At 34.7% G+C, this 57671-nt stretch carries 51 protein-coding genes, 1 riboswitch and 2 other annotated features (1 of these 54 running past the window's edge); of the genes, 48 read left to right on the forward strand and 3 right to left on the reverse strand.

Going from position 1 to position 57671, the window contains the following annotated elements:
* The first annotated feature begins 254 nt into the window (after nt 1-254).
* The 14 genes from tilS to M2098_RS03740 all read left to right on the forward strand — a co-directional run bounded on the left by tilS (nt 255) and on the right by M2098_RS03740 (nt 16411).
* On the forward strand, nt 255-1460 hold the full coding sequence (gene tilS, locus M2098_RS03675; RefSeq protein WP_280682622.1) for a tRNA lysidine(34) synthetase TilS: 1206 nt from the start codon (nt 255-257) through the stop codon (nt 1458-1460).
* Nucleotides 1461-1493: 33 nt separating this feature from the next.
* Complete coding sequence (gene hpt / locus M2098_RS03680; protein WP_134170883.1) at nt 1494-2039, forward strand: hypoxanthine phosphoribosyltransferase; 546 nt, start codon at nt 1494-1496, stop codon at nt 2037-2039.
* A gap of 9 nt (nt 2040-2048) precedes the next feature.
* Nucleotides 2049-4019, forward strand: coding sequence for an ATP-dependent zinc metalloprotease FtsH (ftsH, locus tag M2098_RS03685; RefSeq protein WP_280682624.1), 1971 nt, complete (start codon nt 2049-2051; stop codon nt 4017-4019).
* Between the two features lie 245 nt (nt 4020-4264).
* Entirely contained in the window at nt 4265-5101 is an 837-nt protein-coding gene (locus M2098_RS03690; protein ID WP_280682626.1) for a PRD domain-containing protein, read from the forward strand.
* 118 nt (nt 5102-5219) lie between these two features.
* Complete coding sequence (locus tag M2098_RS03695) at nt 5220-6602, forward strand: PTS transporter subunit EIIC (RefSeq protein WP_280682629.1); 1383 nt, start codon at nt 5220-5222, stop codon at nt 6600-6602.
* A gap of 7 nt (nt 6603-6609) precedes the next feature.
* Nucleotides 6610-8049 (forward strand): family 1 glycosylhydrolase, encoded by a 1440-nt coding sequence (locus M2098_RS03700; RefSeq protein WP_280682631.1) that lies wholly within the window; start codon nt 6610-6612, stop codon nt 8047-8049.
* A gap of 183 nt (nt 8050-8232) precedes the next feature.
* On the forward strand, nt 8233-9135 hold the full coding sequence (gene hslO, locus M2098_RS03705; protein ID WP_280682633.1) for an Hsp33 family molecular chaperone HslO: 903 nt from the start codon (nt 8233-8235) through the stop codon (nt 9133-9135).
* Complete coding sequence (dusB, locus tag M2098_RS03710) at nt 9122-10117, forward strand: tRNA dihydrouridine synthase DusB (protein WP_280682635.1); 996 nt, start codon at nt 9122-9124, stop codon at nt 10115-10117. The genes hslO and dusB overlap by 14 nt, the downstream gene beginning before the upstream one ends.
* A gap of 127 nt (nt 10118-10244) precedes the next feature.
* Nucleotides 10245-10455: a binding site (T-box leader), on the forward strand.
* Between the two features lie 39 nt (nt 10456-10494).
* On the forward strand, nt 10495-11985 hold the full coding sequence (gene lysS, locus M2098_RS03715; RefSeq protein ID WP_280682637.1) for a lysine--tRNA ligase: 1491 nt from the start codon (nt 10495-10497) through the stop codon (nt 11983-11985).
* A gap of 177 nt (nt 11986-12162) precedes the next feature.
* A complete protein-coding gene (gene rhuM / locus M2098_RS03720) occupies nt 12163-12489 on the forward strand; it encodes a RhuM family protein (protein ID WP_280682639.1) in 327 nt (108 codons plus the stop codon).
* A gap of 25 nt (nt 12490-12514) precedes the next feature.
* Nucleotides 12515-13066 carry a DMP19 family protein gene (locus M2098_RS03725; RefSeq protein ID WP_280685232.1) on the forward strand — a complete coding sequence of 184 codons (552 nt, stop codon included), beginning with the start codon at nt 12515-12517 and terminating at the stop codon, nt 13064-13066.
* A gap of 139 nt (nt 13067-13205) precedes the next feature.
* A complete protein-coding gene (locus M2098_RS03730) occupies nt 13206-13670 on the forward strand; it encodes a DUF3788 family protein (protein ID WP_280682642.1) in 465 nt (154 codons plus the stop codon).
* Nucleotides 13671-14015: 345 nt separating this feature from the next.
* Nucleotides 14016-14843, forward strand: a complete 828-nt coding sequence (locus M2098_RS03735) for a PRD domain-containing protein (RefSeq protein ID WP_280682644.1) — start codon at nt 14016-14018, stop codon at nt 14841-14843.
* A gap of 155 nt (nt 14844-14998) precedes the next feature.
* A complete protein-coding gene (locus M2098_RS03740; RefSeq protein WP_280682647.1) occupies nt 14999-16411 on the forward strand; it encodes a PTS transporter subunit EIIC in 1413 nt (470 codons plus the stop codon).
* A gap of 48 nt (nt 16412-16459) precedes the next feature.
* On the opposite strand, the gene M2098_RS03745 is transcribed toward M2098_RS03740, so the two are convergent.
* Nucleotides 16460-17458, reverse strand: coding sequence for a LacI family DNA-binding transcriptional regulator (locus tag M2098_RS03745; protein ID WP_280682649.1), 999 nt, complete (start codon nt 17456-17458; stop codon nt 16460-16462).
* 89 nt (nt 17459-17547) lie between these two features.
* Between M2098_RS03745 and M2098_RS03750 the strand changes: the two genes are divergently transcribed.
* From M2098_RS03750 to M2098_RS03905, 32 genes are all read left to right on the forward strand, one after another.
* Entirely contained in the window at nt 17548-19032 is a 1485-nt protein-coding gene (locus tag M2098_RS03750) for an alpha/beta hydrolase domain-containing protein (protein ID WP_280682651.1), read from the forward strand.
* Nucleotides 19020-20618, forward strand: coding sequence for a DUF4038 domain-containing protein (locus M2098_RS03755; protein ID WP_280682653.1), 1599 nt, complete (start codon nt 19020-19022; stop codon nt 20616-20618). Before M2098_RS03750 ends, M2098_RS03755 begins: the two co-directional genes overlap by 13 nt.
* Complete coding sequence (locus tag M2098_RS03760) at nt 20605-22005, forward strand: L-fucose/L-arabinose isomerase family protein (RefSeq protein ID WP_280682655.1); 1401 nt, start codon at nt 20605-20607, stop codon at nt 22003-22005. Before M2098_RS03755 ends, M2098_RS03760 begins: the two co-directional genes overlap by 14 nt.
* Before the next feature lies 1 nt (nt 22006).
* A complete protein-coding gene (locus M2098_RS03765; RefSeq protein ID WP_280682657.1) occupies nt 22007-22825 on the forward strand; it encodes a transketolase in 819 nt (272 codons plus the stop codon).
* Entirely contained in the window at nt 22822-23748 is a 927-nt protein-coding gene (locus M2098_RS03770) for a transketolase C-terminal domain-containing protein (protein WP_280682660.1), read from the forward strand. Before M2098_RS03765 ends, M2098_RS03770 begins: the two co-directional genes overlap by 4 nt.
* On the forward strand, nt 23745-25196 hold the full coding sequence (locus M2098_RS03775; RefSeq protein ID WP_280682662.1) for an FGGY family carbohydrate kinase: 1452 nt from the start codon (nt 23745-23747) through the stop codon (nt 25194-25196). The genes M2098_RS03770 and M2098_RS03775 overlap by 4 nt, the downstream gene beginning before the upstream one ends.
* Nucleotides 25197-25205: 9 nt before the next feature.
* Nucleotides 25206-26459, forward strand: a complete 1254-nt coding sequence (locus M2098_RS03780; RefSeq protein WP_280682664.1) for a DUF4038 domain-containing protein — start codon at nt 25206-25208, stop codon at nt 26457-26459.
* A gap of 194 nt (nt 26460-26653) precedes the next feature.
* Nucleotides 26654-27220: a hypothetical protein gene (locus M2098_RS03785; protein ID WP_280682666.1), complete on the forward strand. Its 567-nt coding sequence runs from the start codon at nt 26654-26656 to the stop codon at nt 27218-27220.
* Between the two features lie 93 nt (nt 27221-27313).
* Nucleotides 27314-28054 carry a MerR family transcriptional regulator gene (locus M2098_RS03790; RefSeq protein WP_280682669.1) on the forward strand — a complete coding sequence of 247 codons (741 nt, stop codon included), beginning with the start codon at nt 27314-27316 and terminating at the stop codon, nt 28052-28054.
* Between the two features lie 33 nt (nt 28055-28087).
* Nucleotides 28088-29263: a M28 family peptidase gene (locus tag M2098_RS03795; protein ID WP_280682672.1), complete on the forward strand. Its 1176-nt coding sequence runs from the start codon at nt 28088-28090 to the stop codon at nt 29261-29263.
* A gap of 158 nt (nt 29264-29421) precedes the next feature.
* Nucleotides 29422-30738 (forward strand): RsmB/NOP family class I SAM-dependent RNA methyltransferase, encoded by a 1317-nt coding sequence (locus M2098_RS03800; protein ID WP_280682674.1) that lies wholly within the window; start codon nt 29422-29424, stop codon nt 30736-30738.
* 150 nt (nt 30739-30888) lie between these two features.
* A complete protein-coding gene (locus M2098_RS03805; RefSeq protein ID WP_280682676.1) occupies nt 30889-31506 on the forward strand; it encodes a hypothetical protein in 618 nt (205 codons plus the stop codon).
* Nucleotides 31507-31531: 25 nt separating this feature from the next.
* Nucleotides 31532-33397, forward strand: a complete 1866-nt coding sequence (locus M2098_RS03810) for a BglG family transcription antiterminator (RefSeq protein ID WP_280682678.1) — start codon at nt 31532-31534, stop codon at nt 33395-33397.
* 86 nt (nt 33398-33483) lie between these two features.
* Nucleotides 33484-33801, forward strand: a complete 318-nt coding sequence (locus tag M2098_RS03815) for a PTS lactose/cellobiose transporter subunit IIA (protein ID WP_280682680.1) — start codon at nt 33484-33486, stop codon at nt 33799-33801.
* Complete coding sequence (locus tag M2098_RS03820; protein WP_280682682.1) at nt 33794-35185, forward strand: glycoside hydrolase family 1 protein; 1392 nt, start codon at nt 33794-33796, stop codon at nt 35183-35185. The genes M2098_RS03815 and M2098_RS03820 overlap by 8 nt, the downstream gene beginning before the upstream one ends.
* Nucleotide 35186: 1 nt before the next feature.
* Nucleotides 35187-35477, forward strand: a complete 291-nt coding sequence (locus M2098_RS03825) for a PTS sugar transporter subunit IIB (protein WP_280682684.1) — start codon at nt 35187-35189, stop codon at nt 35475-35477.
* Between the two features lie 4 nt (nt 35478-35481).
* Nucleotides 35482-36792, forward strand: a complete 1311-nt coding sequence (locus tag M2098_RS03830; protein WP_280682686.1) for a PTS transporter subunit EIIC — start codon at nt 35482-35484, stop codon at nt 36790-36792.
* Between the two features lie 244 nt (nt 36793-37036).
* Nucleotides 37037-38326: an adenylosuccinate synthase gene (locus tag M2098_RS03835; protein WP_280682688.1), complete on the forward strand. Its 1290-nt coding sequence runs from the start codon at nt 37037-37039 to the stop codon at nt 38324-38326.
* 93 nt (nt 38327-38419) lie between these two features.
* On the forward strand, nt 38420-38812 hold the full coding sequence (gene mscL / locus M2098_RS03840) for a large conductance mechanosensitive channel protein MscL (protein WP_280682690.1): 393 nt from the start codon (nt 38420-38422) through the stop codon (nt 38810-38812).
* A gap of 300 nt (nt 38813-39112) precedes the next feature.
* Nucleotides 39113-40471, forward strand: coding sequence for an NlpC/P60 family protein (locus M2098_RS03845; RefSeq protein ID WP_280682692.1), 1359 nt, complete (start codon nt 39113-39115; stop codon nt 40469-40471).
* A gap of 104 nt (nt 40472-40575) precedes the next feature.
* Complete coding sequence (locus M2098_RS03850) at nt 40576-41856, forward strand: UDP-N-acetylglucosamine 1-carboxyvinyltransferase (protein WP_280682694.1); 1281 nt, start codon at nt 40576-40578, stop codon at nt 41854-41856.
* Nucleotides 41857-41942: 86 nt separating this feature from the next.
* Nucleotides 41943-42146 carry a 50S ribosomal protein L31 gene (gene rpmE / locus M2098_RS03855; RefSeq protein WP_067422584.1) on the forward strand — a complete coding sequence of 68 codons (204 nt, stop codon included), beginning with the start codon at nt 41943-41945 and terminating at the stop codon, nt 42144-42146.
* Nucleotides 42147-42226: 80 nt separating this feature from the next.
* Nucleotides 42227-43300 (forward strand): peptide chain release factor 1, encoded by a 1074-nt coding sequence (gene prfA / locus M2098_RS03860; protein WP_134169391.1) that lies wholly within the window; start codon nt 42227-42229, stop codon nt 43298-43300.
* Entirely contained in the window at nt 43300-44148 is an 849-nt protein-coding gene (gene prmC, locus M2098_RS03865) for a peptide chain release factor N(5)-glutamine methyltransferase (protein WP_280682699.1), read from the forward strand. Before prfA ends, prmC begins: the two co-directional genes overlap by 1 nt.
* A 9-nt stretch (nt 44149-44157) precedes the next feature.
* Entirely contained in the window at nt 44158-44586 is a 429-nt protein-coding gene (locus M2098_RS03870; RefSeq protein ID WP_134169395.1) for a hypothetical protein, read from the forward strand.
* Between the two features lie 306 nt (nt 44587-44892).
* On the forward strand, nt 44893-49134 hold the full coding sequence (locus M2098_RS03875) for a Cna B-type domain-containing protein (RefSeq protein WP_280682703.1): 4242 nt from the start codon (nt 44893-44895) through the stop codon (nt 49132-49134).
* Between the two features lie 69 nt (nt 49135-49203).
* Complete coding sequence (locus M2098_RS03880; RefSeq protein ID WP_280682705.1) at nt 49204-49386, forward strand: hypothetical protein; 183 nt, start codon at nt 49204-49206, stop codon at nt 49384-49386.
* A 142-nt stretch (nt 49387-49528) separates the two neighbouring features.
* On the forward strand, nt 49529-50833 hold the full coding sequence (locus M2098_RS03885) for a sigma-70 family RNA polymerase sigma factor (protein WP_280682707.1): 1305 nt from the start codon (nt 49529-49531) through the stop codon (nt 50831-50833).
* Between the two features lie 270 nt (nt 50834-51103).
* Nucleotides 51104-51316 carry a FeoA family protein gene (locus M2098_RS03890; RefSeq protein WP_280682709.1) on the forward strand — a complete coding sequence of 71 codons (213 nt, stop codon included), beginning with the start codon at nt 51104-51106 and terminating at the stop codon, nt 51314-51316.
* Nucleotides 51317-51333: 17 nt separating this feature from the next.
* Complete coding sequence (locus tag M2098_RS03895; protein WP_134169405.1) at nt 51334-51552, forward strand: ferrous iron transport protein A; 219 nt, start codon at nt 51334-51336, stop codon at nt 51550-51552.
* A gap of 3 nt (nt 51553-51555) precedes the next feature.
* Complete coding sequence (gene feoB / locus M2098_RS03900) at nt 51556-53610, forward strand: ferrous iron transport protein B (protein ID WP_280682712.1); 2055 nt, start codon at nt 51556-51558, stop codon at nt 53608-53610.
* 4 nt (nt 53611-53614) lie between these two features.
* Complete coding sequence (locus M2098_RS03905; protein WP_280685234.1) at nt 53615-53821, forward strand: FeoB-associated Cys-rich membrane protein; 207 nt, start codon at nt 53615-53617, stop codon at nt 53819-53821.
* Nucleotides 53822-53871: 50 nt separating this feature from the next.
* Here M2098_RS03905 and M2098_RS03910 read toward each other — a convergent pair whose 3' ends face one another.
* Nucleotides 53872-54246, reverse strand: coding sequence for a metal-dependent transcriptional regulator (locus M2098_RS03910; RefSeq protein WP_134169411.1), 375 nt, complete (start codon nt 54244-54246; stop codon nt 53872-53874).
* A gap of 52 nt (nt 54247-54298) precedes the next feature.
* Nucleotides 54299-54658, reverse strand: coding sequence for a Spx/MgsR family RNA polymerase-binding regulatory protein (locus tag M2098_RS03915; RefSeq protein WP_280682715.1), 360 nt, complete (start codon nt 54656-54658; stop codon nt 54299-54301).
* Between the two features lie 144 nt (nt 54659-54802).
* Nucleotides 54803-54895: riboswitch (SAM riboswitch) on the forward strand.
* 66 nt (nt 54896-54961) lie between these two features.
* Between M2098_RS03915 and metK the strand changes: the two genes are divergently transcribed.
* The gene (gene metK / locus M2098_RS03920) at nt 54962-56062 is read left to right on the forward strand and encodes a methionine adenosyltransferase (RefSeq protein WP_134169415.1); all 1101 of its coding nucleotides are present in this window, start codon (nt 54962-54964) and stop codon (nt 56060-56062) included.
* Between the two features lie 103 nt (nt 56063-56165).
* Nucleotides 56166-56367: a binding site (T-box leader), on the forward strand.
* Nucleotides 56368-56397: 30 nt separating this feature from the next.
* A protein-coding gene (gene metG, locus M2098_RS03925; protein WP_280682717.1) for a methionine--tRNA ligase crosses the window boundary here: on the forward strand, nt 56398-57671 show its 5' portion. 646 nt of this gene lie beyond the right edge of the window; 1274 of the gene's 1920 nt are visible here — the first part of the coding sequence; it begins with the start codon at nt 56398-56400; the stop codon falls past the right edge of the window.

Below are 57671 nucleotides of genomic sequence, written 5' to 3' on the forward strand. Positions count from 1 at the left end.
AAATGCGAGTGTAATCAGCTTGAGCGAAGCGACCCGAATACCCCGTCGGAAAGCCATGGGATGGCTTTCTGGGCTCTGCCCCGGGGTAGTTTATTGATTCGAAATATTACATATGTAAAAATATAGAAATAAATCCAACCTATTTATTAGTTTGAGAATTAATTAAAATAGATAAATTCATTTTTACATATTCTCACTTGATATCTTCATCATTTTTTCACAAATTGTTACCATGTGCGTGGTATAATTGCACCATGAGTAATGAATGTGAAACTTGGGTTGTTGCTGTTTCTGGTGGAGCAGACTCAATGGCGCTGTTAGATATGTATCGCAACAAGAATTATCAACTGGTTGTCGCACATGTGAATTACCACAAACGCGATACCGCCAATCGAGATGAAAATGGAGTTTGTTTGTATTGTAAGCAATATGACATTCCTTTTTTTGCATATCACGTAAAAGAATATAACCCGGGAAATTTTCAAGCACAGGCACGAAATATTCGGTATCAATTTTTCAAGGAAATCGTAAAGCAAACAAATGCGAAAGGTGTACTTGTTGCACATCATCAAGATGATGTACTGGAAACCTATCTCATGCAAAAACAAAGAAAATCGATTCCACGTGTATATGGAATGGATACAGATAGTACGATTAAAGGCGTACATGTACTTCGACCATTACTCAACTATAGTAAGCAAGATTTATATGATTACTGCAAAATGCACAACATTGTATATTATGAGGATGAAAGTAATGCATCAAATGCATACACAAGAAATCGCATTCGTCATGAACAGGTGATGAAACTTGATCCTATGCAACGCAAGACATTGCTTGAAGAAATGAAACATGCAAACCATGCATTGCAAAAAATGCGACAGAAATTAGAATCACATGTACAAAAGGAATTGGATATGCAAGTATTTGCGACATTGAATCAGGAAGAACAGCACCAACTGTTATACATGTGGCTAACAACGTACAGTGCATATCATCAAATCTCAAAACGTTATATTGACCAACTACTTTCTTTACACAAAAAACAAAGGAATTGGCGTCATGACTATAAACGAAATTATGAAATTGTATGTGAATATGGAGTACTTAAACTTCAAAAGAAAGCATCTGATACTTATGCATACACATACCATGAAGTACAAGAGGATATAACACCGTATTTTCAATTATGTACGCAAGGAAAAACCATTGAAGGATTTTATGTTGATAAACAAGATTTTCCAATTGTGATTCGTTCACCTAAATCAGGTGATTCTATTCAATTACGCTACGGTAAAAAGAAAGTCTCAAGGTTCTTCATTGATCGCAAAATACCTAAAAAAGAACGTGAAATTTGCCCAGTTGTTGAAAATGCGAATGGGGATGTCATATTTGTTAGTGGAATTGGCTGTGATGTGTTTCATTATAGTAACAATTTGAATATGTTTGTGATAAAATAATGTGTATTGATAGTCAAGGAGTATATTAAAATTATGCATAAGGATGTAGATAGAGTTTTAGTCTCAAGAGAAGAGATACACGCAAAGTGTATTGAATTAGGAAAACAAATTACGAAGGATTACACAGATAGAGGTGAACTACCAATTTTGGTTGGATTGCTTAATGGTTCTGTTCCATTCATGAGTGAATTAATGAAGAACATCGAAATGGATGTTGAAATTGATTTTATGGATGTTTCAAGTTATGAAGGAACACAATCTGTGGGATCAATTCGAATTAATAAAGATATGGGTACCAGTGCAGCTGGAAAATCCATTTTATTAGTAGAAGATATCGTGGATACTGGAAAGACATTAACGGAAGTAAAACGTATGTTAGCAAATAAAGGTGCTAAAGATGTACGTGTTGTTTCTTTATTAGATAAACCAGATCGACGTACTGAAGATATAGAAGCAGATTACGTTGGGTTTACCATTCCAAATGAATTTGTGATCGGATATGGATTGGATTACAATCAAAAATACCGTAACTTACCATATGTTGGGATTCTAAAACCTGAAGTTTATGAAGAGTCATAGGAGGGCTAGATGAAAAACAATAAGCGCAATCCGTTGTTGCTTTTACCGTATTTATTATTAGCATTAATGTTAATCTTCCTATTACCATTTAACAATCTGAATGAAACCAAAGAGTTTACTTACAATGAATTTGCTAAGAAAGCTGAAAAGATGGATTTCCAAGATGTTAGTATGGGAATTGGAACTGTAACAATTGAAGTTGAAGGTAAATATAAAAACAACAAAGATGAAGATGTTGCATTTAGTGCAACATTACCAAAAACTGATGAAAATATTGAGTGGTTACAAAAAACACTTGATTCAGGAAAAAACAAAGTTAAAGTGTATGAACCAGATGATGAAAACATCTTACTTACACTATTTATTAACTTCTTCCCAATCTTGTTGTTAGGAGGATTTGTGTTCGTAATGTTCTCACGTATGGGTGGTGGACAACAAAACAAAGCCTTCGAATTCTCAAAATCAAGAGCGAAAGTACAAGGAAACATCAAAACACGTTTCAAAGATGTTGCTGGAGCTGATGAGGAAAAAGAAGAAGTTAAAGAAATTATTGATTACCTTAAAAATCCAAAACGTTTCTCTGATATGGGAGCTCGTATTCCAAAAGGAATGTTAATGGTAGGTCCTCCAGGTACAGGGAAAACCTTACTTGCTAAAGCGGTAGCAGGAGAAGCTGATGTACCATTCTTCTCGATTTCTGGTTCAGATTTCGTAGAAATGTTTGTTGGTACTGGGGCAAGTCGTGTCCGTGATATGTTTAAGAAAGCAAAACAAGCAGCACCATGTATTGTCTTCATTGATGAAATCGATGCAGTTGGACGTCAACGTGGAGCTGGTATGGGTGGAGGAAACGATGAACGTGAACAAACCCTAAACCAATTGCTTGTAGAAATGGATGGAATGGAAGAAAACATTGGTATCGTAATTATTGCGGCTACCAACCGTCCAGATGTTCTTGACCCTGCCTTATTACGTAGTGGACGTTTCGACCGTCAAATTACTGTAAGTTTACCAGATAAAAAAGGACGTACGGAAATTCTTGAAGTACATGCTAGAAATAAAAAGTTAGCACCAGATGTTACACTTGAAAACCTTGCAAAACGTACACCAGGATTCTCAGGAGCGGACTTAGAAAACGTATTAAACGAAGGTGCAATTCTTGCCGTTCGTGGAAACCGTAAATTAATTACTATGGATGACTTAGATGAAGCAGTTGACCGTGTTATGATGGGACCTGCTAAGAAAAGTAAGAAATATAGTGATACGGATAAAAAACTTGTGGCGTACCATGAAGCAGGACATGCAGTTATTGGTATTAAATTAGAAGATGCTGACATGGTTCAAAAAGTAACGATCATTCCTCGTGGGGATGCTGGTGGTTACAACTTGATGACACCAAGAGAAGAAAAATACTTCCACCGCAAAAAAGAATACATGGCACAAATCACTGGATTACTTGGTGGTCGTGTATCAGAAGAGTTGGTATTTGGTGAAATCAGTGCCGGTGCAGTAAATGACATCGAGAAAATCACAAAAATTGCCAAAGCAATGGTTCGTGTATTTGGTATGTCAACATTAGGTCCTATTCAATATGCAGATCCTCAAGGAAATGTCTTCTTAGGAAGAGATTACAACCAGGGAGCAGCATATTCTGGAGAAGTCGCATTTGAAATTGACCAAGAAGTTCGTAAGATTGTTAATGAATGTTACGATGAATGTAAACGCATCTTAGTTGAAAACCGTGACTTACTTGATTTAATTGCAAATTCTTTAATTGAAGAAGAAACATTAACAAGTGAACAAATCAACAACTTAGTAGAATATGGTACATTAGATGCACCAAAACAAGATGTTGAAGCACACGAAGAAACAATCAAAGAACAAGATGAAAAAATGAAAGAACCAGAAGTTATCGAACAACCTGTAGAAGCACAAGAAAGTATTCCTACAGCTGATGACTTACCAGATTCTGAAGAATAACCAACAAAGGGATATCGCAAGGTATCTCTTTTTTACGAAAAATAGATTGTACAAGCACCAATTATCGTATCTTATTTAGTTTAGGATTGACAAAAAAATAAACTCTTGATAGTATACTAAATATGGATTGTAACTCTTTGAGGCATTACCAAACAAAATATTGTTTTGTTGGTGTCGCATAGAGTTTTTTTGTTTTAGTGTTGTGGATGATAAGCTTAATATAGACGAATAGTGGAGAAATATGTATGAAAGTGTTGAAAAAAATAAATAACAACGTAGCTATTTGCATTGATGATAATGAGCGTGAATTAATTGCGTTTGGTAGAGGGATTGGTTTTCCAAAAATTCCATATATTTTAGATGATTTAAGTCTGATAGATCGTACGTATTATGGAGTCGATTCAAAATATTTCGATTTATTAAATGTAATACCAGAGGAAGTTATTTCAGTTTCAATTAAAATAGTCGAATATGCAAGAAATGTCATACATTGTGAATTAAGTCCAAACATTTTGTTCACATTGGCAGATCACATTAATTTTGCAATAGAACGATGTAAAAAGAATATTCTTATTAAGTCACCATTATTCTATGATATAGAGAATATGTATGAAGAAGAAGTTGAAGTTTCCAAATACGCAATTAAGTTAATAGAAAAACAATTGAAAATCCATTTACCTTCTGCAGAAATTACGAGTATTGCTTTAAATTTAATTAATGCAGAGGAACGCTATGAGGTTTCAAATGTAGACTACGAAAGTGATGAAGTGATAAATGATATTACATTAATCGTCGAGCGAAGTATTGATATTCGTATTAATCGAAAAAGCTTTAATTACTCACGTTTTGCAACACATCTTGAATACTTATTACGTAGAAAAGAAAAGAATCGTCCAGTTTCAAGTGAGAATTTAAAAATGTTTGAATCGATGCGTGAAGAATTTCCAGAAACATACGCATGTGTGGTTCTGATAAAAGACTACTTTAAAAAGGAACTTAACTGGAATCCAAATGATGAAGAATTATTATATTTAATGTTACATATAAACCGTTTATGTACCCGAGAGGATTGTAACCAATAAGGGCATTACCTCAATACACAAAAGTTTGATATATATTTTGTGTGTTGGGGTTTTTATTTTAGCAAATACAATATATCGCGCGAATATTGTTTGCATAGATAGTAAGAAGGAGAAAAATATGGCTAATAAAGAGAAATTTGAAAATTTAGCAAATAAAGTATTAGAGAGTGTAGGAGGTAAAGAAAACATAAGTTTCTTTACACATTGTGTCACAAGACTTCGTTTTAATTTGAAAGATCAAAGTAAAGTGGACACGGATGCAATTGAAGCTTTACCAGAAGTAATTGGAACAAGATGGCAAAGTGGACAACTGCAAATTATTATAGGCCAGGATGTTGCTGATGCATACAAACTTATCTGTGACAAGGCAGGTATAGAAGCACAAGCTTCCGTGTCAGAAAACATTGAAGGAAAAAAAGAGAAGTTCAATATTGGAAAAGTGTTCGAAGCGATTTCTGCTTGTTTAACACCGTTATTGCCTTTGTTAATTGGTGCAGGGATGATAAAAATCATCGTTCTTTTGGGGGAGCAAACAGGGTTAGCTCCGATTGGTTCTGGCACACATACCGTATTGTCATTTGTAGGTGATGCTGGATTCTATTATTTACCAATTTTTGTTGGTGCTACAACTGCAAGAAAATTTGGTGCGAATATGGGACTTGGTTTATTAGTAGGTGCTATGTTAGTTCACCCAACGTTTGTTTCTAGTATTGCAGAGGGAGTCGAATTATCGGTTTTTGGTTTACCAATTCATTCTGCTTCCTATGGAAGTACAATTTTCCCAGTAATTATGGCAGTATTTGTTATGTCATATATTGAAAAGTTCTTTACGAAAATATCGCCAAATGCAATTCGTTCAATATCTGTACCATTATTGACATTATTGGTTATGATTCCACTTACTCTATGTTTGATAGCACCAATTGGTTCTATTATCGGAGTTTACTTCTCAGAAGCGATTGTATGGTTATATGAAACGACTGGATTCTTTGGAATTGCGATATTGTCTGCATTGTTCCCATTTGCTGTAATGACTGGAATGCATGCTGCATTTGCACCTTTTATGGTTCAATCACTTGCAACGCTTGGATTTGAGCCAGTAGTCACAGGAGCGATAGTAGTTTCGAATTTAGCACAGGGTGCAGCTAGTGCAGCTGTTGCATTTAAGTCAAAAAATATAGAACTTCGTTCAACTGCTGCTTCTTGTGCAGTAACTGCATTAGTAGCTGGAGTTACAGAACCAGCAATGTATGGAATTAACTTAAAGTATAAAAAACCACTATATGCATGTATGATCGGTAGTTTTATAGGAGCAGGAGTTGCTGGATTAATGAAGGTAAAAGCATATGCATTTGCTGGAAGTAGCGGGCTGTTTGGGTTTGCTGTATTCACTTCTTCAGATGTTATGAATTTAGTAGGAATTGTTGGCGGTGCAGTTGTAGGTATGATTATTACATTTGTTCTAACACTGTTGTTTTACAAAGATAAAGAGATTGTGTAGGTAAAAGATGACATTTAAAAAAGATTTTTTGTGGGGTGGAGCAACAGCGGCTAATCAATTTGAAGGTGGCTATCTTTCGGATGGAAAAGGATTGGCTTGTGCTGATGTAATAAGTAGTGGGTCTCATACAGCATCAAGAAGAATTACAGATGGCATAAAAGATGGATATACCTATCCATCTCATGAAGCGAGTGATTTCTATCATCATTACAAAGAAGATATTGCACTCTTTGCAAAATGCGGTTTTAAAACCTATAGAATGTCAATAAACTGGACACGAATATATCCAACTGGAATTGAAGAAGTTCCAAATGAAGAAGGTTTAAAATTCTATGATGCTGTGTTTGACGAATTACTAAAGTATGGAATAGAACCAATGGTAACTATTTCACATTATGATATTCCTTATTATTGTTGCAAAACACTAAATGGTTGGATAAGTAGAAAAATGATCGATCTATATACTAAATATTGTAGTACGATTTTTAAACGATATAAAAATAAAGTAAAGTACTGGTTAACTTTTAATGAGATAAATACTGCTACGCTAAGCATTGGAAGTTTTTTAGCTTTAGGTATAGATGTAGGTGAATGTGATTTTAATAGCCAACCAGATAATGAAGCAGATCGTTACCAAGCACTACACCATCAATTTGTTGCAAGTGCAAAGGCTGTGCAAATTGGACATGAGATCAATCCAGAATTTAAAATCGGCTGTATGATTTCATATATGCCGCGATATCCATATACACCAAAACCAGAGGATGTTTTAATCGCAAAACAAGAGGAAAATATGCACTCAAAATTTTGTGGAGATGTTCAAGTTTTTGGTGAGTATCCATATTATGCAAAAAAATACATGAAAGATCATAATATTAAATTAGTTATTGAAGATGAAGACTTAGAAACGCTGAAACAGGGAGTTGTTGATTATTACGCATTTAGTTATTATTTGACGCTTTGCTGTAGTGCTGATCCAAATGTAGAGAAAAACGGTCATTCAATGATTGGAGGTCATGGTGTCAATAATCCGTATCTAGAAAAAACAGATTGGAATGCTATGATTGATCCAATCGGTTTACGTATCAATCTAAATGATGTATATGATCGCTATCATATTCCAGTAATGATTGTGGAAAATGGTATGGGAGCTTATGATTTGCAAGAAAAAGATGGAAGCATTCAAGATGATTATCGAATTGATTATCTGCGAAAACATATTTGTGAGATGGCTAAAGCAGTTGAAGATGGTGTTGATCTAATGGGATATACGACATGGGGATGTGTAGACTTAGTTAGTGCATCAACAGGTGAAATGGCAAAACGATATGGATTAATTTATGTAAATAAAAATGATGATGGTACAGGTGACTTATCTCGTTATCCAAAAAAATCATTTCATTGGTACAAAAAGGTTATCGAATCAAATGGTGAAAATTTAGGATAAAATGTGAATAATTAAATATTTTGATTCATGAGTAAAGTAGATGGAATAAATAATAAAAATAAATATGACATACAGCAATAGTCAACATGATTGACATTGTTATAAAGTATGATAAAATGCATTCAACACAAAGCACTGCCATTGGTAGGTGCTTTTTGTGTTATAATACGAAAGGTGATAAAAATGAAAGATCAATTAATAAAAGCCTTAGCCTGTGAAGGTCGTGTACGTATATATGTCGTAAATACCACAGGACTTGTGAACTATGCACAAAAACAACAAGACTTGTGGCCAACTGCTAGTGCAGCACTTGGACGCACATTAAGTGTTGCATCCATGATGGGAGCAAACTTAAAAAATGATCAAGAAAAGATTACAATTACAATCAATGGTGGTGGACCCATTGGAACCGTGATGGCAGATGCCTACTATGGAGGAAATGTCCGTGGTTTTGTCGGTGATCCACATATCATGTTGCAATATAACGAAGACCATCCATTAGCAAATAAACTTGCGGTTGGTATCGCAGTTGGTAAAGAAGGATATCTAGAAGTGAAAAAAGATATCGGTATGGGAAAAGAAGATTTCAGTGGACGTGTTGCATTACAGTCTGGAGAAATTGGTGAAGATTTCGCATATTATTTTGCTTTGAGTGAACAAACACCATCTGCTGTATCAGTAGGAGTACTTGTGGATACAGACAATACGATTATTGCAAGTGGTGGACTGTTACTACAAATGATGCCAGATGCAACTGAAGATGACATTCGCAAAAGTGAAGAAGCACTACGTAAGTTAGATAATATGTCAAATTTAATACGTGACAATGTGGCACTTGAAGATATTCTTCATAGTATGTTTGATGATATAAAAATACTAGAAACAACAGATGTTGCTTTTGTATGTAACTGTAGTAAAGAAAAAATCATCAATGCGATTTCTCTAATGGATGCTAGTGAAATTCAAAACATGATTGATGAAGATCATGGAGCACAAGCAACTTGTCAATACTGCAAAAAAGAATACCAGATCAGCGAAGCAGAACTTCAAGACATATTGAAAGATAAGGCGCATGTGGTACATTAGAGATTTACCAATTGAAAATGAAATAGTCATTGCCCCAATGGCAGGTATTAGTAATGCTGCGTTCCGTTCACTTTATAAAGAATTTGGAGCTGGTTTTATTGTGTCTGAACTAATCAGTGATAAAGCGATTTTCTATAAAAATGAGAAAACGATGGGAATGTTAGATGTCCATGAAAATGAACATCCGATGGCGTTGCAATTGTTTGGTCATGATATTGACACAATGGTTCACGCAGCTAAAGTGATGGATCAAGATACAGCTTGTGATGTAATTGATATCAATATGGGATGTCCAGTAAATAAGGTAGTAAAATCATTTGCTGGTAGTGCCTTAATGAAAGATCCTGAACATGCATACAAACTTGTCAAAGCAATTGTTGCTGCAGTGAAAAAACCAGTTACAGTTAAATTTCGAGCAGGTTGGGATGCACATAGTATCAATGCTGTCGAATTCGCAAAACTTATGGAAAAAGCAGGAGCCAGCGCAATTTGTATTCATGGTCGTACTCGTGCACAAATGTATGAAGGTAAAGCCGATTGGTCCATTATTAAGCAAGTCAAAGATGCAGTCTCTATTCCTGTAATGGGAAATGGTGATGTAAAAAGCGTTGCTGACTTTAAAGCAATGATGGAAGAAACCGGATGCGATGCAGTTGCGATTGGTCGAGGGGTTCTTGGAAATCCTTGGTTAATTCGTCAGTGCAATCACTATTTGAAAACGGGTGAAATACTAGAAGATGTTTCGTATCAAGAGAAATTTGCATTAGCATTTCAACATGCAAGAAACCTTTGCGAATTAAAAGGTGAACGTGTTGGGATGAAAGAAATGCGTGGACATGCAACTTGGTATATCAAAGGATTACCAAAATCACATGTCACAAAAGATCGATTATCAAAAGTTGAAACCTTTGCAGAGTTTGAAGATATTCTTCATGAGTATGAACTCATCTTACAAGAATACGAAGATACAAAACCTAGATAAGTTCCACGAAAAAAAGTGGAGCTTTTTTAATGGAAACGGTGTTGAATAAACTTGATATCACTTATATCGCGTGAAATTTCCTTTTTTATTTGACAAAGTTCATGCTTTTGTTAAAATAGGGATGATATTAATCACGATGAAAAGTAGAGTACGTTTGCAAACCATGCAAAGAGAGTCCCTTATTGGTGGAATTGGGATCATAGGTGTAAACCGAACAAAGGACTTGGAGTGATACGTCTCATTCACGTTACGAATAACTATGAACTAGTTACTAAGGTGTATGTAGTAATACATGCATAAATTAGGGTGGTACCACGATGATAACTCTCGTCCCTATGTGGAAGAGAGTTTTTTTAATGCAAAAAGGAGATAAAATTATGGCAGATGTACAACAATTAACAGATCAAGAGATTGTAAGACGCGAGAAAATGAAAGAACTTGAAGAAATGGGAATTAACCCATTTGGGACAAGATATGATCGTACCGCAAAAAGTGGAGATATTAAAAACTTATATGCGGATAAAGATAAAGAAGAACTTGCAGAATTAAACATTAAAGTAAAAGTTGCTGGTCGTATTATGACAAAACGTCGTCAAGGAAAAGCGGGATTTATGCACATTCAAGATTTGGATGGACAAATTCAAATTTACGTACGTAAAGATGCTGTTGGTGATGACGCATATGAAGTATTTAAGAAAAGTGACTTAGGAGATATCGTTGGAATTGAAGGAACCGTGATGAAAACAAATCATGGAGAACTTTCAATTAAAGCAGAAACCTATACACATTTAACGAAAGCACTACGTCCATTACCAGAAAAATTCCATGGATTAAGTGATGTAGAAGAAAGATACCGTCGTCGTTATGTAGACTTAATTACGAATGAAGAAGCAAAACGTATTGCAATTATGCGTCCACGTATCATTCGTTCTATCCAACACTATTTAGATAACCAAGGATTAATTGAAGTAGAAACACCAGTATTACAACCAATTCTAGGTGGAGCAAGTGCACGTCCATTCGTGACACACCATAATACACTAGATATGCCTTTCTACTTACGTATTGCTACTGAGTTACCACTAAAACGTTTGATTGTTGGTGGTCTTGAAGGTGTATACGAAATTGGTCGTTTATTCCGTAATGAAGGAATGGATAAAAACCATAACCCTGAATTCACAACAGTAGAAGCATATGTTGCATACTCAGACATGTATGGAATGATGGATTTAGCTGAAGGATTAATGGAAACCGTTGCCAATGAAGTATGTGGAACAACAGATATTGAATGGAATGGAAAAACGATTTCATTAAAAGCACCATTTGCTAGATTACACATGGTTGATGCAATTAAAGCAGAAACAGGAATCAACTTCTTTGAAGATGTAACATATGATCAAGCAGTTGCTTATGCAAAAGAACACGATATTGAAGTAGAAAAACACCACACAGGTGTAGGACACATCATTAACTTATTCTTCGAAAAATACTGTGAAGACAAAATTGTGCAACCAACATTTGTATATGGTCACCCAGTAGAAATCTCACCATTAGCAAAGAAAAATGAAGAAGATCCACGTTTTGCGGACCGTTTTGAATTATTCATTGATGGTGCAGAATATGCAAATGCATTCTCTGAATTAAATGATCCGATCGATCAAAGAGAACGTTTCGAAAACCAATTAAAAGAAAAAGAATTGGGTAACGATGAAGCAAATGAAATGGATACAGACTACGTGGAAGCATTAGAATATGGAATGCCTCCAACTGGTGGTATTGGACTTGGAATTGACCGCTTTGTTATGTTACTTACAGGACAAACAACAATTCGTGAGGTGCTATTATTCCCTCATATGCGTGGAAGATAAAAGAAAATATTTAACTTTAAATACAGTTTAGTGATAAGAGGCTAAACTGTATTTTTTTAAATATGAGAAGGAAAATTAATTATTTTAGGGTAGTGTACAATAAAGGGGAAAGCGAATAAGTATTCAATTGTTATTATAAGTTTGTAATCATATAATTAGAGAAAAGGATGTGTTGAGATGAATAAAAAAGAAATTGTTGTTTTTAAAGATAATGACTTTGAAATAAATGTTAATTTAGACTTGGGCGAAGAAACGGTATGGTTGACGCAGAGAGAGATTTCTACTTTATTTGAAAATAGCCAATCAACTATTTCTGAGCATATTGTTAATATATTTAAAGAAGGTGAATTGGATGAAATAAGCAATATCGGAAAAACCGATATTGCAAATTCTGATAAGCCTGTAAAGGTGTACAACCTAGATGTTATAATATCAGTCGGATATAGGGTTAAGTCAAAACGAGGAGTATTATTTCGGAAATGGGTGAATTCGATTTTGAAGTAGCATTTATTAGAGGATTATGTAATAAATGAAAAAAGAAAGGAAAGGTATGTATATGATTTTTTTTAAAAAGAAGATTAAAAAAAGAGCAGTACTAATGAAAGTAGGAGAAGAAGAAATAGAAAACGGGTATCCGTATGGAATTATTGAACCGTTGTGGTGGAGTGTTGTCATTTATGAAGGTGAAGAAAAATATAATAAAGATCTACAGCCATTTAGTTTACCCCAACGATATATATTAGCTATAGAGTGGTATATAAGTGAAGTGAATAATGGTGGGCATTCTCAATTTTTTTTCAATTCAACAGGGATTGTATGGAAAGATGCACTAGAAGGGTTAAAAGTTATTCAGCACAAAGAAGCATATGAAGTTTTAGAAGAAGCTACAAACCTCTTTCAGACTTCGCCATCAATGAATAGAACTGAACGAATAAAACAAATGGATGATTTAAATCTTGATTTCGATGAGTTGGATACGCGCTTTTATAAAATATCAGACTTAGATAAATCTATTATGGAATATATTAAGCGAAATAAGGAACAATTTTACTTTAACGGAAAAGTAAAAAAGGGATTCTAGGATTTATAAATAGACAGAAATGCTATAAAAACTTTTGAAATAATTATTACGCACCAAAGAGGTTTTATGATAATACGTTAAACCACTAGTTGGTGCTATAATAGATGTAACAAGGTGTTGAGTCATGAAGGGAGAATGTATGGAAAAAGGAATCCAACAATTATTGCGTGATCCGAATATAGAACCAACAGATGAAATAATTGCTGATGGTTTAGGTGAAGCAAACAATGCATATAAAAAGTTTACTGACGATTTGAAAGAGCAAAGTGTATTTCTTATGGATTGGCGATTTTATAATGATGGTAAAGCTTGGCTTTCTAAAGGTGAATACAAATGGATAACAAAACGAGGAACAAATAAAGTGAAACCTATCTTTTGGCTATCTATATGGGAAGGGTTATTCAAAGTTTCATTTTTCTTTGCTGAAAAAACTAGAGATGATTTAATACAATTGCCTCTTAGTGAAGACACAAAATCACTGATCAAAAACACAAAACCTAATGGAAAATCGATGCAGTATTTATCTGTTGTTTTTGAAGTTGAGAATGACTCTGTTCTTAATGATATTTATACATTAGTAAAGTTTAGAAAAGAAAAAATATAATTATACAAACAAGTATGTAGTAGTGATAAAAAAGCAATGTTTGCATGAGTCTAAAAAAGATAGACCTGCTGAAGAATTGCCTATTGAGTAATACTTGATTGCTCAATAAATACAGAATCAATGGATATATATAATCATCATCAAATGTAATTTGGAATGAATCACATGCATTTTCTAGTATATTTATCGTAGATTAAGCATGTTCAACTTAATTACTTAAATATTGCATAATTTAATATCGAAATTAAGTAAAATTAACTTAAATTAAGTTGACAACGCTTTCATTATTCATTATTATAAGGGTGTGGTCATGAAAAGAATGGAAAAGGTGTAGGAGTAGAAAGCATGAAAGTGATTCGAAATATCAATAACAATGTCGCTGTCTGCGTTGATGACAACAATCATGAAGTTATTGCGTTTGGAAAAGGAATCGGCTTTCAAAAAGCTCCATATGAAGTTCCATTAGATAAGATTGATCAAACATATTACAACTTAGATTCACACTATATCGCTTTACTTGATGAATTGCCTGCTGAGATTATGGACGTTACGACGGAAATTGTTAGGAAAGGTAGAGCATATCTACAAGTTGATTTTAATAAGAGTTTCTTCTTCACGTTGTGTGATCATATACATTTTGCAGTTGAAAATGCTAAAAAGGGGCTTGTGATAAGTAACCCTATGGTAAATGAGATTCAACATTTATATGATAAAGAAATCTTACTAGGAAGATGGGCAATTAAACACATTGAAAAAACAATGTCTGTAAAATTGCCAGAAAGTGAAGCAGGTGGAATTGCATTACATTTTATTAATGCGATGCAATCAAAGAAAACCACAACAGAAAAGGATGAAATTGAATATTTTGTTGAAGATGTTACAAATATCATCGAAAGTGAAATGAATCTGATTGTAGATCGAAGCGACTTTAGTTATTCGCGCTTTGTGACACACTTAAAATACTTGTTGAAACGTTCAAAGAACTTAGATAAGGCAAGTTCTGCAAATGTTGCAATGTATGAACAAGTGTTTCAACAGTATCCTGAATTAGCAGGGACTGTTGGGAAAATTAAAAACTATATTATGGATGAACTACATATAGAACCAAGTAAAGAGGAACTTCTATATTTAATCATGCATATCAATCGACTTTGTGCAAAAGAAGGATTGTAACCTTAAGAGGGCTTTACCTGATGTACATAGACAGAACTGTTTTTGTTTTGTCTTTGTGTGTCAGGTTTTTATTTTAGCTACTACAGGATGAGAGGCGCCAAATGCATTCTGTTAGCATATATAACGAAAGAGAGTATAAGAGAGAGGAAAAGATTATGGCAAAATATACAGAACTTAGTAATCAAATTCTTGATGCTGTTGGTGGAAAAGATAACGTATCAAGTGCAGTTCACTGTATGTCAAGATTGCGATTAAGTGTAAAAGATCGCTCTAGAGTTGATGTAGAGGCAGTAAAAAGTATTAAAGGAGTCGTTGGGGCTCAATTCTCAGGAGAACAATTTCAAGTAATTATTGGACAACATGTATCTGATGTATATCCTGAATTTTGTAAAATAGCGGGAATCAGTGCTGGAGAAGCAATTGATGAAAACTTAGATAAGGAACCATTTAGTTTGAAGGCAGTTCCATCAAAAATATTGGATTATGTTTCAGGGTCTATTGTACAAACGATTCCAATTATGATGGGAGCTGGGTTCTTTAAGATGTTCTATGCAATCTTAGGACCTGACTTAATGAATGTAATGGCAAATGAATCGCAATTTATGCAAACGATACATTTTGTAGGAGAAGCCGGATTCTATTTTATGCCAGTTTTCGTGGCATGGGGAGCTGCAAAAAAACTAAATACAAGTATACCGATTGCATTATTGCTTGGGGTACTATTACTAGATCCAAACTTTATGAATATTGTAGCAGCTGGTGAGTCTTTTAAAATTTATGGATTTATTCCAATGGAATTGAATAGTTATGCACAAACGGTAATTCCAATTCTATTATCCGTATGGGCATTGAAGTACGTGTGGAGTTTCTTTAATAAGATTATGCCAAATGCAATTAAAGTCATTGGTGTACCATTTTGTGTACTAGTTATTATGATTCCACTTATGTACTGTGGACTAGCACCTATTGGAAACTGGATTAGTGAAGGAATCACAGTATTTATAAATACTCTTTATGATGTAGCAGGACCACTTGCTATTGCATTTATTGGTGCATTTTGGATGTTCATGGTTGCTACAGGTATGCATATCGCAGTTATTCAAATTGCTTTCATTAATATTGCAACTTTAGGTTATGATCCAATTGTTCTAGCTGGTTCAAACATTTCATTATGTGCTTTGATGGGTATGGTTGTTGCGTATTTTATTCGAAGCAAAGGCGAAGAGAAACAAATTGCAGGAGCTAATGCGATTACATTACTTGTTGGGGGTATTTCTGAGCCTTCATTATTTGGTATTCTTCTAAGAAACAAAAAAGCAATGTTAGTAGAAATCGTTGGTGGTTTTATTGGAGGACTTGTTGGAGGGATCCTTGGTGTAGCAGTTTATACATTAGGTGCTGCAAATGTTCTTGTCATTCTTCAATATGCTGGAGGACCAGCTCAAAACTTCATTAATGCATGTATTGCATGTGCGGTGGCATTTATTGTCTCACTGGTTATGGGACTTATCATTGGTTTCAATGACAATAGTAATGGAAAAGGTTTTGCTTTTTTAAAAAAGAAGTAATATAGCTACCTATAAACAAAAGGTTCAAGATGTTACTTGAACCTTTATTTATATCGAGTTACGAAGTATAAGCTCCGTATTGATTTCAATTTTTACATGCATGTTGTCATGGTCACGAATAGAACTTAATAGACGTTTCGCTGCAACAACACCCATGTATGATTTTGGGACATGAATTGTGGTAAGTGGTGGATCCACATACGTTGCATAAGGAATGTTATCAAAACCGATGATAGATACATCTTCTGGTACTCGATATCCTTTTTCCTTTAGAGCACGCATTGCACCAATCGCAATTTCATCATTATCTGCAAAATAGCATGTGGCAATGGGTTCGTTATGATTCAAAATTTCTAACATGTCTGCATACGCTCCATCAAGAGATGGAGATAGATGATGAATAATCGATTTTGATGTTGGCATAGAATTCTTGCGAACAGCATTAAAGAAGCCGAGAGTACGCTCACTAAAGTTAACGATATTCTGTGTGGAATGTAAATATCCAGGTTGTTCATGTCGCTTCTTAATTAAGTAGTCAGTTGCGGTTTCCGCACTATCTACGTTATTGATGGTTACACAATCTGCATTCACATTTGGAAAGTAAGAATCAAGTAACACTAAAGGAATCTCAAGTTTCTGAAATGGTTCAAAGTCATCACGTGACATTGTTGTTCCTAACAGAAGGATACCTTCAAAATTGTAGGATTGAATGGATTTGATTTTTTCATGAATATCATCGAGATCGTGTATATGAAGAGCAAAAAGCTGATACCCGTTTTCCTTGATGACTTGTTCAACACTTGTTGCAAGTTCAGTAAAAAAGGGTGTATCAAATACAAAGTTCTTATGAAAGAAGATAAATGCGATCGTGTTAGAGCGAAAGTTCTTTTGATTGATTCGCGTAAAATCATATCCCATTTCTGTAGCTACATCGATAATTTGATGTCGCATCTCTACACTAACGCCGGGTTTATTATTAAGTGCCATTGAGACAGCAGCTGCAGATATCCCCATCTTCTCGGCAATTTGTTTCGCTGTTACTTTCATTTGAATCCTCCTAGTTGTAATTCAATTATAAAGTAAATTAAGCAAAATGTAAGAGTATAAGTGAAAATTAAGTAAAAAGGAGTTAATACATGATTAAACAAATCAAAGAAATTCCCATCACCGATGATAGTTATCCTTTTGCAAGTGCAAGTCGATATCTAGATCTTGATGCATATGGGTATGTAGAAAAAGAATATTATATCGATGGTCAAGCCAATGTATATGAAAGCGTAGGGAATACAGGTGAAGTTCGTGTTGCATATGAAAATGTAGCATACCGAAATCGTATCATCGTTCGAGCACCAAAAGAAGTAACGAAAGCAAGCGGTAATATTGTAGTTGAAATTATCAATCCAACCTCATTTATGGAAATTGATCGAATGTGGATTTTAGCGCATGAGAAATTCATGCGTGATGGAGATATCTATGTTGGAATCACAAGTAAACCAAATACCATTGCCAAGATGGTTGCATTTGATAAAAAACGATATGAAAGTCTACAGTGGCCAAATCCACGAAAAGATGTTGAGCTGCCATTTACAAATGAACAACTACTTGCAAGTGGGTTACTTCCAGATGTAAATATTGACTATGAATCTGGTTTGTTTTGGGATATGCTGAGTGATCTTGCTTGGATGCTTAGAAGCAATGATGTACAAAATCCTATTGCTACGTATCCACATACATATGTGTACTTAACTGGCTGGTCACAATCTGCATGTTATGTATTTCGATATGTAAACAGTTTTGCATATCGCAAAGAAGTCGCAAAAGATTCGCAAGTATTTGATGGATATCTTGCAGGTGGTGGAGTACGCTCAATGATTGTTCCTGTGAATCAATATGAATCATTATATGCATATGATTATCGACTCAAACGTGTGGAAAAGGTAAAACAACCTTTTATATCTATTCAAACAGAAAGTGAAAATGGCTGGTTTGATGCGTTTCGTACAAAGCGTCAGGACAGTGATCATCCAAACTTCTTATATCGTGAATATGAAATTGCTGGTGCTAGTCATGACACGATGTTTAGTTATGTGGATTACTACAAACAAGATGAAGATTTAAAACGAATTGATATGTTACCAAAGTATGATGCAAAACATGCATATGGCAACAACTACCCATCACAATTTGCATTTGCTGCAGGATTTAAGAATTTATTCCGTTGGGTTCGTGAAGGCGTTGGACCAACAAGTTGTACGCGCATTGCAATGGATGAACAAGGAAATAATCGAAAAGATGCTTTTGGAAATAGTATTGGTGGATTACGTACATGTTTACTAGATTACCCAACTGGACAATATGGTATTGCTAGCACAATTGAAAAGGGAAAAAGTTTCTTAGATGCAACAGCAACAACGAATCCATTATTTGGATATGAACAGCCATTTCCTGCCAGCATGCTTGAAGTGTTATATCAAGATGCTAAACAGTATGCTGCTCTATGCAAAGAACATACAAAAGAACAAGTATCAAAAGGATTTATCTGTAAAGAAGATCAAGAAGCACTTATTAACTTTGCGGTAAATCTAGCAATAGAAAGAGGATTACCAATATGCAAAAAGTAGAAAGATATCGAACAACCATTTTGTCTTTTGAAAGCAAAAAGGAGTATGCGAATCCATTTTTGGATTGTATCATTCAAGCAACTTTCACAGGACCTAATCAAGAAACCATTGTTCGTGAAGCCTATTGGGATGGTGCAAATACGTATAAAATTGCCTTTGCACCTACAATGGTAGGAATTTGGACATATCAACTACAAGCAAGTGAAGATAGTGGATTGCATCAATACACAGGTGAAGTGATCTGTGTTCCGTATGAAGGAAATCTATCAATTTACAAACATGGGTTTGTGAAAGTCAGTAATACGAAAACCTATTTTACATATGCAGATGGAACTCCATTTTTCTGGTTAGGTGATACGCATTGGGAATTTGCCTATAAAGAATCTTGGGATTCATCCAATCATCCCAAAATGGATAGTATGTTTAAAGGCATGGTAAATCGTCGAGTAAAGCAAGGATACAATGTGTACCAAACCAACTTGCGAAGTGATGCATTGATGGGTTTTGAAAAAAACTATTGGCAAGAAAAAGATGTTCCCAATGTGCAATTCTATCAAGAAGAATTGGATCGTAGAATGTACTACTTAGCAGATCATGGAATTGTAAATGCATTAGGTTTGGCATGGTTTATGTCAATTGAAAACAATGTGGATACATATAAACACTTAGCGCGCTATATCATTGCTCGTTATGGTTCTTTACCAATGATATGGACACTTGCTGGTGAAGTTGGTGGATATGATAAACATAGACAACCTTTCTATATTGAAAATTGGCGATATGTCGCTAAAGAAATACAAAAGTATGATGGATATTATCATCCACTAACTGCACATTATACAAATAAACGTCCTTTTGCTTCCTATTATCAGGATGAGGAATGGCTTGATTTTACACTTAATCAAGCAGGACATGGGGACTATGTAGTAAGTATTGATGACTATCATGAGTTTCTAAGTAAACATAGGGATAAGCCATTTATCGAAGGTGAATGCTTTTATGAATTTTGTTCGACGCTTGAAGAAAACGGCTCAAGACTATGTAGTGCAGATATGATGCGACGTGTTGCTTATCTAAGTATTCAAGCAGGCGGCTGTGGATATACATATGGAGCACAAGGAATTTGGGATTGTGTATATGAAAAAAATCAACCCAATACGATGTCGCTATTTAATCGCTATGACATTACATGGTATGAAGCAATCGATGGCATTGGGGGATATCAAATGGGCTACATGAAGAAATTTTATGAGCAACAACAATTTTGGTTACTTTCACCATATAAACAAGAAAGCGAAATCATCAAAAATCCATTTGGGAAAAAATTGCCTGCCGTAAGTATGAATAAAGAACACACACATTATGTTCTATACTACAGTGAAGCTACACGAAAAAGTGGAAATCTAGAAGGGCTTAGTAATGGAGCATATATCTTGGAATGGTTTAACCCAAGAAGTGGTGAATATGAAATGAAAGAAAATGTAGAAATAGAGAATCATACATTTAGCATACCAACCAAACCAGATACAAATGACTGGTGCTTGGTATTAAAGAAGAAGGAAGAACACACGTATGAAGAAAATTAAACTTGGTTTTGCACCTACAAGAAGAAGTATATTTTCAGCTCCAGCAGCAGAACAATATGCAGATTTAACAAGAAAGAAATTAGAAGAACTACAAATTGAATTTGTCGATATTAAAGAGTTTAGTAGTGATGGATTGTTGCATGATGATCGTGATCGAATAGAAATCGAAGCATATTTCAAACAAGAAAAGATTGATGGTTTGTTTGTGCCACATGGAAATTTTGGAACCGAATATGAAGTTGCTCGACTTGCTAAAGCACTAGACGTTCCCGTTTTATTATGGGGGCCTAGAGATGAAAGACCAAATGAAGAAGGAATTCGTCTTCGTGATAGTCTATGTGGATTATTTGCTACAGGTAAAGTATTACGTCGCTTTCAAGTACCATTTACATACTTGTGTAATTGCGATTTAGATGATCCTGAATTTGAAAGAGGAATTAAGAATTTTATTGCGGTATGCAATGTTGTAAAAGCATCTAAAGATATGCGCATCTTACAAATAGGACCACGTCCATTTGATTTCTGGTCAACGATGTGTAATGAAGGAGAATTATTAGAAAAATTTAATGTACAACTTGCACCAATCCCTTTACCAGAACTAACAAAAGAAATGAACTTGGTAAAACAAGAAGAAACAGAAGTAGAAAAAACCATTGCATATTGTAAAGAGAATTTCAATATTGCTATTACAGATGAACAATTGGAAAATGTAGCAGCTTTGAAAGTTGCAATGCGCAATCTAGCAAAAGCGTATGGATGTCGTGCAATCGCAATTCAATGTTGGAATGCATTACAAGATGAAATTGGAATCATGCCATGTGCAGCAAATAGTTTGTTAAATGAAGAGGGATTACCAGTTGTTTGTGAAACTGATATTCATGGAGCAATTACATCAATATTGGTTGAAGCAGCAGGCATGGATGAAGCAAGAAGTTTCTTTGCTGATTGGACAGTTCGTCATCCAGATAATGATAATGCTGTTCTGTTGCAACACTGTGGACCTTGGCCTATTTCATGCGCTGCATGTAAACCAACGATTGGTTATCCACTAGCATTCTCTTATCCTGGAGCTGTTGAAGCACAAGCGAAACAATCCGATATGACACTTTGCCGTTTTGATGGTGACAATAGTGAATACTCTTTACTGCTAGGAAAAGCAAAAGGAGTAGAAGGGCCATATACAAAAGGAACCTATGTGTGGGCAGAAGTAGAAAATTGGAAGCGATTAGAAGCAAAAATCGTGGAAGGGCCATACATTCACCATTGTGTAGGAATTCATAAAGATATTGTGCCAATACTATATGAAGCATGTAAATATATCGGGATTAGTGTTGATCTATATGATGAGAATGATGAAGAAGTAAAGGCATATATACGAGGTGAATAAAATGAATGAATTAAAGAGAAAAAGTTACGAATTACGAAAAGATATTATTGAAATGATGTATGCATCAAAAGCAGGACATGTTGGAGGGGACTTAAGTGTTGTAGACATTTTAACTGTACTGTATTTTGAAATTATGAATATTGATCCAAAGAATTTTGAAGATCCAAATCGTGATCGTTTCTTATTAAGTAAAGGACATTGTGCAGATGCATTATTTGCAGTATTAGGAGAACGTGGATTTTATAACAAACAAGAAGCAATCCAAACATTTTCAAAGTATAATTCAAAGTTTATTGGACATCCCAATACCGAAGTGCATGGTGTAGAAATTAACTCAGGATCACTAGGTCATGGCTTATCTATTGGTGTTGGTATGGCATTAGCTGCAAAAATGAATAATCAAGAGTATCGTACATATGTTGTACTTGGAGATGGTGAAATGGCAGAAGGTTCTAACTATGAAGCAATGATGGCTGCAAGTCAATATCATTTAGATAATTTATGTGCCACGATCGATGTAAATGGATTACAGATTAGTGGAACTACAGATGAAGTGATGTCCACTGCTTCACTAGCAAAAAAGTTTGCTGATTTTGGGTGGCATGTAATTGAAGTAGCGGATGGAAATGATTGTATGCAATTGGTAGGTGCATATACACAAGCGATGCAAATGAAAGAAAAACCAACAGTGGTGATCGCTCATACAGTAAAAGGTAAAGGTGTCTCTTACATGGAAAATCAAAAAAGTTGGCATCATGGTGTGATGAATGAAGACCAGTACAAACAAGCCATTCGTGAAATTGAGGAGGTTCTAGCATGAGTACAATAACAAATCGACAAGCTATATGTGATGTATTAGTGGATAAAGCAAAAAATGACAAGGATATTGTCGTGGTGTGTTCTGATTCACGAGGGTCTGCATCACTAGCAACCTTTGCCTCAACGTATCCAAAACAATTCGTAGAAGTCGGTATTGCCGAACAAAATCTTGTTGGTATTTCAGCAGGGCTAGCAAGTTGTAATAAAAAAGTATTTGCAGCATCCCCAGCAAGTTTTATTAGTACACGTAGTTATGAGCAAGTAAAAGTTGATGTTGCATATTCAAATACAAATGTCACACTTATTGGTATTAGTGGAGGAGTCAGCTATGGTGCACTAGGGATGACACATCATTCATGCCAAGATTTTGCAGCGATGTGTGCACTTACTGGAATGCGTGTATATTGTCCAAGTGATCGCTTTCAAACGACAAAACTTATGCAAGCATTACTAGAAGATGATAAACCAGCATATATTCGTGTAAGTCGCTCAGCAACGGAAGATGTATATGATGAAGCCATTGATTTTCAATTAGATAAAGCAAACGTAATTCAACAAGGGACAGATGTTGTATTGATCGCATGTGGAGAAATGGTACCATATGCCAAAAAAGCAGCAAAGCAATTGGAAGCATTAGGTATTTCCACTGGACTCATTGACATGTATTGTTTAAAACCATTTGATCAAGAAACGTTATTCGAGCAAACAAAACAGGCAAAACTTGTGGTCAGTATTGAAGAACATGCACCTCAAGGAGGACTTGGTAGTTTTGTTGCTCAAGCATTATCTATGCACCAACCAAAACGAATGATACAATTATGTTTACCAGATGAACATTTGATTTCAGGAACAAATAAAGAAATGTTTGCATACTACGGATTGGATGAAGATGGGATTGTTAAAGCAGTCCAAAATGCATTATGAGTTACATTCTAAGCATTGATCAAAGTACGCAAGGAACAAAAGCTATACTCTTTGATGACAAAGGAAATATTGTAAAACGTGTTGATAAAGCACATCAACAGTTGATTGATGCAAATGGATATATTTCGCATGATCCAAATGAAATCTTTGATAATGTTGTAAGCGTAGTTTCTGATGTGATTGCACAAAGCAAAATTGATGCAAGTACAATTCAAGCAGTTGGGATTAGTAATCAAAGAGAAACAACAGTTATGTGGGATGCAGATGGTCATACATTAGCAAATGCTGTGGTATGGCAATGTTCAAGAGCAAGTGAAATTGCCAAACGATATGAACCGTATAAAGACGATATCTTTGATATAACAGGTCTTGTATTATCACCGTATTTTCCAGCAAGTAAGATGCGTTGGTTAATTGAATATGTGCAACCACAAGCACCATACTATTTTGGTACAATGGACACTTGGTTGATTTACAAACTAACCAACCAACAAGTATATAAAACGGATGCATCGAATGCATCAAGAACACAGTTGTTTGATATTCATACAGGAACTTGGTCGAATTACTTATGTAATTTGTTTGAAATTCCTAAGCAAGCATTGCCTGAAGTTTGTGATAGTAATGCATGCTTTGGGTATACAGATTTCGCCGGATTGCTAGAAAATCCGATTCCAATATGTGCAGTTATGGGGGACTCGCACGCATCACTTTATGGACAAGGTTGTCATGCGCAAGGACAAGTGAAAACAACACTAGGTACGGGTTCATCAATTATGATGAATATTGGAGATAGTTACAAAAAAAGCACGAACGGTCTAACGACATCACTCGCATGGAAAATTGATGGAAAACTTGAATATGTTTTTGAAGGAAATGTTAATTATGCTGGTGCAGTAATTACTTGGCTTCAAAAGGATTTACAACTTGTAGATGAACCAGATGATACAATAGAAGCAATAGCAAGAAGTAATCCAGATGATGAAACGATTCTCGTGCCCGCTTTTTCTGGACTATCTGCACCATATTGGAAAGAAGATGTTCGTGCATTATTTTATGGGATGAGTCGTACCACAAAAAGAAATGAATTAATTAAAGCGACTGTAGAAAGTATCGCTTTTCAAATAAGTGATGTTCTCCACGCGATGGCTAAAGATAGTGGGTTGCATTCATTAGAAGTAAAAACGGATGGTGGGCCAAGTAAAAATCCATATCTCATGCAATTTTTAAGTGATATGGCACGTGCCACTGTCTATGTATCGAGCCAAGAAGAACTATCAGCTATTGGTGTTGCGTATATGGCAGGAATAAAAATGGGGATATATCATAAAGAAACGATCTTTTCTAAGCAAACTTACAAAATATATGAAACGAAAATGGAAATATCATTATGGAAGCAATACATGGATCGATGGAACCATGCAATAGCGGTCTTATTACATACATAGGAGGAATTTATGTTAACAATTTCAGAGAATAAAAAAACACTGTTGAAAGATGAAAAACCTTTCTTCTATTTAGCAGATACATGCTGGTCAGCATTTACAAATATTACAGATGATGAATGGGATTATTATTTGTATAAACGAAAGGTGCAAGGATTCAATACCATCCAAATAAACATCCTTCCACAATGGGATGCATCTGCAACGGATTTAGTATATGAACCATTTGTTGATAAAGATCCATATCAAATCAATGATGCATATTTTGAGCATGCAAAAGAAATGTGTAAAAAGGCAAAAGCACAAGGATTTGAACTTGCACTTGTTGTATTGTGGTGTAATTATGTACCAGGTACATGGGCATCAAATTTTATGAAGGACCATATTTTACCTTTTGATTGTTTGGATGGATACATCACGAAGGTTGATGAAACATTCTCAGAGTTTCAGCCAATGTATGTCATTAGTGGAGATACAGATTTTGAAACCGATCAGACGATATCGTATTATGTAAAAGCAGCAGCTACATTGAAAAAACTTGCTCCAAAGTGTTTATATACAACACATATCAAAGGACGTTATACATATATTCCAGAAAATCTAAATGCATATTTAGATTTCCTATTTTATCAAAGTGGTCATAATGCACAGGATTTATCCATGCCATATTCATTAAGTGAATCTATGCAACAAACATATCCTGACAAACCCTTAATTAACTCTGAACCATGTTATGAAGAAATGGGATATTCTCGTCAAATGTATGGACGATGGACGCGTTATGATGTGCGTCGCGCCGCATATGTAAGTGTACTATCTGGTGCATGTGCAGGTATAACATATGGTGCTGGTGGTATTTATAGTTGGCATAAAGTGAACAAGAGTTTCGCTAAATTTCTTGGTGAAGGATTTGATGATCCAAAATCGTGGGAAGAAGCGATGGCATTTCCAGGTGCTTGGGACTACGGATATCTTAAGGCACTACTAGAAAATTTAAATATACAAAGTCTAGAAGCACGACAAGATCTTTTGCTAAATGACACAAATGATATTCGTGTAGCTAAAGCAGATAATGGCATATATCTTGTCTATATTCCTTGTAATACAAAGGTGCGTTTAGATTTAGATTGTAGTTCATACACACTGCAAACCATTGATTTAGAGAACCGATTTGTTGCAAACACCGCTTATGAAATCAAAGAAGGAAAAACGATTCTTGCAATACATCCATTCCATGATGATGCGCTAGTTGTTATTAAAAAATAAAAGTAAAAACATACGATAGAGTAGTTTTGAACAAATTTAGGTAAATAAGATCTGCAAAAAAATGTAGATCTTTTTATATGACACGTATAGGTATTTTGTATGGTTGTTGTTATACTGAAGTTATGAAGACTCAAAACCAATTAAACAAAATTTGTATATTTAGTGAATCTCATGAGTTCTTGTGGGAGAATTTCTTGCGTCGAAATCCTGCTTTGAAAATAGATTTGGATACAAATATAAAAACATGTTATCCAAGTTCGTATTATGTAAATGGAGTCGAGTATCATATTCCATATCGCATTGGCTATGAAGTAAAAAAACTAAAGCACTCCAATACGCATGAAAAAGTTATTGCATACTGTCCTATGAGTCGACATCATAATGGATTTGTGCGAGAGAAATATCTCAAAAAAGTACTAAAGAAAAAATATTTTCAACAATATTCGTTTGTATCAGCGTATGTGTTGCGTCTTATTGGTGAATATGTTGAAGAAATATGGGATGTTGTATACGAACATAAACATTTGTTTGATAATGAAACGACAAGGTTATTTATTTATGAAAATAATCAGTTCATAGATAAGATGTTTCAAAGAAGTTATTCATATTTTAGCAATAATCGTTTTGGTAAACCCCTTAAGAAACGATATCTAATGAATCCGTTAATTTGCAAAGGTCCTTTGCTGAATGAATCTTCCAATTATAAACTATTATCATATGTAGTAAATCTTAAACAAGAGATATATCGAGAAGATATATAGTATTCGTGCAATCACTATTGAGTTTACATAGATGGTGTAAAAATAGGAGTAGAATATGTTGCTAAAAATTTACATGATATAATAACTGTACTTATGAAAACGTATAAGACAAATGAACTAGCAAAGCAATTTCAGATTCATGCAAATACAGTTCGCTTGTATGAGGGACAACACTTCATCAGCAAGGCAAAAAGATTAAAAAATGGATATCGTCAATTTGATGAAATCCATTTTTGGCAGTTATTCATTTGTCGAAAGATATTTGAGTTTCCTTACTCCAATTCAAGAATTCGTAAATCTGGAATTGACATTATTTATACAAGTGGAGCACAGAAAGTTGAACTACTTGATGAAAAACTATCAGTCTATCGTTCTATTATTTTAGAAGAATTGCAGAAAGCACAACATGCAAATCAGCTTCTTCAAGATTGGATGAACGATCAAACAATAGAAGAAAAAACGCATTATTATACACGTAAAGAAATTGCGTCAATATTAGATACAACTAAAGAAACCGTTCGTAATTGGGAGAGAAATGATCTAGTTCAAACAACCCTTCTAAATGATCCACAGCAACGCTACTTTGATGAAGATGCATTGAAACGTTGTAGAATTATTTATCTACTTCGTCAAGTTGGTTTTAGTATGCATGCAATCTATCAATGTCTTCATGCATTAGATACAAATGATGCTTCATTAAATCTATCTAAGGAAGAAGCTTTTTCTGCAGGAGATCGTTGGTTAATAGAACTAAACTCACTTTTTAACTCGATTCCTTCACTAGAAGAAGCAGTTGATAAATTAAAAACCCTACACTTGCTCACCACCCTGTAATCTATTGATATAGTTGTATCAGGAGGTATGTCTATGACACAACTAACAAAACATATTGAAGCGATTATTAAGGAAAGAGCATGTGGTAGTGAAGCAAATAATGAGGTTGTTCACTACATAAAACAACAAATGGAAAAAAACAGTGACTTTGTAGAGAGTTTTCCTTTTGAGTGTATGATATGGAAGAAAGAGTATTCTTATGTGAATCTAGATGGAAAGAAGCTAGAAATCCTTGCCAGCCCATTTTCAAAAGAAGTACATACAACTGGAAAACTATGTAGTGTATCTACAATTGAAGAATTGAGAAATTGCGATATGAAGGATTGTATTGTATTAGTCTATGGTGACTTAGCAAAGAATCCAATTTCCGCAAAAGATTATCCGTTTTATTATCCTGATGAACACAAAGAAATAAATGATATCTTTGAATCAAGAAAACCAAAAGCAATTCTTGCGTTTACTGGACAGGCATCAAACTGTGGATTGCATCCATTCCCGTTATTTGAAGATGGAAATTTTGAGATTCCTTCTGCCTATATTGAAGAATCAAAGGTATCTTTATTTTTATCTCACTTAAATGAATCTGTCGAAATTGCAATCAACTCACAACGATTACCTGCAACATCTTCTCAACTAGTTGCAACTAAAAAAGGAAATAAAGAGGATCTAATTATTGTATGTGCACACATGGATTCTAAAGATGATACAGATGGAGCAATTGATAATGGAAGTGGTACACTTGTGCTATTAAGAATGTTAGAGTTGTTAGATGGGATTTTAACTTCTCACACCATCCAGTTTGTCCCTTACAATAGTGAAGAAGTGTATCATGCAGGTGGTGAATTAGCTCATCTAGGACAATTGAAAGACAAGAAAGTAGCCTACGTTTTAAATATAGATACTCCTTGTTTTAAAAAACGCAAAAGTGAGATATCACTGTTTAATATCGATAGTCAGTCTAAAATGATTACGGATGTTGTTTCAAAAGAAAAACAATTATGTATTGGAGAACCTTGGTATGCAGGAGATCATATGCCATTTGCGATGCAAGGGATTCCTACCTTAGCTGTTATAGTGGAAGACTTTAATAATGAAGGTGTTTTCTATACACATACAAAACAAGACAACAAAGAATTACTTGATGATAAAATCATCGAAGAAGTTTCAGCATCTCTTGTGAATCTGTTGTTAGCAATTGACAGTCTATAATTATCATTCCTTTAAACATTACATTACAATTAACTAATCCTACTTATTTAAACTTGAGTAGGATTTTTTTTGTGTTAATAAGAAAACATAGTGTAATGAGTAGAGTTAGTGTAAAAAATATTGCACTGTTTTTTCGTTTTTGATATATTATTTCCGTTATGAATAAGACTTTTTTAGATCGAATGCAAACCTATTTAGGCGACGAATATGAAGCTTACATAGCTTCTCTTGAAAAGCCCTTATATAAAGGAATACGAAATAATACGCTTAAAGATAGTAAAGATTTGCTGGAACAAACATTTCAATTAGAACCATCAAAGTTTAATGAAGATGGATATTCTACGTTAGAAGATATTAGTGGAAAACACCCATTGCATAAAATGGGCTGCTTCTATATGCAAGAGCCTTCAGCAATGTCTGTTGTGCAAATTGCAGATATACAAAAAGGAGATTGGGTCCTTGATATGTGTGCAGCTCCTGGAGGAAAAAGTACACAAATTGCATCGAAACTTCAACATACGGGATGTTTAGTTTCCAATGAGTATGTAGGAAAACGAGCAACAATACTGATGTCCAATCTTGAGCGAATGGGTGTTGGTGAATGTATTATAACCAATGCTTCAACTAAGCAACTAGCTGCAGAATTCATGGGAATATTTGATAAAGTAATTGTCGATGCTCCTTGCAGTGGTGAAGGTATGATGAAAAAACATGATATTGCATCACAAGAGTGGAGTGAAGCGAATGTACTTGCCTGTGCAAAGCGACAAAAAGATATTCTTGAAGATGCTTATTTATGTGTTAAAGAAAATGGTGTACTTGTATACTCTACATGTACATATGCCAAAGAAGAAAATGAGTATGTTGTGGATGCCTTTTTAGAAGCACATCCAGATATGGAATTACTTGCAATAGAAGCATCATTTGGTCGCGAAGGATATGATACACCTCGAGTGAAAGGTGCTTATGTAAGACGTATCTTTCCAATGGATGATGGAGAAGGTCACTTTATTGCAAAATTAAGAAAAAAGGGAACACAAGAAACAAAGAAACTGCAATTGTGCAAAACCATACCATTACCAAAAGAAGTTGAAGCGTTCTTGCTAGATCAAATTGGAGATATCGATTTCTACTGTTACCAAAGAAATAATCATGTGTATATTAAGAAATCACCATTTATTGACTTGGCTAATATACATGTATTACGGCAAGGGATTGAAGTTGGTGAAATAATAAAAGGACGTCTAGAACCACACCAACACTTCTATATGGCAGCAACATTACAAAATAAGTTTCAACATAAGATAACCGTAACAGAAGAACAGTTATCCTCATTCCTGCAAGGGAATGTATTGATGATACCTTGTGAAAAAGGGTATGTGGCATTGATGTATGAAGGATATGCTGTCGGGTTTGGAAAAAGCGATGGTAAACAAATCAAAAATAAATATCCAAAAGGATTGCGCATTCGATAAAAGTAAATATAGATTGAAGATGTTAACTCGGATATGGTTGACATCTTTTTTTACCATTTTGTAACGGCAAAAAGAAAAGTTATTTCTTCATTTTGAATTGATACAATTTGATTAAGTCAAAGTGAAAGGAATTAATAAGTTATAGAATAAATGAATCGATATATAAACAAAGAATATATGCAACGCATTCTTTTTGTCGTTGTAGGATCCATGATTATGGGAGCAGGGATTGGAATTGCAGTAGCTTCAGGACTAGGAGCAGATCCATTAGCTATCCTCTGGGAGGGAGTGTGCAAAGTCACTGGATTATCCTTAGGAGAAAGTAATGTAGTTGTAGCACTTATCATGGCAATTCCATTGCTATTATTTGATCGCAGTCAAATTGGACCAGGGACAATTCTCTCGCCATTATTGGTCGGTTTCATGACGGATTTTGTATTGGGATTATCTATTCCTATTTCATCTATTGTAATACGTGTAATAATGATGATAGGTGGACTTGCATTACTGGCGATTGGAGCAGCTATATATGCAAGTGCAAACATTGGGCGATCAACATATGATGGATGTTTGTTTATCATTCATTCGTACTTCGGATTTTCCATTGCTAAAATTCGTAGCTGTGCAGATTTCTTATTATTGGTTTTCGGTGTATTATTAGGGGGAAGTATATCTATTGGACCATTTGTAGCTATTATCATAGTTGGACCGATTTTGGGCAAGGTATTATCCTATATACAAAGTAGACATTATTTTACAGAGCGCTAATACATAATAGAAGTGGAGGATACAAATGCAGATCACACGTAGGCAAGAAAAGATAATTAGAACACTAATGAATGCTGACGAGTTTTTGAGTGCAAGCCAATTATCCAAAGCGCTTAAAGTAAGTGAGAAAACTATCCGTAATGAAATTCAAGCGCTCAAAGATATATTAGGTCAACCAATCATCGAATCTGTTCGTGGAAAAGGATATATTCTTTCAGATGTACAAAAAGGTAACTCTCTACTTGAACAGGCACAAAGTATACCTGCGAAGCGACAAATTCTAATTTTGAAACACATTATCTCTCACAAGCAAGATGATTATTATGATGTTGCTGACCAGTTTTATATTAGTGAATCAACATTGGAAAAAGATATCCAACAAATCAATAAGCAAATTGCACATCGTTTTGATGGAATTAAAATAGTGCGTGAGAAAAATCAACTGTATTTAGCAGGAGATGAAAGTAAGAAACGAGAAGTTACGACGTATTTTCTAATAAGTGAAATTCAGGAATATGATTTCAATTTTAGTAACTATACCTCGTATTTTAAATATTGCAATATTGTAGATGTAAAACAGAATACCATGCAATTTTTCAAAGAAAATCAAATTGAGATTAGTGATATGGCATTGGTATCTCTTATCTTGCATTTAGGAATTATGATTGACCGGGTAAAAAGTAAGAATTATTTAAAATCGTTTGTGAAAGCGCGTTTGCATGAAAGCGATGCGATTCTTTGCGAACAATTTATTTGTTTTGTACAACAATATATTCAAGAGGATTTACCAGAAAGTGAAATGAATTACTTACGATCAATTTTCGTCTCTAAGATCAGCTTACAAAATGAGCATTATGATGAAGAAAAACAGTTACGTCAATTTATCGATACCATGCTGCAAAGAGTAAATGAATTTTATCAAGTGGATGTACAACATGATACAGACTTTAAGCATAACTTATTAATTCATCTTATTGCATTAAATCAACGTACGGAAAATAATAAGTACCTGCAAAATCCATTGATTGATGATATTCGTAAGAACTTTCCATTAATCTATGATATGAGTGTCTTTATTTCCCTGGAAATACAAAATGAATTGCAATGCAAATTGTCTGAAGATGAAATTGGATATATTAGTTTACATTTGATGTGTGAAGTTGAAAAAATGAGTAAAACGAAAGGTGTAATTTTACTTGTAAATCCAAATGGAAATACTTCTTCGCGATACATTGCACAACGTATACACAATGAGATTTCTCAAGATATAGAAGTACGTTTCCATTCCTCATTGGCAATTGATGCATTACCTGAAGAAGGCGTCGATCTTATTGTTAGTACAATTCCACTAAATCAAAGAAAGGATGTTCCTTTCTATATGTGTTCAAGTTTTATTACTGAAAAAGAAATTGATGATATTCATCAATTGTTGAAGATGGGACAACAAGCATCACAAGAAAATGTGCATGCATTTGCATCACTATTTCATGAGAACTTATTTTTTCCACAGTTAGATATTGATAACAAGGATGCATTGATTCAAATGATTTGTGATCGTCTTGTAGAACTAGAATATGTAGATGAAAACTATATTCACTCGATTATGAAGCGGGAACAAATTGCACCAACTTCATTTGGTATGAATTTCGCGATTCCGCATCCCGTTGAAAAAATTGCCTTAAAAAGTGCGATGGCAGTAGCAAGTTTAAAGAAACCAATTATATGGGGTGAACAAGAAGTGCAATTAGTATTCTTGTTTTCACTTGCGAATGGAGCAGCTAATATTACAGATATGTATGAAGTATTGTTAACTGTAATGGAAGATGAACAAGCTATTCAAGCTATTACTGAAGCGAAAACATTCGATGAGTTTTTATCAATTATGAAATAAATATCTTTTTTCCATTACGCAATGGCAAAAAGGTATTTTTCTTTATTTCTACATCTTTCTATAATGAAACTAACAAGGAGGAATCGATGTCAAAATATGAAATGGAAGCATTTCAAATCATCTTACATAGTGGAAATGCAAGAAGTAGTGCTTATGAAGCAATTGCAAGTGCTAGAAATGATGATTTAGGAATTGCCAATACTAAGATAGAAGAAGCAAGAAATGAAATCGTTCTTGCACAAAAAGAACATGCAAAACTATTACAACGTTCGACAGTCGAAAACATGGAAATTGATTTGTTGATGATGCATGCAGAAGATCATGTGGCATCTTCGCAAGTAGCCGTTGATCTAATTCAAGAGATGATTCGAATGTATGAAAGGTTTGGTGATCAACATGGATAAAAAGTTTTTATGGGGAGGTGCAAGTGCATCATACCAATGTGAGGGTGCATGGGATGAAGATGGTCGTGTTCCATCACTATGGGATGTGTATTTGCATGATAACCAACTAGAAGATGGAGATGTTGCAAGTGATCACTATCATCAATATGAACAAGATATTGCAATGATGGCAGAAGGTGGACAAACCAGTTATCGATTTTCACTAGCATGGCCAAGAATCATCAAAAACAAAGAAGGAGAAATCAATCCAAAAGGAATTGATTTCTATAACCGTTTAATTGATACCTGCCATAAATACAATATTGAACCTTTTGTGACATTGTATCACTGGGACTTACCACAGTACTGGGAAGATGAAGGTGGCTGGTTAAATAAAGAAGTGGCTACTGCATTTGCACATTTTGCGCGTGTCTGTTTTGATGCATTTGGTGATCGTGTAACGTATTGGAGTACATTCAATGAACCAAAGTGGTTTGTCGTAAATGGGTATTTTATTGGTAACTATCCACCAGGATGCAAAGACATTCAAAAGACAATGATTGCTGCATACAATGTTATGTATGCAAGTGCATTAGGAGTTAAGGTTTTCAAAGAAGGTGGCTATCCAGGAAGTATTGGGATTGTTCATTCGTATACGCCTGTTGATGGTGTGGATGATACAATAGAAACACAGATTGCGGTTCGTAATGCAGATAATTATTCAAATAACTGGGTACTTGATACAGCCGCATTTGGTGAATTTCCAATTGATCTAATCACAAGATTATCTTTGAACTATGATGTGAGTTTTATAAAAAGTGAAGACTTAAAAATCATAAAAGAGAATACGGTTGATTTTATTGGGTTGAACTACTATGCAAGAGCATTAGTAAAACCATACACAGAAGGTGAAACACAATTGCGTTTCAATCACTCTGGAAAAAAAGGAGAGTTCAAAATACTAATCAAAGATTTCTTTGAACAAGTTAAAGATCCAAATAGTGAATATACGCAGTGGGATACAGAAATCTATCCCAAAGGATTACAAGATGGACTTATTAAAGCTTATGAGAAATACAAGCGTCCATTATTTGTGACAGAAAATGGGGTTGGGGTACATGAAGATGTATCTGTCGATATGGTGCAAGATGACTATCGTATTTCATTTATGCATGATCATATTAATGCAATTATGAATGCACAAGACCAAGGCGTGGATGTGAGAGGGTATTATGCATGGTCGCCATTTGATTTATATTCATGGATGAATGGTGTTAAAAAACGTTATGGATTAGTTGCTATCGATTTTGATGATCAACTAAAACGTAAGCCAAAAGCATCATATTATTGGTTTAAAGATACAATTGCATGTAATGCAAAAAATATAAAAAGAAAGGAGCTATAAAATGAAAAAAATCATGCTTGTTTGTAATGCCGGGATGTCGACAAATATGTTGGCAAAGAAAATGAGAGATGCAAGCAATGGAGAATTCGAAGTAATTGCACAAGGGGAAGCAGAATACTTAGATTATCTTGAAGGTGTAGATCTAATTTTAGTAGGACCACAAATCCGTTACTTAATTCCAGATATTCAAAAACAAGTGGATATTCCTGTGGAAGGAATCAATCCAATGAAATATGGAGTGCTTGATGGAAAAGGTGTACTAGAAGATGCAAAAAAAATAATAGGGGGTTAATTAAATGTTTGAAAAATTAAATCAAGTAATTGAACGTAAGTTGATGCCAATTGCCAATCGCTTAAGTAGTCAAAGACACTTAAAAGCAATCCGTGATGCATTTATCTCACTTTTACCAATTACACTTGCAGGGGGAATTGTCGCTGTATTAAATGCAGCTCCTGTTACAGAAACAACAACGAATGGATTTTTACTAGCATGGAAAGCATTTGCTGATAGCAATAGTTTTCTATTTGGTTGGGTCAATGCACTAACGCTTGGTGCAATGTCCTTATATATTTGTATTGGGATAACATATTTCTTATGTCGTCACTATAAACTTGTGCCATTTCAACCAATTTTGTTATCGGTATTTGGATTTCTACTATTGATGATGACACCGCTTGAATTGGGTTGGGCAGGAAAAACTGTAGAAATTAGTTACTTGGATGGAAAAGGATTATTACCAGCGATCTTTATTGCGATATTTGCAGTAGAAGCATATCAGTTTATGCGCTCACGAAACTGGGGACGCATTAAACTGCCAGATAGTGTACCAGCTTCACTATCAGAAACGTTTGCTTCACTAGTGCCAAGTATTGTTGTCATTGGAGTATATGTTGCCATCTTTGCTGGATTTAATGCCTATGATACAACATTACCGCAATTCATTTACAAAGTAATTTCACCAACATTAAGTGCTGCAGATAGTTTACCGTTTACGATTTTAATTACATTAGCGGTTCACTTATTTTGGTTCTTTGGAATTCATGATGCTGCACTTGCAGGAATCCTTGGTCCTATTCGTGATGGAAATCTTTCGATCAATGCAGCTGCACAAATGGCAGGACAAGCATTACCTGCAACATTCACAACATCATTCTGGGTATACTTTGTTATTATTGGAGGATGTGGATCTGTATTAGCACTAGCAATTTTACTAGTTCGTTCAAAATCGAAACAACTACGTACTGTAGGTGGTATTGGTATTCTACCAGCATTCTTTGGAATTTCTGAACCAATTATCTTTGGTGTTCCATTAATGCTAAATCCAATCTTCTTTATTCCGTTTTTACTTACATCAACTGTAAATGCAATTATCTCATTTATTTTGATAAGTAATGGTTTTATTGAGAAAACATTTGCGATGTTAAGTTGGAATATGCCAAACGTATTTGGAGCATTCTTATCAACGATGGATTGGAAAGCTGCAGTGTTAGTCATCTTCCTAATTATACTGGATGCTATTATTTACTATCCGTTCTTTAAAACATATGAAAGAAACTTAGTAAAACTTGAAAATGAACCAGCAGTTGAGACTGTAGAAAGTAAATAATATATGAAAAGGGATCTCGTATCCCTTTTTGTATTTATGTATAAAAAGTAGACACTATTATATATAAGGATAGGAATTGGTTAAAATGTGCGGATAATATAGGTACTTTCGCACGTGAAAAACTGATATCGCTTACATGGAAATTTTTTAGTATTGTTATACATTATTGTAAAGTTTTGTATTATAATACCCATGTACGATCGAGAAAGGAAAAGTATACATAGTAATGTATACAGGTAAATGAATGGCAGGCTATGTTGTTGTTGGGACCCAGTGGGGTGACGAAGGTAAAGGAAAAATCGTAGATGTACTTGGAAGTCAAGTTGACTTAGTGGTACGTTTCCAAGGTGGAAATAATGCGGGACATACCGTAGTAGTTGAAGGAAAGAAACATATTCTTCACTTATTACCTTCTGGAGTATTACATGAAAATGCAGAATGTATTATTGGTCCAGGAGTTGTTGTTGATCCTTTTGTTTTTCTAGAAGAAGTTGAGTTATTAGAAAAAGGTGGAATTAGTAGCGACCACATTTACATCAGTGAACGAGCACACTTGATCATGCCGTATCATATTGCACTTGATAAGTATCAAGAAGAATATAAAAAAGATAATAAGGTAGGAACAACCAAACGTGGAATTGGACCTACATACGCTGATAAGTTTACACGTATAGGATTACGTGTAGGAGATTTAAAAGATTTCGAATCGTTTAAGAAAAAGTTAGCATTCACTCTAGAAATGAAAAATCTAGAGATTACCGAAATGTTTCACAAAGAACCATTTGATTTAGATGAAATGATTTCACAATTTGAAATGGTCCGTGAAAAATTACTTCCTCGTATGATAAATGCAATGGTAGTTGTAAACAAAGCACTTGAAGATGATAAGTTTGTATTGTTTGAAGGTGCACAAGCAGCTATGTTAGATATAAACTATGGAACGTATCCATATGTAACAAGTTCATCACCAACAAGCGCAGGTGTTTGTGAAGGTGTTGGAGTATCACCAAAAAAACTTGATCGTATTGTTGGGGTTGTAAAAGCATACTCAACAAGAGTTGGTGAAGGACCATTTGTTACTGAACTACTTGATGAAAAAGGTGACTACATTCGTGAGAACGGACAAGAATTTGGAGCAACTACAGGAAGACCTAGACGTTGTGGTTGGTTAGACTTGGTTGTTGTAAAACATGCATGTACAATTAATGGACTTACCGATTTGGTAATCACCAAAATTGATATCTTGAGTGGATTAAAAGAAATTCCTGTATGTATTGGTTATGAAATTGATGGTGAAGTCATTGATTACATTCCTGCAAGTGTCGAAGATGTTGCAAAAGCAAAACCAGTTTACGAAATCTTGCCAGGATGGGATGAAGATATTAGTAAATGTCCTACATGGGAAGAACTTCCAGCAAACTGTCGTGCATACATTGAAAAGATTGAAGCATACACAAAAACACCAGCGTCTATGATTTCTGTAGGACCTGGTAGAGAACATAACATTTATCGTAAAGATATTATTGAAAAATAAGCTGAGAAGTAACCGGACGGTTACTTCTTTTGAATTCATATACTGATTTGGTTATAATGTGTTATATAAAGTATAGATAGGAGAGAATTGTATATGAGAAATTTTCTAAAAGATTTTAAAGCGTTTGCGATGCGTGGAAATATGATTGATATGGCTGTTGGGGTTGTTATTGGGGGTGCTTTTAGTACCATTATCAATTCCATCGTTAATGATTTGATCATGCCATTCATTGCATTGTTAACAGATTCAAGTGAACTTGCAGCTGCATCACTTAAAATCGGTGAACGTGGAGGAGAACCCGTATTATTAAATTATGGAGCATTTATTCAAAATGTTATTAACTTTTTAATCATTGCATTCTGTATCTTTGTAGTGATTCGTATTATCGGACGTTTCCAAAAGAAAGAAGAAGCAGTAGTTACAAAAAGTGATGAAGTGGTATTACTCGAACAAATACGTGATGCCCTTGTACAAAAAGAAAGATAAGCAAATGGTGAAATACTCACCATTTTTTTGTGGATTTATATAAAATAAGACAAGATGCTATATCATATACTACCTAATTTATATATACGAAACAGGAAATCATACGAATTTCACTAAAAATGCCCGGAAATCGTGTTTATTTCCTAATTACTTTATGTTATATAACTAATATTTTTTCTTTGAATGTGTCAAAAACCCTTTATTCATGGGCTTTTAGATAAATTTGTGAAACTTTGGGATACGCTTATTTTTAGGTTGCCTTATGTTATTATTACAAAGACGAAAACGAGAGGTGACTCAATGGATTTACAGAAAACACTTATTAAGATTAAAGAATTAGAAAACAAGGGTCTTGAGAATTTAAAACTTGGGATCACATATATAAAAGAAGAAGGGATTCCAACATTTGTTGCATTTGCTAAAAACATGGCAACAAAGTTCAATCGCTTAAGTGGTACAGAAATTGCGAAAGTAAAATCGTTATTTCAAGAACATGTACACTTTAACTTCAAACACTTTGTAGGAACAACAGCTACAGCAGCAGTTGTATTCGCATTAACATTTACTGTAACAGGATTCAGTCGTGTGAAAGTAAATGCAGAAGTATTAGCAAAACCAACAGAAGCAACTGCTTACAACAACAAAGTAGTTAGCGTAAACTACGGTGATGATTCAGCAATCTTAGATATGGTAAAAGATATCGTTGCTGATGAAAACGAAACTGTATATGGTGTAAAACCAATTACAGTTGAACCAACAAAATCAACTTACGAAATTGGTAACTTTATTGTTGATATCAACAAGCCACAAGCAAGAGAGTTAAAAGAAACACAAATTGAAGTAAAAGTTGAACCTAAAGAAGTATATGCAACAGATTTACAAGGTATTGAAGTTGCTTCAGATAAAGATACAGATTTAAAAAATGCAAATGTAGCACGTACGTACACATTTGATGTAGATATGGTTGATACACAAGCACCAACAATTGCACTTACGACAACACATGTTGATGTATTAGATACAGACAACTTTGATCCTAAGGAATATGTTGCTAGAGTGTATGACAACTATGATGAAACAGTAAACTACACAGTAACTGGATCAATTGATGCAAATGATGAAGATCTTTACATCGATGGAGATTACACATTTACATATACTGCTGTAGATACACACGGAAATAAAACAGAATCAAAATTAGTTGCAACAGTAACTGAAGATGAAGAAGCTGCAGAAGCTAGACGTGAAGCTGAATTAGAAGAAGAACGTCAAGCAGCAATTGCAAGCGGTGATTACAACCGTGCTTCTGAAATTGCACAAAGTGCACCTTCATATGCTGGGGGAAGCGCAATTGCATCAGCTGCACTTGCTCAACTTGGTGTTGCACAAGACTGTACAGCACTTGCATCAAACGCACTTGCAGCAGTAGGGATTTACTTCCACGGTTGGCCAGCAGAATACATGAGTTTAGGAACGATTGTATCAGCTAGTGAAGCACAACCAGGTGACTTAATTTACTACGATAACGCTGGAGCTGGAGTACCACATATCGCTGTTTACATTGGAAATGGACAAGCTGTTCACGGTGGATACATGGGAAGTACAGTAATTGCTAGTGCATACATGGGTTCAGGACCTGTATTCATTCGCATCGGATAAAAATCTAACAACAGATCTACGGATTTGTTGTTTTTTTCTTATTGCTTCCCAATTTATATAAAATGAATTATAATGGTAGGGCGACTAAGGAGTTGAATGTATAAATGAAAGAAATTATTCGAATTGAAGGTGGCCATAACTTAACTGGTCATGTAAAAATATCAGGCTCAAAAAATGCAACGGTTGCACTGATTCCAGCAGCGATTTTAGCAGATGAACCAGTGACAATTGTAGGTGTTCCAAATATAAGTGATGTTAAATCACTAAAAATATTATTAGAAGAACTTGGTGTCAATGTTCTTATTAAAGGAGAAAATGGAAATCATTTAATCATTGATCCTTCAAATATGGAAAATAAACCAATGAATAGCGATACGGTGACAAAATTACGTGCATCGTATTACTTCATGGGAGTTTTACTTGCAAAATATAAACGTGTCGAAATTAAAATGCCAGGAGGATGTTATTTAGGTCCTCGTCCTATCGATTTGCATTTAAAAGGATTTGAAACGCTTGGGGCAAAAGTAAACTATGAAGGTGGAAGCTACATTATTGAAGCAGATGAACTTATTGGAGATAAAATCTTCCTTGATGTTTCAAGTGTAGGAGCAACAATCAATATTATGTGTGCTGCAGTATTCGCAAAAGGAAAAACAACGATTGAGAATGCCGCAAAAGAACCAGAAATTATTGATATTGCAACCTTATTAAATAAGATGGGTGCACAAATCCGTGGAATGGGAACCAATGTGATTACAATTACAGGAGTTGACACACTACATGGATGTTTCCATGAAATTATTCCAGACCGCATTGAAGCAGCTACATACTTAACATTAGCTGCAACTGCAGGAAATGACATTACAATTGAAAACGTAATTCCCCAACACTTAGAAGGACTTATTTCTAAGTTGGATGATATCGGTGTAAACATGGAAGTTAACGTGGATTCAATTTTAGTCAAAGGACGTAATGAAGTACTTAAACCTGTTGATATTAAGACTGCACCATATCCAGGGTTTGCAACAGATATGCAACAACCACTGACAACCCTTTTAACACAATGTGATGGACAAAGTGTTGTTACTGAAACGATTTATACAGAACGTTTCAAACACTGTCATGAGTTGAATAAGATGGGTGCAGACATTGATGTGCGTACACCAAGCTCATTTATTAACGGACCAACAAAATTATCAGGAACAAGTGTTACTGCAACAGACTTACGTTGTGGAGCAAGTTTAATTATTGCTGGTTTAATTGCATCAGGAACAACTGAAATCGATGAAATTTATCACATTGAACGTGGTTACGAAAATATTGTAGGTAAGCTAAAAAGTTTAGGTGCAAAGATTGAAAAAGTAACGATTGATTCAGACAATTAAGTATTGCATTCTAGCAAAAATGTGGTAATATAATATAGCAACTTACTTTGAGTTCGCATAGAACTTAAGGCGGAAGGAGAGAAGATATGAAAAAAGGAATTCACCCAGAATACCACAAAATCACTGTTAAATGTTCAACATGTGGAACGGAATATGCTGTGGGATCTACTGCTAAAGAATTAAAAGTAGATACTTGTTCACACTGTCACCCATTCTACACAGGAAGACAACGTTTCGCTGCTGCGCAAGGACGTATCGAGAAATTTAACAAGAAATACGGAGTTAAATAGAAAAGCAAAGGAAACTTTGCTTTTTTTCTAGTCTTGATAGCAATATGCTATAATATAAAATGATATAGGAGAAAAACAATATGAGTGCAATGACAGAACGTTTAGATGGAATGATCGATCGCTACAATGAACTTAGTGAATTGATGATGAGTCCTGAAGTGCTTGCTGATAATCGTCGTATGGCTAAACTTGGAAAAGAACAAGCTGCGATGACACAAGCTGTAGAGACTTACCAAGAATATAAAAAAGTCGTACAAGGAATTGAAGATGCGACTGCTTTAATGGAAGAACATGATCCTGAAGTTAAAGAAATGGCAAAAATGGAATTAGATGAATTACAACCACGTAAACAAGAATTACTTGATCGTCTAGAAATTTTATTGATTCCAAAAGATCCTGCAGATCAAAATAATGCAATTATGGAAATTCGTGGAGCTGCTGGAGGAGATGAAGGAAATATCTTTGCTGGTGATTTATACCGCATGTATTCAAAATATGCAGAAAGCAAAGGTTGGAAAATGGAAGTACTTGAAGCGCAAGAAAGTGAAGCAGGTGGATTTACCCGTATCGCTTTTATGGTGAAAGGTGCGGAAGTATATGGACACTTAAAGTTTGAAAGTGGAAGTCACAGGGTACAACGTGTACCAAAGACTGAAACACAAGGGCGTGTACATACATCAACTGCAACAGTACTAGTTGACCCAGAAATCGAAGAAGATGAAATTGATATTAATCCAAATGATTTGGAAATCGATACAATGCGAGCAAGTGGAGCCGGAGGACAACACGTCAATAAAACGGATTCCGCAGTTCGTATTACCCACATTCCAACAGGAATTACAGTAAAATGTCAAGATGGTCGTAGTCAACATGCGAACCGTGAAACTGCATTAACGCAAATTCGTTCAAAAGTATATAGCGAAATGAAACGTCGTGAAGAAGAAGAACGTCATGCAGAAAGAAAAAGTAAACTTGGTACGGGAGACCGTAGTGAGAAAATCCGTACATATAACTATCCACAAAACCGTGTAACTGATCACCGTATTGGTTTAACACTTCAACAATTGGATCGTATCATGGAAGGGAAATTGGATGATATTATCGTTGCCTTACTTGAACAAGATCAACAGGATAAACTTGCTGGTAACGCATAATGTTGTATCGTGAAGCCTTACGCAGAGCACAACAACTTTGCATTGATGCAGGTGTTGGTGAACAAGCACCATTATTCTTATTATTAGAACTTGCGAATTTAGAATCGCATAATTTATATGCGGAATTCGATCAAGAAATGGATGATGCTCTTGTGGATGCATATTATAAAAAAGTAGACCGTCTACTTGCACATGAACCATTAGATCATATTCTAGGATATTCTTATTTTTATGGATTCAAGTTTTTAGTAAATGAGGATGTACTTATTCCACGTCCAGAAACTGAAGAATTGGTTGCAAATGTACTAGCAAGTTATGATGAATTCTTTGCTGGACAAGAAGTGGAGGCTATCGATGTTGGCTGTGGAAGTGGAGCAATTGCAATCGCTGTAGCTCTTGAAGAAAAAAATATCCACATGCAAGCAAGTGATATTAGTGAACATGCAATTGCTGTGGCAAAAGAAAATGCAAAAAACTTAGAAGCAAATGTTACTTTCAAGGTTGGAGATATGTTACAACCATTTATTGAAAGCAACCATAAAGTAGATATCTTAATTAGCAATCCTCCTTATATTCCTCAAGATGAGAAAATGGAAGATAGTGTCGTTGATTTTGAGCCACATGTTGCTTTATTTGGTGGAAGTGATGGCTTGCATTTCTATAAAGAAATTTTTAAACATGCACATAAAGTCATTAAAGAGAAAAGCTTTTTAGCTTTTGAGATTGGCTATAACCAAAAAGATGCATTATTAAAAGAAGCTGATATATATTTCCCAAATGATAAAAAAGAAGTACTAAAAGATCTTAACGGAAAAGATCGTATGTTATTTATTTACCATAACGTATAAGGAGTAGCGATGAAAAAACTACTAGTTATTATTGCGATGTGTCTTATGATGGTCGCATGTGATAGTGATGAATCAGAAATGGTTTGTACATATAAAAAAGATGATGATAAAGGAAAGATTGTCGTTCGGTATGAAGATGATAAAATCCATTATCTACACTTTTCGTCTGAGCAATATATCGAAGATGATGTTCTTGATGAAGTTGGTGAGAAAGATTTTGCTGATTACTGGAAGCAAAATGTTGAGTCCTTCCACAAAGAAGGGATTAGTGCTGAAGGTACATATGATGGGAAAACACGTATGGGATATATTGAGTTAGAATTAAATTTAGATCAACTTAAGGAACGTAATTATAGTGATTTCTATTTAACGGAAAATCTATCATTGAAGAGTTTTAAAAAACGAGTAGAAGATCAACTCGATTATACATGTAAATAGTTTATAAACACCATGAACTAGGAAATCTATCTAGAAAATGGTGTTTTTTTTCATGTCAAAACACTCTAAAAACACACAAATAAAAGATACGATGAAAAAAATGAATTTTCTTTGCGATTTTTTTGAAGATTTTATATAATGTTCAAGTCTATGAAGGTGAAAGGTTCAACGGAACCTTTTCAACTTCACATACACACACAAAATTGGAGTTGAAAAGCAATCCATCAATATCCCTGGATTGCTTTTTCTTGCCTTTTTATATGTGTATGGAAATAGAATAAATTATGTGTGTAATAAGGAGAAAAAATGAAAAAGATTGCAAAATTACTATTAGTTTTTTGCATGTTTCTTGGTGTGCTAGGATTCACTGGAGAAACACTTGCAGCAACTAATAAAGAAATTCCTACGGAAGACTTTGTGACAGGTGGACAGTTGACAGACTTAAACGGTGTCGTAAAAGAGTGGTTTGGTTATTATGATGCATTACTTGTGCGTTATGATTTCAACTTTGCTGATACATATGAAGTAAACAGTGGAGATACACTAACAATTCAACTACCAAATGAACTTAGTGTAGGTAATATGACATTTGATTTAAAAGCGACGGATGCTTTAAATGAAGAAGCAACAATCGGAACCGCAACAGTCAACAAAACAGATAAAACGATTACGATTACCTTCAATGATTACTTTGAAGCAAAAACAGGTCGTAGTGGATACTTTTACATTGGTGCATATTGGGATAGAGATGTCATTGATGAATTGACAAAATATGAACTACAATTTGTAAAAGATGGTGAAACACAAACCGTAAATGTTGGTAAGAAAAGTACGGTTGATCGAAATGAAATGCTTGCTAAATGGGGAAGTCAGGATGCTGAAGATCCGACAATTATTAACTGGACTGCAAGAATTAATGTAGCAGGAGCAGATATTCCTAATGCGGTATTTGTTGATGATATTATGGATAATCATGAATTGATTGCTGGATTAGAAGGAAATACGTATGTACGAGTTGATATTGGAAAAATTGATTGGGATGAAAAAAATAATCCTACAGAAACAATGCTTGGATACTATACATCTTCTACTACTCCTGAAAGATTTACATTTCATGCGAATAATAAAGGATTTACTGTAGAACTTGGAGATTTAATAAGAGGAGCATCAACTGCGCTTCCTGATTCTGCAATTGCTACAGATGAAAATCGACTAGAAGCAAAGCAAACTGGATTGAGTTTGTATGTGCGCTACAAAACACGTATTACAGAAGAACATCCAGATGGAATGTACCTAAACAAAGGGACATTGCAAGGAACAGGATATGAAGATGAATCTCATATTGTATTTGAACCAAAACTAATCCATGGTGGGGCTGGAATTGGAACAGCAACGACAACGGTAAAAGTATTAAAAGAGTGGGAACACTTAGGAAATACAGTACAACCAACATCAATTGAAGTTGAGTTATATCAATCAGTAGATGGTTCACAGCCAACGAAAGTTACTGGGAATAATCCTCTAACTTTAAGTGCAACAAATAATTGGTATGCAGAATGGACGAAACTTCCATTGGCCGATACAAACGGAAAAGAAATTACGTATTCTGTAAAAGAAGTGGAAGTACCTGCCGGATACACTTCAGAAACCATCACAAATTCATACAATGATTTTACAATTCGAAATACATACATCCCCAAAACTTCAGTGCATGTAGAAAAAGTTTGGGAAGGTGATGCGACGCATAGTGCTTTACGTCCTACATCTGTTGATGTTGTATTGATTAAAACCGTAAATGGACAAAGTGAAGAATATAAAACGACAACATTAACTTCAGATACGAATGGTAAATGGCAACACACTTGGAACGATTTACCTGTTTATGAAGGAAACGAAACAATTGTATACACAGTTGAAGAAAGAAATCTTACAAGTTTATATACCGGTGTAGTAACAAAAAACAGCGAAAATGACTTTACGATCACAAATACATTCGTAATGCCAAAAACTAGTTTTACTGTAAATAAGGCATGGTTCCAAGATGTTGTAGGAAATAGACCAGCTAGTATCGAAGTAGAATTGTATACAAAAGATGGAACCAAAGTAAATATAGTGGACACAGTAACGTTATATGCAACATCAGGTTGGACATATACATGGACAGATTTGGACTACTATATAAATGGAAAAGATGCTGCATACTTTGTAAGAGAGAAAACAGTTCCAACAAACTATACATCTGAAGTAGTAGAAAACAGTAAAAATAACTGGACGATTAATAATACCTTTGATATGCCTAAGACAAGTGTCAGTGTAAATAAAGAATGGGTTGGTGGAGTTGAAGGAAATCGACCATCAAGTATTGATGTTGAATTGATTGCTACAGTGGGAACGACAAGCACGGTGAAAAATACTGTCACTTTAGATAAGAATACAAATTGGGAGTATACATGGACAAATTTAGATGCATTATCAGGAGCTGATGAAATTGTCTATACTGTAAGAGAAAAAACAGTTCCGACAAACTATACATCTAAAGTCACAGAAAATGACACAAATGACTTTACGATTACAAATACGTTTGTAATGCCAAAAACAGATGTATCAGTGAATAAACTGTGGATAAATGACAATGATGCTGTACGTCCATCAAGTGTTCAAGTGCAGTTAATAACAACGATAAATGGACAATCAACATGTTCAATCCCTGAAACATTAGATAAAGATAATAACTGGTCATTTACATGGAGAGATTTACCAATGTTAGATGGAACTGACGAAATTACATATACAGTAGAAGAAGTTGGAGTTCCTGCACATTATACAGATGCAGTAATTACAAATGGAGCAAATGACTACACAATCACGAACACATTTGAAATGCCAAAAACAGATGTAACTGTAGATAAAGAATGGCTAAATGACTATGCAGCAATTCGTCCAGATAGTGTGGAAATAGAATTAGTCGCTACATTAAATGGCGTAGAAAGTGTTGTTGATACAGTTGAACTAGATGAAAATGTAAACTGGACAAAGACATGGACAGATCTAGACTTACTTTCAGGATCAGATACGATTACGTATAGTGTAAGAGAAATCAATGTTCCTCAATACTACACAGATGCAGTAATTACAAATAAGTCAAATGACTACACAATTACAAACACATTTGAAATGCCAAAGACAGATGTGACAGTAGATAAGAAATGGATAAATGATTATGCAGCAATTCGTCCAGATAGTGTGGAAATAGAATTAGTCGCTACAGTAAATGGCGTAGAAAGTGTTGTTGAAACAGTTGAACTAAATGAAAGTGTAAACTGGACAAAGACATGGACAAATCTAGATTTACTTTCAGGATCAGATACGATTACGTACAGTGTAAGAGAAATCGATATTCCTCAATACTACACAGATGCTGTAGTAGTAAATGGAGTAAATGACTATACAATCACAAACACATTTGAAATGCCAAAGACAGATGTTACAGTGGATAAAGAGTGGTTAAATGATTATGCAGCAATTCGTCCAAATAGTGTGGAAGTTGAATTAGTAGCTACAGTAAATGGAGTAGAAAATGTAGTTGAAACAGTTGAACTAGATGAAAGTGTAAACTGGACAAAGACATGGACAAACTTAGACTTACTTTCAGGATCAGATACGATTACATACAGTGTAAGAGAAATCAATGTTCCTCAATACTACACAGATGCAGTAATTGCAAATAAGTCAAATGACTACACAATTACAAACACATTTGAAATGCCAAAGACAGATGTTACAGTGGATAAAGAGTGGCTAAATGATTATGCAGCAATTCGTCCAGATAGTGTAGAAGTAGAATTAGTTGCTACAGTAAATGGAGTAGAAAGTGTAGTTGAAACAGTTGAACTAGATGAAAGTGTGAACTGGACAAAAACATGGACAAACTTAGACTTACTTTCAGGATCAGATACGATTACGTATAGTGTAAGAGAAATCAATGTTCCTCAATACTACACAGATGCAGTAATTACAAATAAGTCAAATGATTACACGATTACAAACACATTTGAAATGCCAAAAACAGATGTGACAGTAGATAAGAAATGGTCAAACGACAATGCATCAGTACGCCCAGACAGTGTAAATGTTCGATTAGTGATGAATAAAGATGGAGAGATTACATACTCTGATATCGTAGTTTTAAGTGAATCAAACAAATGGACATATACATGGAATAATCTAGACGTATTAGTGTTAGATAAAGAAATTGTATATACAGTAGAAGAAGTAGACGTACCTAAAAACTATACATCTACCGTAACAACAAATGATACAAACGATTACACAATCACAAATACATATGAAACACCCAAAGAGGATCCAAAGCCAGAAACACCTGGAACATCAAATCCTTCAAAGGCTCCGGAAAAGGAATTGATTATCAATCCAAGTAAATCCGTAGATACAGGTGATACAACATCATCAAACCCATTGATTGCAATGGTGTACTTAAGTGGAATCGCAATTCTTTCTTTGTTGTTAAGAAGAAGAAAAAAAGCATAAAGATGTAAACAAATAGGACGATTCACGTCCTATTTGTGTTTATAAGTTCAAATGTATAGGGTGGAGATTATGGAAAACGATGATAGGAAGAAGATAGTGCAAAATAGACGAAAAAATGAATTAACAAGAAATGAATTATCTGATGAGATATTGCATTTTGTGCTGAAAACTTGGGGGAGTCAAGAAACAATGAATACAACACAAAAAGATGATATGTATAAGCGTATCTGTAAATATCTTTCAGTGAAGTAAAGTTGATCAGTTCTTTGTGTTTAAATATGTGTATATAAATACGCAAATTTTTCTATGGAGATAATTGACGAATGATATGAAAATGAAAGATAATGGATAAGGTAATTAAGAGACATAGCAAGGTCTATGTGTGAAGGTGTGTATGAAAGATAAAGAGAAATTAGTAAATATAATTGATCAAGCAAAACAAGGGAACCAAGAAGCATTTAAACAACTCTATGATGAATATGTAGATAATGTATATTTCACAGCATGGAATTATTTACACAATGAAAATAGTGCACGTGATGTAGTGCAAGATGTTTTTATTCGTGTGCATAAAAATCTGCAGAAACTAGAAAATCCCGCAGCATTTTATACGTGGATTAAACGTATCACAGTAAATGTATGTTACGATTATGATCAAAAAAGAGAACCATATGTAGATTTAGGTGACGAAATGACTGTTGAAGATTTCGAAGACATTTCGCAAAAAGATGCAAAAGAAATCATAGAAAATAAAGAACTTCAAAAGACGATTTATGATAGTATTCAATCTCTAAAGCCTGCACTTCGAACGGTAGGTGTACTACGTTATTATGACCAACTATCAGTAAGTGAAATATCAGAAGTATTAAGCATACCAGAAGGTACGGTGCATTCACGTTTGTATCATATGAAAAGTAAGTTAAAAACGATTTTAGAAAATCAAGGCATCTCTGCGAAAACGATTCCTGGTTTTGTATTAACTCCATCATTATTCAATATTGTGTATGAGACTATGGCTGCAAGTGTACAAACGCCAGTGGTTCAAAATGCCAGTATTGGCGTAGGAAGTGCTGTAGTTGCTGCAAAAGGGGCATCCATGGCTTTCACGACGAAGGCTGCAATTGCAGCGGTGGTTGGTGTTGCTGGTATTGCTGGTGTACTTTATTTAAACCAACAAGAACCAACACCAGTAAAGTTGGAACAAAAAGCTCCTGCTACAGCAATCGAACAAGCGAAAATTGAATCGATTGAATATCCTAAAGATTGGACAAAAAATGCATTTGAACTACATGTTAAAACAACAAATGACGCATATGATGAAATCTTAGTTGATGGAAGTCCATCACTAATGGTTCATGAGAATGGAGAATATGCAGTAACTTTAATGTTAGATGGAAAACAAATCGATGAGCGTATTGTAAGTATTGACTCATTTGATTTTGAAAGTCCAGATGTAGAAAACTATTCCATTGCAAACACTACATATACGATTCAATTAAAAGATAATGCATCGAAAGTAAATTATGGAAGTTTGCGTTATTATGAAAATGATGAACTTGTACAAAAGGATATGCAAATTGATTATGAGACAAACACCATTACCGTGAACTGTGATTTTGAGGTAGTAGGAAAACTATACATTCAAGATTATGCGGGTAATGAATTAGAATTGATTTTACAAGATAAAGTATCAGAATAGAAAAAAGCATGCCACCGCATGCTTTTTAGTTATGTCTCTTGATTTCTTAAAAGGATCGCATAAGAAATAATTGGGTAAGATTGTCATAAAGGAGTCCCAGACATACAAGTTAGTCATAACTAACTATCCACATAATACACGATATAAAAGTATGTGTCAACTGATATGTTCTAAAAAGTTTTATCTTGAGTTAGAAATAGTTAACAAATCATTGACAAGGAGGTTAACCAGTGCTAACATTACAATGAAAAATAAGAAAGGATGATACATATGCCATTAATTATCGCACCATTAGGAAAATCAGTAAAAGTGATGAAATACTCTTTAGATGAGGGTTCAGAAAAACGTTTGCGTGATCTAGGTTTAGTTCCTGGATGTGAAATCGCTGTTGTCCAAGAAAGTGGCGGAGATTTAATCATCCAAGTGAAAGATGCAAGAATTGCATTAAGTAAAAGTTTAGCAAGAAAGATCTTTGTTGCGTAAGCTGTGGGAGGAATACTATGAATTTAAAAGATGTAAAACCTGGGGAAACAGTCACTGTCACAAAAGTAAATGGAGCAGGACCGATTCGCCGTCGTATATTTGATATGGGGATCACACCAAATACAGAAATTTATGTACGTAAAGTTGCACCATTAGGAGACCCTATTGAAATAACATTACGTGGATATGAATTATCATTACGTAAAGCAGAAGCTCAAGAAATCGAGGTTAAGTAGGATATGAAGATTGCATTAGTTGGAAATCCAAACAGTGGGAAAACAACCCTATTTAATGAATTAACTGGTTCAACTGCCAAAGTTGGTAACTGGGCAGGAGTTACGGTTGATAAAAAAGAAGGAACTTATAAAAAAGCGAAAACACCGATGGACATTATTGACCTTCCAGGTGTTTATTCTTTGTCTCCTTATACATTAGAAGAAGTAATTGCACGTGATTATATTGTAAATGAGCAACCAGATGCCATTATCAATATTGTTGATGCAACAAACTTAGAAAGAAACTTATATCTAACAACACAAATCTTAGAAACCGATATCCCTGTAGTTATCGCTCTAAATATGATGGATGTTGTAAAAAAGACAAAAGATGAAATCAACACAAAAGCAATTGAACAAAAACTGGGTGTGCCTGTTATTGAAATCAGTGCACTTCGTGGAGAAAATATTCATGAATTGATGAATGTAGTTGCTGCATTAGCAAAAAAACGTGAACCACTTGATATTTTTAGTGGATCACAACTAGAAAGTTCATATCGTTCACTTGTTGATTTATTTACAAAACACAATGTAAAACAACCATGTTTTACAGCAAGCAAAGTGTTAGAAAATGATGAGAAGATTTTATCGTTTGATGAAGTAAAATCATTACAAAATGAAATTGAGAAAATTACAACATTAACTGAAGATAACGAAGCATTAATGGCAGATATTCGTTATGGATATATTGATGAACAATTAAGTAGTGCTATTAAGAAATCAAAAGTGCTTGGAGAAATGAGCACATCCGATAAAATTGATAAGGTACTAACAAACCGTATTGTGGGGCTTCCAATATTTGCATTAATTATGTTTTTGATTTTCCACTGTACGTTTTCAGAAAACTTCTTAGGACTTGGTATTGCTTCACCTGGGGTATATATTCAAGGGCTAACTGAAATTCCAATTGAATGGATATCTGATGGACTAACTGGATTACTTGATTCACTAGGTGCATCTGCATGGGTATATGGATTAGTTATTCAAGGGATTGTTGCTGGAGTTGGTGGTGTGTTATCATTTATTCCACAAATTCTATTAATCTTCTTATTCCTATCATTCTTAGAAGATAGTGGGTATATGGCTCGTGTCGCATTTATTATGGACCGAATTCTACGTCGCTTTGGTTTATCAGGAAAAGCATTCTTACCATTATTAACTGGGTTTGGATGTTCTGTGCCAGCAATTATGGGTGCTCGTACACTAGAAGGTGAAAAGGAACGAAAACTTACGATGTTACTAGTTCCATACATGTCTTGTGGGGCAAAGGCACCAATTTGGGCAATCTTTGCAGCTGCAGTATTCCCAAATCATGCAGATATTATGACTTTTGGAATATACTTCTTAGGAATCTTTGTTGCTGTGATTTCTGCAATTCTACTTAAACGTCTTGTGTTTAAAGGGGAAACAACACCGTTTGTTATGGAAATGCCAACCTATCATTGGCCACGTTTTAAAAACTTAATGCTACGCTTGTGGGATAAATTAAAAGGATACATTACACGTGCAGGAACCGTAATTCTTGCAAGTACAATTGTTCTTTGGTTCTTAGGAAACTTTGATTTTTCCTTACAGATGGTGGAAGCAAACTCAGATACAAGTATCTTAGGAGTAGTTGCTGATTCTATTACATTTATCTTTAGACCATTAGGATTTGCAAGTGGAAGTGCTGGATGGAAAGCAGTAGTTGCCATTCTAACAGGACTTGTTGCTAAAGAAGCAGTCGTTTCAACAATGGGAGTTCTTTACACAGGAATGGAAAGTGAAGAAGAATTCTTGGGAGAAGATGAAGCAACAACTTCTCTTATTGCAACAATTGGGCAAACGTTTACACCACTTGCTGCAATCTCATTTATGGCATTTAACTTATTAAGTATTCCATGTATGGCTGCAGTTGCTGCTTTACGTGCAGAAATGAATGATCGTAAGTTATTTGTATTTACGATGACATATTGGGTTGTGATTGCTTGGATTGTCTCATTCTTGATCTACAACGTGGGAAGCCTACTGGGGTTCTAGAATTATGAAACCTGTAGACATTGTAGTCCTTGTACTAGCTATTGGCTTTGTGGGGTTCATCGTCTATACGCAATACAAAAAACACCAAGCAAGAAAAGCAAGTGGTATTATAGGGTGTGGAGGAAGTTGCACAGGCTGTTCAGATAAAGTGGCATGTGAAACTATCCGCAACATCAAAGAAATAATCAAAGAGGATGAAGCCAGGAACTGATAATGGCAACATCCTCTTTTTTTGGTAAATAAAAAATAGCGTATGACTCGCTATTTCTTATACTCATTAATCATTCGTTCAATACTCTCGAATGTTTCATTTGATATGATGTGTTCAATTCGACATGCATCTTTTTCTGCTATTTCTTCTGAAACTTTCAATACCTCAATCAAAAAGCTTCGGATGGTTGTGTGACGATGAAAAATCATCGCTCCCATTTCTTTTCCAGACTTTGTAAGTGTGATGCCACCGTAAACTTCTTGGGTGATGAGACCGCGATCCTTTAAGTTGTTAACAGCTTTATTTACACTTGGTTTAGAGACACCCATCATTTTTGCTACGTCAATCGAACGCACTTTATCGCTTTGTTCAGACAGAACCATAATGGTTTCTAGGTAGTCTTCTAATGATTCACCTAAAAGCATATTATCACCTCGCTTATCGCTATTATATCATATGATGTCTATTTTTTTTACATTATGCCTGGCGAATCATATCTAGGTAGGTTGCTTCTTTGAAGCCAACCGTAACTTGATCGTTCACCATTAAGATTGGTCGTTTTACTAACATTCCATTGCTCGCTAATAATTTGATTTGATCTTCTTCACTCATAGAATGAATCGTATCTTTAATTCGCATTTGGCGATACACGCCTCCAGAGGTATTCCAGAAACTTTGAAGTGATACATTACTCATTTCATAAAGTTTTCTCAATTCTTCTTCAGTTAGTTTCTCTGCTACGATATCTCTTGTTTTAAACTGCACATTATTCATTTCCAAAAAGCGTTTTGCTTTTTGACATGTGCTACATCTTTGGTAACCCATTAGTAGTATCATATATGTTCTCCTCGAGATTTACCTACATATTATAACGTGATAACGCTTTCTTTTCTACCCTTTTGTTAGTGATGTAAATCTGGTATAATTTCAAGGTGAAAATACTTGCTTTACTTGTACCTTTATGGTTAAATAACCATACATCAATTATCAAGAGATGGGGTAGAGAGTTAGCTCGTTAGATCCCACGCCAACCTCACTATATGTGAAAGGTGGTACTGCTAACAACGATAAGAGAAGAATACTTGAAAAAGCAATGCCTTCTCGTGAGGCATTTTTTAATTGCCAGAAAGGAATTTATTGATGAAAGATTACATTTTTACCAGTGAAAGTATCACTGAAGGGCACTCAGATAAAATCTGTGACCAAATTGCTGATGCGATTTTAGATGCTGCATTACGTGAAGATCCAAATAGTAAAATGGCGGTGGAAGCGACAATTAAAGATGATTTTGTGTTAATTTATGGAGAAGCAAACACGAAAGCAGTAATTGATTATCCAGCAATCGCGAAAGCAGTAATTAAGAAAATTGGCTATGAAGAAGACTATAATGTACTTGTGAAAGTAAACCGTCAAAGTGCAGAAATCTATGCTGCTGTAGAAGAAAATGATGGAGAAGTTGGTGCTGGTGACCAAGGGTTGATGTTTGGTTATGCATGTGATGAATCTGATGAATACATGCCTGCTCCAATTTATTATGCACACAAACTGGCACGTAAACTTACAGAAGTACGTCGTCAACATGCAGATATTTTAAAACCAGATGGAAAAACACAAGTATCTGTTGAATACAAAGATGATAAAGTAAGTCGTATTGATACAGTTGTTGTTTCTACACAACATGCTGAAGGTGTAAGCCAAGAAGAAATCAAAGAACTTATTATGAATGAAGTCGTACGTCCTTCATTAGAAGTAGAACTTGTTGATGAAAATACAAAATACATTATCAACCCAAGTGGAAGTTTCATTGTAGGTGGATCCTTTGGTGATTCAGGAACAACTGGACGTAAAATCGTCGTAGATACATACGGTGGAATGGGACGTATTGGAGGAGGATGTTTATCAAGTAAAGATCCAACTAAAGTGGACCGTTCTGCAGCATATTATGCACGTTATGTTGCCAAAAGTGTAGTAGCTAATAAACTTGCACGTCGTTGTGAAGTTCAAGTTGCTTATGCAATTGGTAAAGGAGAACCTGTATCGTTATTAGTAGATACATTTGGTACAGGAGTTACAAGTGATGAGCAACTACTTGAAATCATTAAAAAGAACTTTGATTTCTCAGTACGTAACATTCTTGAAGAACTTGATCTGAAAAAACCAGTATATGCAAAAACTGCATGTTATGGACATTTCGGAGATCCTCAATTCAGTTGGGAAAAAATTAAAAAAATCGAAAAATAGAGAATTTAAAGACAGTTTCACTTATGAGACTATCTTTTCTTTTCAAATACAGGTATTTGCATATTCTCTTTAATTATTGGACAAAGTATATTATAATAGGTTGGAATAAGCGATGAGAAAAAGAGTAAGTATGAAACATTCTCTAGAGAGCAAATGGTTGGTGTAAATTTGCGAATGCGTCATAGTGAAGATGGTTTTTGAGCTTTCATATCGATATGTAGGTATGAACGTATGCGGCGTTAACGCACTTAAGGTATGTATAAGCATACAAAATAAGGTGGTAACACGGTAGTCTCGTCCTTTGGGTGGGATTTTTTATTTTATATGGAGGTAACATGGAAAAGAAAAAGTATTATCTAACAACCCCAATTTATTATCCAAGTGATAATTTTCATATTGGGCACTGTTATACAACAGTAATTGCAGATACATTAGCACGTTATAAACGTGCCAAAGGTTTTGATGTATTCTTTTTAACAGGTACAGATGAACATGGACAAAAAATTGAAGAACGTGCAAAACTTGCTGGAACAGATCCAAAGAGTTTCGTGGATAAAATTGTCGCTAATGCGCAAGACTTATGGTCATCATTAGGAATTACATACGATAAGTTTATTCGTACAACAGATGAATATCATGTCAAAGCTGTTCAAAAGATGTTCCGTGATTTATATGAAAAAGGGGATATCTATAAAGGTGAGTATGAAGGTTGGTATTGTACACCAGATGAGTCATTTTGGACAGATTCACAACTTGTCGATGGAAAATGTCCAGAGTGTGGACGTGAAGTAAAAAAAGTAAAAGAAGAATCGTATTTCTTACGCTTAAGTAATTATCAAAAACAATTAGAAGAATACTTGGAAAGTCATCCGGAATTGATGCAACCAGAATCTCGTTATAAAGAAATGTTAAATAACTTCTTAAAACCAGGTCTTCAAGATTTATCGGTTTCAAGAACAAGTTTCAAATGGGGAATTCCTGTTGATTTTGATCCAGACCATGTAATCTATGTATGGATGGATGCACTTTCAAACTATATTACAGCACTTGGATATAACAGTGATGATGATTCTTTGTTTCAAAAATACTGGCCAGCTGAACTACATTTAGTTGGTAAAGAAATCTTTAGATTCCACACATTAATTTGGCCAATTATGTTGATGGCACTTGATTTACCATTACCAAAACAAGTGTATGGACATGGATGGCTAGTTATTGATGGTGGAAAAATTTCTAAATCATTAGGTAACTATAAAGATCCACGTGTATATATTAATGACTATGGCGTAGATGCTGTACGTTATTACTTATTAAGTGAAGTACCATTTGGAAATGATGGAAACTTCTCAGAAAAACTACTTGTGGAAAGAAGTAATTCAGATTTAGCGAATGTTCTTGGTAACTTAGTAAACCGTACAGTAAGTATGACAAACAAATACTTTGGTGGAACTGTAACAAATACGAAAGTACATGAAACTGTAGATGAAGATTTAATTCGTACAGTAAACGAGTTAAATGCAAAAGTAGAAGCGAAAATGGATACATTACATGTGGATGCAGCAATTGCTGAAATCTTCAATGTATTAAAACGTACCAACCGCTATGTTGA

Source organism: Breznakia sp. PFB1-19 (assembly GCF_029893935.1).
Classification (GTDB): Bacteria; Bacillota_I; Bacilli_A; order Erysipelotrichales; family Erysipelotrichaceae; genus Breznakia; species Breznakia blatticola.

Bases quoted from the DNA above. Each gene is read 5' to 3' on its own strand.
- prfA (WP_134169391.1), top strand. From the start codon at position 42,227: ATGAGTGCAATGACAGAACGTTTAGATGGAATGATCGATCGCTACAAT.
- M2098_RS03790 (WP_280682669.1), top strand. From the start codon at position 27,314: ATGAAAACGTATAAGACAAATGAACTAGCAAAGCAATTTCAGATTCAT.
- M2098_RS03915 (WP_280682715.1), bottom strand. From the start codon at position 54,658: ATGATACTACTAATGGGTTACCAAAGATGTAGCACATGTCAAAAAGCA.
- hslO (WP_280682633.1), top strand. From the start codon at position 8,233: ATGAAAGATCAATTAATAAAAGCCTTAGCCTGTGAAGGTCGTGTACGT.
- M2098_RS03880 (WP_280682705.1), top strand. From the start codon at position 49,204: ATGGAAAACGATGATAGGAAGAAGATAGTGCAAAATAGACGAAAAAAT.
- M2098_RS03800 (WP_280682674.1), top strand. From the start codon at position 29,422: ATGAATAAGACTTTTTTAGATCGAATGCAAACCTATTTAGGCGACGAA.
- M2098_RS03755 (WP_280682653.1), top strand. From the start codon at position 19,020: ATGCAAAAAGTAGAAAGATATCGAACAACCATTTTGTCTTTTGAAAGC.
- M2098_RS03740 (WP_280682647.1), top strand. From the start codon at position 14,999: ATGGCAAAATATACAGAACTTAGTAATCAAATTCTTGATGCTGTTGGT.
- M2098_RS03795 (WP_280682672.1), top strand. From the start codon at position 28,088: ATGACACAACTAACAAAACATATTGAAGCGATTATTAAGGAAAGAGCA.
- M2098_RS03850 (WP_280682694.1), top strand. From the start codon at position 40,576: ATGAAAGAAATTATTCGAATTGAAGGTGGCCATAACTTAACTGGTCAT.
- ftsH (WP_280682624.1), top strand. From the start codon at position 2,049: ATGAAAAACAATAAGCGCAATCCGTTGTTGCTTTTACCGTATTTATTA.
- rhuM (WP_280682639.1), top strand. From the start codon at position 12,163: ATGAATAAAAAAGAAATTGTTGTTTTTAAAGATAATGACTTTGAAATA.
- M2098_RS03775 (WP_280682662.1), top strand. From the start codon at position 23,745: ATGAGTTACATTCTAAGCATTGATCAAAGTACGCAAGGAACAAAAGCT.
- M2098_RS03815 (WP_280682680.1), top strand. From the start codon at position 33,484: ATGTCAAAATATGAAATGGAAGCATTTCAAATCATCTTACATAGTGGA.
- M2098_RS03730 (WP_280682642.1), top strand. From the start codon at position 13,206: ATGGAAAAAGGAATCCAACAATTATTGCGTGATCCGAATATAGAACCA.
- M2098_RS03700 (WP_280682631.1), top strand. From the start codon at position 6,610: ATGACATTTAAAAAAGATTTTTTGTGGGGTGGAGCAACAGCGGCTAAT.
- M2098_RS03825 (WP_280682684.1), top strand. From the start codon at position 35,187: ATGAAAAAAATCATGCTTGTTTGTAATGCCGGGATGTCGACAAATATG.
- M2098_RS03835 (WP_280682688.1), top strand. From the start codon at position 37,037: ATGGCAGGCTATGTTGTTGTTGGGACCCAGTGGGGTGACGAAGGTAAA.
- M2098_RS03745 (WP_280682649.1), bottom strand. From the start codon at position 17,458: ATGAAAGTAACAGCGAAACAAATTGCCGAGAAGATGGGGATATCTGCA.
- hpt (WP_134170883.1), top strand. From the start codon at position 1,494: ATGCATAAGGATGTAGATAGAGTTTTAGTCTCAAGAGAAGAGATACAC.
- feoB (WP_280682712.1), top strand. From the start codon at position 51,556: ATGAAGATTGCATTAGTTGGAAATCCAAACAGTGGGAAAACAACCCTA.
- M2098_RS03810 (WP_280682678.1), top strand. From the start codon at position 31,532: ATGCAGATCACACGTAGGCAAGAAAAGATAATTAGAACACTAATGAAT.
- M2098_RS03725 (WP_280685232.1), top strand. From the start codon at position 12,515: ATGAAAAAAGAAAGGAAAGGTATGTATATGATTTTTTTTAAAAAGAAG.
- M2098_RS03735 (WP_280682644.1), top strand. From the start codon at position 14,016: ATGAAAGTGATTCGAAATATCAATAACAATGTCGCTGTCTGCGTTGAT.
- lysS (WP_280682637.1), top strand. From the start codon at position 10,495: ATGGCAGATGTACAACAATTAACAGATCAAGAGATTGTAAGACGCGAG.
- M2098_RS03695 (WP_280682629.1), top strand. From the start codon at position 5,220: ATGGCTAATAAAGAGAAATTTGAAAATTTAGCAAATAAAGTATTAGAG.
- M2098_RS03750 (WP_280682651.1), top strand. From the start codon at position 17,548: ATGATTAAACAAATCAAAGAAATTCCCATCACCGATGATAGTTATCCT.
- M2098_RS03820 (WP_280682682.1), top strand. From the start codon at position 33,794: ATGGATAAAAAGTTTTTATGGGGAGGTGCAAGTGCATCATACCAATGT.
- tilS (WP_280682622.1), top strand. From the start codon at position 255: ATGAGTAATGAATGTGAAACTTGGGTTGTTGCTGTTTCTGGTGGAGCA.
- M2098_RS03805 (WP_280682676.1), top strand. From the start codon at position 30,889: ATGAATCGATATATAAACAAAGAATATATGCAACGCATTCTTTTTGTC.
- dusB (WP_280682635.1), top strand. From the start codon at position 9,122: ATGTGGTACATTAGAGATTTACCAATTGAAAATGAAATAGTCATTGCC.
- M2098_RS03830 (WP_280682686.1), top strand. From the start codon at position 35,482: ATGTTTGAAAAATTAAATCAAGTAATTGAACGTAAGTTGATGCCAATT.
- M2098_RS03885 (WP_280682707.1), top strand. From the start codon at position 49,529: ATGAAAGATAAAGAGAAATTAGTAAATATAATTGATCAAGCAAAACAA.
- M2098_RS03890 (WP_280682709.1), top strand. From the start codon at position 51,104: ATGCCATTAATTATCGCACCATTAGGAAAATCAGTAAAAGTGATGAAA.
- M2098_RS03760 (WP_280682655.1), top strand. From the start codon at position 20,605: ATGAAGAAAATTAAACTTGGTTTTGCACCTACAAGAAGAAGTATATTT.
- rpmE (WP_067422584.1), top strand. From the start codon at position 41,943: ATGAAAAAAGGAATTCACCCAGAATACCACAAAATCACTGTTAAATGT.
- M2098_RS03845 (WP_280682692.1), top strand. From the start codon at position 39,113: ATGGATTTACAGAAAACACTTATTAAGATTAAAGAATTAGAAAACAAG.
- M2098_RS03905 (WP_280685234.1), top strand. From the start codon at position 53,615: ATGAAACCTGTAGACATTGTAGTCCTTGTACTAGCTATTGGCTTTGTG.
- metK (WP_134169415.1), top strand. From the start codon at position 54,962: ATGAAAGATTACATTTTTACCAGTGAAAGTATCACTGAAGGGCACTCA.
- M2098_RS03910 (WP_134169411.1), bottom strand. From the start codon at position 54,246: ATGCTTTTAGGTGAATCATTAGAAGACTACCTAGAAACCATTATGGTT.
- M2098_RS03765 (WP_280682657.1), top strand. From the start codon at position 22,007: ATGAATGAATTAAAGAGAAAAAGTTACGAATTACGAAAAGATATTATT.
- M2098_RS03875 (WP_280682703.1), top strand. From the start codon at position 44,893: ATGAAAAAGATTGCAAAATTACTATTAGTTTTTTGCATGTTTCTTGGT.
- M2098_RS03870 (WP_134169395.1), top strand. From the start codon at position 44,158: ATGAAAAAACTACTAGTTATTATTGCGATGTGTCTTATGATGGTCGCA.
- prmC (WP_280682699.1), top strand. From the start codon at position 43,300: ATGTTGTATCGTGAAGCCTTACGCAGAGCACAACAACTTTGCATTGAT.
- M2098_RS03770 (WP_280682660.1), top strand. From the start codon at position 22,822: ATGAGTACAATAACAAATCGACAAGCTATATGTGATGTATTAGTGGAT.
- M2098_RS03895 (WP_134169405.1), top strand. From the start codon at position 51,334: ATGAATTTAAAAGATGTAAAACCTGGGGAAACAGTCACTGTCACAAAA.
- M2098_RS03780 (WP_280682664.1), top strand. From the start codon at position 25,206: ATGTTAACAATTTCAGAGAATAAAAAAACACTGTTGAAAGATGAAAAA.
- mscL (WP_280682690.1), top strand. From the start codon at position 38,420: ATGAGAAATTTTCTAAAAGATTTTAAAGCGTTTGCGATGCGTGGAAAT.
- M2098_RS03690 (WP_280682626.1), top strand. From the start codon at position 4,265: ATGAAAGTGTTGAAAAAAATAAATAACAACGTAGCTATTTGCATTGAT.